Annotated in this window: 43 protein-coding genes and 4 pseudogenes; 29 read left to right on the forward strand and 18 right to left on the reverse strand. The window is 58.8% G+C overall.

Features of this window, described 5'->3' with window-relative positions; all coding sequences use genetic code 11:
• Positions 1-194: 194 nt before the first annotated feature.
• Positions 195-713 (reverse strand): DUF3408 domain-containing protein, encoded by a 519-nt coding sequence (locus DW189_RS11820; protein ID WP_117508344.1) that lies wholly within the window; start codon positions 711-713, stop codon positions 195-197.
• A 457-nt stretch (positions 714-1,170) separates the two neighbouring features.
• On the opposite strand from DW189_RS11820, the gene DW189_RS11825 reads away from it, so the two are divergent.
• The 5 genes and pseudogenes from DW189_RS11825 to DW189_RS11845 form a co-directional block, all read left to right on the forward strand.
• Positions 1,171-1,458, forward strand: a complete 288-nt coding sequence (locus DW189_RS11825) for a hypothetical protein (protein ID WP_117508345.1) — start codon at positions 1,171-1,173, stop codon at positions 1,456-1,458.
• A 546-nt stretch (positions 1,459-2,004) separates the two neighbouring features.
• Positions 2,005-3,814, forward strand: a pseudogene (locus tag DW189_RS11830) (reverse transcriptase domain-containing protein).
• 112 nt (positions 3,815-3,926) lie between these two features.
• Positions 3,927-4,082: pseudogene (locus tag DW189_RS14535) on the forward strand (mobilization protein); the annotation flags it as partial.
• Complete coding sequence (locus DW189_RS11840; protein ID WP_117508346.1) at positions 4,067-4,483, forward strand: relaxase/mobilization nuclease domain-containing protein; 417 nt, start codon at positions 4,067-4,069, stop codon at positions 4,481-4,483. The pseudogene DW189_RS14535 and the gene DW189_RS11840, both read left to right, overlap by 16 nt.
• 62 nt (positions 4,484-4,545) lie before the next feature.
• A pseudogene (locus tag DW189_RS11845) lies at positions 4,546-4,848 on the forward strand (PfkB family carbohydrate kinase); the annotation flags it as partial.
• A gap of 25 nt (positions 4,849-4,873) precedes the next feature.
• Here DW189_RS11845 and DW189_RS11850 read toward each other — a convergent pair.
• Positions 4,874-5,254, reverse strand: coding sequence for a DUF2023 family protein (locus DW189_RS11850; RefSeq protein ID WP_009597722.1), 381 nt, complete (start codon positions 5,252-5,254; stop codon positions 4,874-4,876).
• A 2-nt stretch (positions 5,255-5,256) separates the two neighbouring features.
• Positions 5,257-5,748, reverse strand: coding sequence for a flavodoxin (locus tag DW189_RS11855; RefSeq protein ID WP_117508348.1), 492 nt, complete (start codon positions 5,746-5,748; stop codon positions 5,257-5,259).
• A 485-nt stretch (positions 5,749-6,233) separates the two neighbouring features.
• On the opposite strand from DW189_RS11855, the gene DW189_RS11860 reads away from it, so the two are divergent.
• Genes DW189_RS11860 through DW189_RS11890 form a run of 7 tightly spaced genes read left to right on the forward strand, consistent with a single transcriptional unit; the run spans position 6,234 to position 14,747 of the window.
• The gene (locus DW189_RS11860; protein ID WP_259295441.1) at positions 6,234-8,759 is read left to right on the forward strand and encodes a TonB-dependent receptor plug domain-containing protein; all 2,526 of its coding nucleotides are present in this window, start codon (positions 6,234-6,236) and stop codon (positions 8,757-8,759) included.
• A gap of 4 nt (positions 8,760-8,763) precedes the next feature.
• Positions 8,764-9,153, forward strand: a complete 390-nt coding sequence (locus DW189_RS11865; protein ID WP_009597716.1) for a hypothetical protein — start codon at positions 8,764-8,766, stop codon at positions 9,151-9,153.
• Positions 9,154-9,155: 2 nt separating this feature from the next.
• On the forward strand, positions 9,156-10,658 hold the full coding sequence (locus tag DW189_RS11870; protein ID WP_117508349.1) for a DUF6850 family outer membrane beta-barrel protein: 1,503 nt from the start codon (positions 9,156-9,158) through the stop codon (positions 10,656-10,658).
• Between the two features lie 43 nt (positions 10,659-10,701).
• Positions 10,702-11,913 (forward strand): DUF4876 domain-containing protein, encoded by a 1,212-nt coding sequence (locus DW189_RS11875; protein WP_019150587.1) that lies wholly within the window; start codon positions 10,702-10,704, stop codon positions 11,911-11,913.
• Positions 11,914-11,935: 22 nt separating this feature from the next.
• Positions 11,936-12,823, forward strand: a complete 888-nt coding sequence (locus tag DW189_RS11880; RefSeq protein WP_117508350.1) for an ABC transporter ATP-binding protein — start codon at positions 11,936-11,938, stop codon at positions 12,821-12,823.
• A gap of 9 nt (positions 12,824-12,832) precedes the next feature.
• Complete coding sequence (locus DW189_RS11885) at positions 12,833-13,504, forward strand: hypothetical protein (protein ID WP_014776532.1); 672 nt, start codon at positions 12,833-12,835, stop codon at positions 13,502-13,504.
• 19 nt (positions 13,505-13,523) lie between these two features.
• Complete coding sequence (locus DW189_RS11890; protein ID WP_015547715.1) at positions 13,524-14,747, forward strand: DUF4857 domain-containing protein; 1,224 nt, start codon at positions 13,524-13,526, stop codon at positions 14,745-14,747.
• A 72-nt stretch (positions 14,748-14,819) separates the two neighbouring features.
• On the opposite strand, the gene DW189_RS11895 is transcribed toward DW189_RS11890, so the two are convergent.
• The 6 genes and pseudogenes from DW189_RS11895 to DW189_RS11920 form a co-directional block, all read right to left on the reverse strand.
• Positions 14,820-15,380, reverse strand: a complete 561-nt coding sequence (locus DW189_RS11895) for a PepSY-associated TM helix domain-containing protein (protein ID WP_015547716.1) — start codon at positions 15,378-15,380, stop codon at positions 14,820-14,822.
• A 33-nt stretch (positions 15,381-15,413) separates the two neighbouring features.
• Complete coding sequence (locus DW189_RS11900; RefSeq protein WP_117508351.1) at positions 15,414-16,040, reverse strand: OB-fold nucleic acid binding domain-containing protein; 627 nt, start codon at positions 16,038-16,040, stop codon at positions 15,414-15,416.
• A 151-nt stretch (positions 16,041-16,191) separates the two neighbouring features.
• A pseudogene (locus DW189_RS11905) lies at positions 16,192-16,834 on the reverse strand (metal-transporting ATPase); the annotation flags it as partial.
• A gap of 424 nt (positions 16,835-17,258) precedes the next feature.
• The gene (locus tag DW189_RS11910; protein WP_117508352.1) at positions 17,259-18,236 is read right to left on the reverse strand and encodes a 6-bladed beta-propeller; all 978 of its coding nucleotides are present in this window, start codon (positions 18,234-18,236) and stop codon (positions 17,259-17,261) included.
• Positions 18,237-18,255: 19 nt separating this feature from the next.
• Positions 18,256-19,563 (reverse strand): retropepsin-like aspartic protease, encoded by a 1,308-nt coding sequence (locus DW189_RS11915; RefSeq protein WP_117508353.1) that lies wholly within the window; start codon positions 19,561-19,563, stop codon positions 18,256-18,258.
• Positions 19,564-20,157: 594 nt separating this feature from the next.
• Positions 20,158-22,524, reverse strand: a complete 2,367-nt coding sequence (locus tag DW189_RS11920) for an outer membrane beta-barrel protein (RefSeq protein WP_117508354.1) — start codon at positions 22,522-22,524, stop codon at positions 20,158-20,160.
• A 688-nt stretch (positions 22,525-23,212) separates the two neighbouring features.
• Here DW189_RS11920 and DW189_RS11925 point away from each other — a divergent pair.
• The 8 genes from DW189_RS11925 (at position 23,213) to DW189_RS11960 (ending at position 34,678) form a co-directional block, all read left to right on the forward strand.
• Positions 23,213-23,941, forward strand: coding sequence for a lysophospholipid acyltransferase family protein (locus tag DW189_RS11925; RefSeq protein ID WP_022332197.1), 729 nt, complete (start codon positions 23,213-23,215; stop codon positions 23,939-23,941).
• Between the two features lie 3 nt (positions 23,942-23,944).
• Positions 23,945-25,819: a DNA topoisomerase IV subunit B gene (locus DW189_RS11930; RefSeq protein ID WP_117508355.1), complete on the forward strand. Its 1,875-nt coding sequence runs from the start codon at positions 23,945-23,947 to the stop codon at positions 25,817-25,819.
• Positions 25,820-25,824: 5 nt separating this feature from the next.
• Positions 25,825-28,626, forward strand: coding sequence for a DNA gyrase/topoisomerase IV subunit A (locus tag DW189_RS11935; protein WP_055203007.1), 2,802 nt, complete (start codon positions 25,825-25,827; stop codon positions 28,624-28,626).
• 10 nt (positions 28,627-28,636) lie between these two features.
• Entirely contained in the window at positions 28,637-29,161 is a 525-nt protein-coding gene (locus DW189_RS11940) for a shikimate kinase (protein WP_022332195.1), read from the forward strand.
• 89 nt (positions 29,162-29,250) lie between these two features.
• Positions 29,251-30,057: a glutamate racemase gene (gene murI, locus DW189_RS11945; protein ID WP_117508356.1), complete on the forward strand. Its 807-nt coding sequence runs from the start codon at positions 29,251-29,253 to the stop codon at positions 30,055-30,057.
• Positions 30,058-30,157: 100 nt separating this feature from the next.
• Positions 30,158-33,061 carry an FtsK/SpoIIIE family DNA translocase gene (locus DW189_RS11950; RefSeq protein ID WP_117508357.1) on the forward strand — a complete coding sequence of 968 codons (2,904 nt, stop codon included), beginning with the start codon at positions 30,158-30,160 and terminating at the stop codon, positions 33,059-33,061.
• 7 nt (positions 33,062-33,068) lie between these two features.
• The gene (locus DW189_RS11955) at positions 33,069-33,719 is read left to right on the forward strand and encodes a hypothetical protein (RefSeq protein WP_232045534.1); all 651 of its coding nucleotides are present in this window, start codon (positions 33,069-33,071) and stop codon (positions 33,717-33,719) included.
• A 2-nt stretch (positions 33,720-33,721) separates the two neighbouring features.
• Positions 33,722-34,678: a hypothetical protein gene (locus DW189_RS11960; RefSeq protein WP_117508358.1), complete on the forward strand. Its 957-nt coding sequence runs from the start codon at positions 33,722-33,724 to the stop codon at positions 34,676-34,678.
• 3 nt (positions 34,679-34,681) lie between these two features.
• On the opposite strand, the gene DW189_RS11965 is transcribed toward DW189_RS11960, so the two are convergent.
• A complete protein-coding gene (locus DW189_RS11965) occupies positions 34,682-35,461 on the reverse strand; it encodes a formate/nitrite transporter family protein (protein ID WP_055203001.1) in 780 nt (259 codons plus the stop codon).
• A gap of 233 nt (positions 35,462-35,694) precedes the next feature.
• Between DW189_RS11965 and gyrA the strand changes: the two genes are divergently transcribed.
• On the forward strand, positions 35,695-38,244 hold the full coding sequence (gene gyrA / locus DW189_RS11975) for a DNA gyrase subunit A (protein ID WP_117508360.1): 2,550 nt from the start codon (positions 35,695-35,697) through the stop codon (positions 38,242-38,244).
• 37 nt (positions 38,245-38,281) lie between these two features.
• On the forward strand, positions 38,282-39,631 hold the full coding sequence (locus DW189_RS11980) for a tetratricopeptide repeat protein (protein ID WP_117508361.1): 1,350 nt from the start codon (positions 38,282-38,284) through the stop codon (positions 39,629-39,631).
• 253 nt (positions 39,632-39,884) lie between these two features.
• Here the strand turns inward: DW189_RS11980 and DW189_RS11985 are convergent, their stop codons facing one another.
• Together DW189_RS11985 and DW189_RS11990 are read right to left on the reverse strand one after the other, a co-directional pair.
• Complete coding sequence (locus tag DW189_RS11985) at positions 39,885-40,631, reverse strand: AAA family ATPase (RefSeq protein ID WP_117508362.1); 747 nt, start codon at positions 40,629-40,631, stop codon at positions 39,885-39,887.
• Between the two features lie 146 nt (positions 40,632-40,777).
• Positions 40,778-42,103: an MATE family efflux transporter gene (locus DW189_RS11990; protein ID WP_117508363.1), complete on the reverse strand. Its 1,326-nt coding sequence runs from the start codon at positions 42,101-42,103 to the stop codon at positions 40,778-40,780.
• Positions 42,104-42,279: 176 nt separating this feature from the next.
• Between DW189_RS11990 and DW189_RS11995 the strand changes: the two genes are divergently transcribed.
• Positions 42,280-43,632: a pseudouridine synthase gene (locus DW189_RS11995; protein ID WP_117508393.1), complete on the forward strand. Its 1,353-nt coding sequence runs from the start codon at positions 42,280-42,282 to the stop codon at positions 43,630-43,632.
• A 426-nt stretch (positions 43,633-44,058) separates the two neighbouring features.
• On the opposite strand, the gene DW189_RS12000 is transcribed toward DW189_RS11995, so the two are convergent.
• Genes DW189_RS12000 through ligA form a run of 4 tightly spaced genes read right to left on the reverse strand, consistent with a single transcriptional unit; the run spans position 44,059 to position 49,380 of the window.
• A complete protein-coding gene (locus DW189_RS12000; protein ID WP_117508364.1) occupies positions 44,059-45,591 on the reverse strand; it encodes a clostripain-related cysteine peptidase in 1,533 nt (510 codons plus the stop codon).
• Positions 45,552-46,289 carry a DUF4919 domain-containing protein gene (locus DW189_RS12005; protein ID WP_117508365.1) on the reverse strand — a complete coding sequence of 246 codons (738 nt, stop codon included), beginning with the start codon at positions 46,287-46,289 and terminating at the stop codon, positions 45,552-45,554. The genes DW189_RS12000 and DW189_RS12005 overlap by 40 nt, the downstream gene beginning before the upstream one ends.
• Positions 46,290-46,317: 28 nt before the next feature.
• Positions 46,318-47,208 (reverse strand): 4-hydroxy-tetrahydrodipicolinate synthase, encoded by an 891-nt coding sequence (dapA, locus tag DW189_RS12010; protein ID WP_070099866.1) that lies wholly within the window; start codon positions 47,206-47,208, stop codon positions 46,318-46,320.
• Positions 47,209-47,262: 54 nt separating this feature from the next.
• Positions 47,263-49,380 carry an NAD-dependent DNA ligase LigA gene (gene ligA / locus DW189_RS12015; RefSeq protein WP_232045536.1) on the reverse strand — a complete coding sequence of 706 codons (2,118 nt, stop codon included), beginning with the start codon at positions 49,378-49,380 and terminating at the stop codon, positions 47,263-47,265.
• A gap of 139 nt (positions 49,381-49,519) precedes the next feature.
• Here ligA and DW189_RS12020 point away from each other — a divergent pair, with 139 nt between their 5' ends.
• From DW189_RS12020 to DW189_RS12045, 6 genes are all read left to right on the forward strand, one after another.
• Complete coding sequence (locus DW189_RS12020; protein WP_018697278.1) at positions 49,520-49,855, forward strand: hypothetical protein; 336 nt, start codon at positions 49,520-49,522, stop codon at positions 49,853-49,855.
• 7 nt (positions 49,856-49,862) lie between these two features.
• A complete protein-coding gene (locus DW189_RS12025) occupies positions 49,863-50,471 on the forward strand; it encodes a leucine-rich repeat domain-containing protein (protein WP_055212216.1) in 609 nt (202 codons plus the stop codon).
• A gap of 282 nt (positions 50,472-50,753) precedes the next feature.
• Entirely contained in the window at positions 50,754-52,019 is a 1,266-nt protein-coding gene (locus DW189_RS12030) for an adenylosuccinate synthase (protein WP_022332182.1), read from the forward strand.
• Between the two features lie 22 nt (positions 52,020-52,041).
• Positions 52,042-52,920: an electron transfer flavoprotein subunit beta/FixA family protein gene (locus tag DW189_RS12035; protein WP_032134418.1), complete on the forward strand. Its 879-nt coding sequence runs from the start codon at positions 52,042-52,044 to the stop codon at positions 52,918-52,920.
• A gap of 14 nt (positions 52,921-52,934) precedes the next feature.
• Entirely contained in the window at positions 52,935-53,954 is a 1,020-nt protein-coding gene (locus DW189_RS12040; protein ID WP_022332180.1) for an electron transfer flavoprotein subunit alpha/FixB family protein, read from the forward strand.
• Positions 53,954-55,681, forward strand: a complete 1,728-nt coding sequence (locus tag DW189_RS12045) for an acyl-CoA dehydrogenase family protein (RefSeq protein WP_117508366.1) — start codon at positions 53,954-53,956, stop codon at positions 55,679-55,681. The genes DW189_RS12040 and DW189_RS12045 overlap by 1 nt, the downstream gene beginning before the upstream one ends.
• 193 nt (positions 55,682-55,874) lie before the next feature.
• On the opposite strand, the gene DW189_RS12050 is transcribed toward DW189_RS12045, so the two are convergent.
• Both DW189_RS12050 and glsA read right to left on the reverse strand, forming a co-directional pair.
• Entirely contained in the window at positions 55,875-56,126 is a 252-nt protein-coding gene (locus DW189_RS12050) for a helix-turn-helix domain-containing protein (RefSeq protein WP_087402931.1), read from the reverse strand.
• A 547-nt stretch (positions 56,127-56,673) separates the two neighbouring features.
• Complete coding sequence (gene glsA / locus DW189_RS12055) at positions 56,674-57,657, reverse strand: glutaminase A (RefSeq protein ID WP_018697271.1); 984 nt, start codon at positions 57,655-57,657, stop codon at positions 56,674-56,676.
• Positions 57,658-57,671 lie beyond the last annotated feature (14 nt).

The raw sequence follows: 57,671 nt of genomic DNA on the forward strand, positions 1-57,671 counted from the left end.
TTTTTGCAGCTTTTATTTGGTTTTATCTTAGAATTCTACCGTCGGAATAGGCGGCTTTCTGCGGCCCGGACGCTACCCTGCGGACTGCCCCTCCAATAGCCATAATCCACGACACGCACGTCATATACCCCAATAGGCATAACAACCGCTCCCGACGTTTCGTTCAGCTGTCCGTTATAATTCGCATTGTCTGTTCAAAACGGTCGTCTGTTGTTCTTCTTCTCGTGGAGATAATTCAGCTCACCGCTGTAAATGTCCATGACAAATCGCAGCATATTGTCGACCAAGGCCGTAAGCCTTGTACTCTCATTCCCTAACAGGTGGAGTATTTCCGATACTTTGTGCTTGGTTCGGGTACTGACATAGATCGCAGAGCGGTTGCGGCAATCCACCGGAGCGAAGAACGTGCGTTCAAAATCCGGTAGCGTGAGCTTTTTCCGACGGAAACCGGAATGTTCTTTTACGGTACTCGCAGTGGAGTCTATGCCTGTTTTCTCAGCAGTCGGCGCCGATGCTACGGATGCAGTTGCCGATGTCTTTCCCTCGGGAGCGTCCGTATTTTCCTCTTCCGGCTCGGGAATCCTACGGACGACTTTCGAGTCCAAAGGGGCTTGTCCGGCGATCATCTGACGCATCAGTTCCTCGTCGACTTCGATACGGGGACGCTTAGCAGGATTGGGTGCGGGGTTGTCTTTTTCCTTTAATGAATCCATGGTGCAACGTTTTTGAGATTGATTGTCAGCCATACGAGCATAGAGTATGTATGTCTGGTTTATTGGGTTAAACCATTCAAAATACCGTTTTCTATTTCATGCAGTTTATATCGGGATAATGAACGCAATAAGAAAACCGACCTTTCATGCTGCAAGATACAACCGGGTGAAATACCTTGGTTCCGATGTCCGCTCCAGACCGCTCCAGTCCGCACCGAGGGTTTGTTTTGGCGCCCGCATGGTTGTAATATTGCAGAGGGAAACGACCCACCCTCGGAAGCCGTAGCGGAGGTTTGGCATAGATTTTTCGAAAATTTTTCCGCCGCGGATTTTTCGCCTCACTTGAGGCGAGCGAGCTGTACCTTCGTATGCCGAAAATTTTTTCGGCATACGAAAGGTGCCCGCTCTGCGAGGCCGGGTGGCGTTCCCGAGTCACGCCACTTAAACTACCAGACTGATGACAACCACAAAAAAGAGGATCGGACGCCCGACAACGACAGATCCCAGAGTCCACAGGTATAATTTCAAACTCACCACGGAAGAGAATATCCGCTTTAAGCAGATGCTTTGTAAGGCAGGATCGGAGCATAACCGCAGCCGGTTTATCGTAAAACGCATCTTCAACGAGGAGTTCGTTGTCGTCAAACGTGACTCATCGAAGGTGCAATTCATCGCACGGCTCAACGACTTTTATTTCCAATTTCAAAAGCTCGGGAACAACTGTGCGCCCGTCAAGGCGATATAATAAATATAGCGATGGCAAGCTATTAGGTAAGTGTTCTTTGCAAATAACCTATCATCAACCGACTTATCTGAAAGGGAAACCGGACAGGGAGTGTAGCATGTCGGGGGTAAACCATAAGTCAGTCAGTTACCGGACTGCGACTGAATGGGGTGATGAAAGACAGATATGAGGATAAAATCCGGATTGATTGAATGACAGCCTGAGCGGTACCTAGCGAAACTGTGACGTTAAGGTAACTATACTCGTCATATCGTGATACTCTCATTGTGGTAGTTGTACAGAGAGAGCAAGAACTTATCACGACGCACCTGCAATAAGCAGTAAAAGGCGGACGTCATATCCGACAATCTGTCGCGCCATAGTTATTATATCGCAAACGGGGATTACCTAAACCGGAATGCCGTAAGGCTATTGGACGAAGGTCTATGAATATCCGGCATGGTAACGGAGCCGCCGTAGTAGTCCGAGCGAGGGAAAGCCTCGCACACGGCGAAGGGCGGCAGCTAATATTCATTAATACGATTAACGGAAAATGCGAGAGGCATTATGAGAAGTCCCGCAAGAGTATTAAACAGTCTGACAAAGCATAGTCAAACCACGGAATACAGGTTTGAGAGGCTTTATCGTATTCTTTTCAATGAGGAAATGTATTACCTGGCTTATCAGCGAATATATGCCAAGCCGGGTAATATGACACAAGGTGCAGACGGAGAAACCATCGATCGTATGAGCCTTCCCCGCATTGAGAAACTGATCCTTTCGTTGAAAGACGAAAGCTACTCACCCCAGCCATCGAGAAGAATGTACATCCCGAAGAAAAACGGAAAGACACGACCTCTCGGCGTACCCTCTTTCGACGACAAACTGGTGCAGGAGGTAGTACGAATGGTACTGGAAGCTATTTACGAAGGTCATTTTGAAGATACTTCGCACGGCTTCCGTCCGCATCGCAGCTGCCACACCGCATTGAATGCCGTACAGAAGACTTTTACGGGTAAGAAGTGGTTCATCGAAGGAGATATAAAAGGTTTCTTCGACAATGTCAATCATGATATTCTGATCGACATCTTGAAGGAACGTATCTCCGACGAACGATTCATACGACTTATCAGAAAATTTCTGAAAGCGGGTTACTTGGAACAATGGCAATTTCATGGAACGTACAGCGGAATGCCGCAAGGTGGAATTATCAGTCCGATATTGGCCAATATCTATTTGGACAAACTGGATAAGTACATGAAAGAATATGCTTCCAAATTCGACAAGGGAGATAGGGGAAGACAGCAACGGGAATACGAAGTTCTCACTTACCAAAAGAGGCTGGTTATGCGTGAACTCAAAACAGCGACAAATAATGTAGAAAGAAAAGTGCTCGTCAAACGGCTCAAAGAGATAGACAAAACCCGATCCGCGATGCCGTGCTTCGACCCTATGGACGGAAACTTCAAGAGGCTTAAATATGTGAGGTATGCCGACGACTTCCTCATTGGAATTATCGGCAGTAAAGAAGATGCCGTAAAGATCAAGGACGATATAAAGCGTTTCCTTGCAGACAGACTGGCATTGGAACTATCGGATGAGAAAACGCTCGTCACTCATACTGAAAAGCCTGCAAAATTCCTTGGATATGAGGTGACTGTCCGCAAGTCGAACCTGCAAAAACGGAACAAACGGGGAAGCCTGTCCCGTGTGTATGGAAACAAGGTCAGATTAAAGGTAACGACCGAAGTAATAAAGAAAAAATTGCTGGAACTCGGCGTGCTGAAATTCAGCTATCATAACGGGCACGAGCAATGGATTCCCAAACACCGGTCGGAACTTATCAATAATGACGACCTTGAAATCCTTGACAGTTACAATGCCTAGATCAGAGGGTTTTACAACTATTACTCGATAGCTAACAACGCTTCTGAACTGAACACTTTTCACTACATCATGCAGTACAGTATGTACAAAACCTTTGCCGGGAAATACCGGACCACGGTAAGACGAATTTGCCGGAAATACAAACGCAACGGAGTCTTTACAGTCGGGTATACGGTAAAAAACGGCAAAGCAAAAGAACGTCGCCTATACAATGAAGGGTTCAAAAGAAAAAGACCTTCCTATGATCGGTTGATTGACAGATGCCCGAATCCAATGCCCGGCGTCAGCACCACAAGCCTTATAGACAGGCTGAAAGCTCGGAAATGCGAGTTGTGCGGTGCTACGGATAATCTGGTTATGCACCATGTGCGTAAACTCGGAGAACTGAAAGGCAAGGAGAATTGGGAAAAACTGATGATTGCCAGACGTCGAAAGACTATGGGCTGTATGCGGTAGCTGTCATCAAAAGATACATCATGGAACGTTGTAGACTGACAATATTAGTGGAGAGCCGGATACGCTGGAAGGTGTACGTCCGGTTCGGAGGCGAGTATTGGGAAACCTATCATAGAAATATGACAAGGCGCCGGGTACTTAGCCTACATAATCAGATTGTAAAGGCTGTCAATGCGCACTTTTCCAACGTCGCTATCCCGCATCAGATCGCTATGCTGGAGCAGCGAACAAGAGAATTAAAGGCTCTGAGTATCGAGATTCTGAACCTTGCAAAACAGGCTAAGGAGTGGTTGCGAATATAAGATCGGGCTCCTCGCCCAGTGGAGCGTTGTATTATAACAAGGAGAAAGTGGATAAGGATGAAGCCGAAGTGCTCCTCTGGCAGAAGATGTTAGAACCCTTCGACAAACACGGGCGACTGGATATCGACGCTTGCATGGAGAGTTTCCGGCCGTACCTCGAAGCCAACAGAAGGACGACCAGCACGGTTTTCCATGCTTCGCTGAATTCCTCGCCGGAAGACAAGTTGACCGACGAACAGCTCCGTGAGATCACACAAGAATACATGGAACGTATGGGTTACGGCAACCAGCCTTATATCGTCTTCAAGCATAAGGACATTGACCGGCAGCATCTCCACATCGTATCGTTGCGCGTCGATGAGAACGGACATAAGCTGTCGCATGATTTCGAAACAGAATAACGGAGAGCAACGGCAAAGAATCGGGACTGTGGCTTTTCCGCGGTTCCGTTTTTTGCGCAGCGGGACATTATAAGATCTTCGACATCAACCTGCGGCAGCATTTCTATTCGTCGGAGGTGGTCCACGACTCGCTCTGCCGCAGCAATATTCTGAAAACAAACGACGAGGAGTTGACCGTCGTAAGCCGGATGTTCGGCATACAGGCGCAGTGCCGCGACCTGCTCGAAAAATACGGACTCCGTACCGTGATACTCACCTGCGGCGCCGTCGGAAGCCATGTATTCACTCCGGACGGCATGTCGTACGTCGCCACGCCGCACGTCGAAGTGGCCGACGGTGTCGGCGCGGGGGATTCGTTCACGGCGCAGATCAGGAAGGAATATGCGGCGGTCAGTTGACCGCCGCTTGTTCTGATGAAACACCCGGAGACTTTCGTTTGCAATAACGTTCGCACTGCCCGGCGATGTCGTAGCCGAGCATCGCGCCGAGCATGAAATCCTCCTCGGCGGAGAGTTCGTTGAGCGGCTTGTGGATGAATGTCGCCACGGTCTCCAGACACATGCGGTTGCCGAAGTAAAGATTCACCTTGCTGTCGGTCACCGACTGAATCCGGTAAGCGATACCCAGCCTTTCCAGCCGCTCGGAGAGCAGAGAAGCGCAGGTGCGGCACATCGTGCAGAGCACCAGACTCCGTACACCTTTCTGGAACTCGTAAATCTGGTGCAGGAACAGCTTCATCGAATCGTAACGGCTGAACTCCTCGGCGCTCATCGTTACTCGTTTTTAATCTGTTCGCACCATGCGGCAACCCGCCGGTCGGTCTTGTCGGACGCGCTTTCATCGACGGCAAGTCCCACGAACTTTCCGCCGCGGCAGACCAGCGAACCTGTTTCGTCATACCCTTCGGGCGCATAGGCTCCGACGAACGTGCAGCCGCTCTGCTGCAAGCCGTCGTAAATCAGCCCGACGGCATCGCAGAACGTATCGGGATAGGAACCGCTGTCGCCGCAGCCGAAAAGCGCCACCTTTTTACCGCTCAGATCCTGCGCCTTCAGCTGATCCAAAAAGCCGTACCAGTCGTCCTGCAATTCGCCTGCGCCCCACGTCGAAGAACCCAGCACGAGCAGGTCGTATTTCTGCACTTCGCCGGCCGGCGTATCGGCCACATTGTGTACATCGGCGTCCGCGACGCCCAATTGTTTGGCAATATCCGCAGCCACGGCCTCGGTCGTGCCCATCGTACTGCCGAAAAAGATACCAGTCATAATTTCGTCGTTTTTGGTTTACGGCAAAGAAATAGCATTCCCACCGGATCGTCAATACCGGATTTTAGGGGTTTTGGCGCGGCCGGATAGCATTATGATGGGATGCCGCACGAACGCAACTCATTATTATTGGTGATGATTGCAATGCAATTTACCAAGATATGGCGATTGCCGCATATGCCGGGGCGCTATACTTTTGTCCCGTGAAAACAGAACTATGCGGCTACTCCTGAAATATTTGCTATTTATCCTGCTGCCTGCGTACACGTACGGGCAGTCCGGCCGGCCCGACGCCGGGATCACGTTCGAAGTTACCGATTCCCTGCACAATCCGCTGGCGTATGCTACGGTGGCGCTGACTCCTATGTCGGGGGGGGGGAAAGGCCTACGCGACGACGACCGATGAGGAGGGCCGGGCACGTTTCACCCTGCCCGCGAATACCTACAATGCGGATATCTCATATATCGGATATGTCTCCCAACGGATGGAGGTACGGCCCGTCAGCGGCAGCGACATGCTGCGGACCGTCCGGCTCCGGACAAGCGACACGCAGATCCGCGAGGTCGTAATCACGGCGACCCAAGTGCGGGGACCGGTCTCGGGCGTGCATATCGGCCGGGACGCGATGAACCACATCCAGCCGTCGAGTTTCGGGGACCTGCTCGAACTGCTGCCCGGCGGACGGGCCTCCGACCCCTCGTTTTCCTCCTCGAACCACATTCATCTGCGCGAGATCGGCACCTCGAACAGCGATTACCAGACTACATCGCTCGGCGTTTCGTTCGTCATGGACGGAATTCCGATGTCGAACGACGCGGGCATGACATACAATTCGGGAACGACCGTCGGCAATAATATTTCATTGAACAGAGGCGTCGACATGCGCACGATGCCGACCGATGAAATAGCTTCGGTAGAGATTCAGCAGGGCATTCCGTCGGTCGAATACGGCGATCTGACCAGCGGACTGATCAAGATCAAGCGCAAGGAGGGAGGCCGCAACCTCGAAGCCCGCTTCAAAGCGGATCTGGGCAGCCAGCTGCTCTATGTCGGCAAAGGATTCGAATGGGGCGCTCCGGCCGACCTGCTGACGATGAACGTCGGCGCGACATGGCTCAACTCCCACGACGACCCGCGCAATACGCGCCAGAACTACCAGCGTGCGACCGGATCGTGGCGCATGAAGAAACGCTGGGAAAGCACCTCGGCCTACCGTTACACGTTGGGCGGATCGCTCGACTACACCGGCTCTTTCGACCGCCAAAAAAGCGACCGGGATATCGACGAAGGCCCGGCGGGCATCCCCCTCGAACGCTACAAATCGAGTTACAACAACGTCGTCGCGGCGGTGAATTTCACCGCCGAATCCAAGGGTGCGAATTTTTTCCGCAGCTTCGATTTTTCCGCTTCCGTCTCTTCCGAATTCGACCTGATCGACCGCTGGCGTTACCGAGCGAACAGCGGCAACGTCCCTATACGCACGGCAGTCGAAGAGGGCGTCTTCGATATGGAAGTGCTGCCGGTCCGCTATGAAGCGACCCTGCAGGTGGACAACAAACCGTTCTACGCCAACGCCAAGGCGGTAGCCCTGCTGGGAGCCGACACCCCGCTGAGCCGCAACACGATCCGCATCGGAGCCGAATGGAACATGTCGAAAAATTACGGCGGCGGTCTGCTTTACGACGTGACGCGCCCATTTACCGACCTGATGAGTTCCCATCCGCGGCGTTACGACGCCCTGCCGGCGCTGCACCGGCTCTCGGCGTTTCTGGAGGACAATACGACGATTACGGCCGGCGAGTGGCGGATCGAGATAATGGCCGGACTGCGTACGACGGCCATGGCCAATCTCGGAAGCCGTTACACCCTGCAGGGCAAATTCCATTTCGATCCGCGTGCCAACCTCTCGGTGACGCTTCCGGCGTTCGACATGGCAGGCGACCCGATGCGTATCACATTCGCGGGCGGCGCGGGATGGCACACCAAAACGCCTACGCTCGACCAGCTCTTCCCCGAACCGGACTACTCCTATTACACGCGGCTCAACTATTTCCCGGCGGACGACGAATCGAAACGCCGTATCAATGTGGAAGTCTTCAAGCACGACCCCACCAATTACGACCTGAAGGCGGCGCGGAACTTCAAATGGGAGGTGCGCGGCAATGCGGAGTGGAACGGATACGGATTGTCGGTAACCTATTTCCGGGAGAATATGACCTCGGGATTCCGCACCTCGACCGACGTACTCACCCGGACCTACCGCGAATACGACACCGGACCGCTCAAGGATATGGAGTTCACCGGACCGCCGCAGCTCGAATGGCTTCCCTACAAGGACAAAACGGTATTCCAGACCGTCGGCGTCAAGACCAACGGAAGCCGCACATTCAAGCAGGGCATCGAATTCTCGCTCTCCACGCGGCGCATCCGGGCGCTGGCCACGAAACTCATCGTCTCGGGCGCCTATTTCAAAACCCGCTATGAGAACAGCGAACCCCAGTACGTCCTGACGACCGTACAGCTCGCAGAAGGGACGCCCTATCCTTACATCGGGCTTTACGATCAGGACGACAACACGTTTCACGAAGTATGCAACACCAATTTCCTGCTCGACACCCAGATTCCCAAACTGGGGCTGATTTTCTCCACGTCGTTCCAATGCCAGTGGTTTTCCGGCATGAAGGCCGAATGGTGCAATCCTGCGCCGACCAGCTACCTCGACCTGCAGTTACAGGAACATCCGTTTACGGCCGAGTCGGCAGCCGACGGTATTTTGCAGCATATGATCCACGACAACGTATCGAAAGAAGCCTATCTCTACCGTCTCACGCCTTTCAGTATGAACGTCAATCTCAAAATCTCGAAACGGCTTTACCGCGACCGGCTCAACATTGCGATTTTCGTAAACCGGCTGTTCACATACAGTCCTTCGTACAGAAACGAGACCAACGCACTGGTACGCCGCTATTCCAGCCCCTATTTCGGCATGGAACTCAACTTCAAACTGTAATGCGATGATGATGAAATCTACCATACGGACTCTGTTTCTGCTCTCCGCACTGCTGTTTTCGGCCTGCGAAAAAGACGATTCGATTTTCACCGAACTGTCCATCCGGTTCGTGATGCCGGACAGCCGCCCCGTCGAAAAGCTGGAAATACGCACGGACATCTCCTACTTCGACAATATCAACTCCGGAGAGCGGGTGCCATTTCCCGCCGCCGAACAGAACAGCGCGACAATACGGCTCCGCAAAGGGGTTTACACGTTCATCGTCGAAGCCGACGCGACCTATTCGACCGGAGAAAAGAAGATTCTGCGCTGCACGGATTACAATCAGATTCCAGCAGCAATGACTTGGGTAGAGGACAGCGAATCGATCGTGTTGTTACTAAAATCGATCTGACGATGATGAAGGCCCTTTTCCTGTCGATACTGGCGCTGCTGCCCGCCGCCGCTTCCGCCCAGCGCGATACGCTCGGCGTATTGGAGCGTTCTTCCGTTTTCAGCGCGGAGGACGAACGGGCCGTAGCCGGATTTCATACGGAGTCGCCCGCGATGATGCTCTACCGCAGCGAACAGTCGCTTTCGCAGATCTCGCTCCGCATCGACCTGCGCCGTGAGCAGGAGGCGCTGCTGCAGCCGCTGGGCGACGGAGCCTTCGACGGGGGATTTTATGCCGAAAGCTACCGGCGGCTCAGCGAGCGGTCGGCAACGTGGGCAGACGCCCGGTACGTCCGCGGCAACCGCCGCAACGTCTGCTGGAACTCCACGGCCGACTACCTGCTGCTCTATCCCTGCATCACGGCGGATTCCGCCGGAGGAAACCTCTCGACCGAGGAATATGCTTTCGGCGGCGGCTATGTCCACCGGGTGGGACGCTTCGACCTTGCGATCCGGGGCGACTACCGCGCCGGACAGGAATACCGTCAGGTCGATCCGCGGCCCCACAACGTCGTGTCGGATTTCACGATCAAACTCGGCGTAGGCATGCAGTTCCCTCAGTACGTTTTGGGGCTGGACCTGCAGGGGCGGCTCTATAAACAGGATCAGGACATAGACTTTTTCTATCCGCCCGGCGCCAGCTCTTCCGAGCTGTATATGACCGGACTGGGCAGTTATTACACCCGCTATTCACTGAACAGCGAGAGTTTCAACATCGGCTATGACGGAAAGGGTTGTCTGCTGGCGGCACAGCTCATGCCGCGGCACGCGAAAGGCTGGTATGCCCGTGCCGCATTCGAAAGCCTTACGACGGAGCGGCTCAACAAATCCAACAACACGGTCCCCATAACCCGGCTCAAAACCCGTCAGGCGACCCTCTCCGCAGCCTACCGCAGCGGCCGCTGGAGCCTGCGCGCCGGAGGCGGCTATGAACTGCGCCGCAGTATCGAAATGATAGCCGACCGTACGGGACACAGCGTCATCGTCGATGAACAGGCGATGTATAAGAACCGTATCTGGCACGCCGACGCCGAAGCGACCGTCGAATGGCGGCGCGGCACGGTGAATTACATGCTCAGTCCCCGCGCGGAATGGCGGCAGTCCACGGCCACGTACGCCTATCCGGCACGGCGGATGCGGCTCGCGCAGTTCTGCGGAGCGGTACGCGGCAGCGCAGAATGGCTCCGTCCGCAGTGGCGCGTGAAAGCGACGGCAGGAATCGGCTGTTACGTCTCGCCCGACGAGGAGGTTTCGCTCAGCAACGTGCTGAACAACATTTCGGAATACCTGACTTACACGGCGGCGCGGCTGAGCGGCCGGGCCGTCGCCCCCGAGGTGTCCCTGCGGGCCGAACGCCGCCTGAGCCGGAATCTGGCCTGCTTCGCCGAGGCGGGGTGGACGCCCCGGTTTTACAGCGGAGGATTGTCCGAACACGTTCTGACGGCGACGTTCGGCATCCTGTTCTAAACGATCGAACCAATATTTGTCAAACCAATAATAAAAACCAATTATGAAAAAGCTTTTCTTAATTCTCACCACGGCCCTCTTCGCAGCGGGCTTCGCATCCTGCACCGACGATCCCGAAGAAACGGTCAATCCCGTCGTCGTATCCGAAATCTTGCGCGCGCTCGGCGGCAATGTGCTGGTAAACGTGCCCGAGGAAAATTTCGACGTGAATATTCCCGCCGATGCTGCGTCGTGGGTTCAGATCAATGAAGCCGAATCTTCGGGCAAAGCGCTGGTGCTGTCCGTCGATGAGAACGAAACGGGGACGGAACGTTCGACCGTCGTGAACGTGACGCGGAGCGGCAAGAGCACCGTTCTGGCGACCGTAACTATCAAACAGAGCGACATCACGCTGCAAGCCGGCGAATTCGTGATCGAGGAGATCTACTTCACAGGCACGGCGCTTCCCGAAACGGGAAAGCCTGACAGGTGGCTGGGCGACCAGTACATCAAGATCCGTAACAACTCCGACGAAGACCTCTATGCCGACGGCATGATGCTGATCCTTTCGAGCGGACTCAATTCGGGCATGAACAGCGAGATGATCGAAGGCAAGGACTTCCGCAAGGAGTGTTGTGCGGGCAATGCGTTCTACTGCATTCCCGGCAACGGACAGGATGTGCTGGTCAAAGCCGGCGAGTCGCTGATCGTCGTCAACAACGCCCAGAACCACACCATCGGCAACCCGAACTCGTGGGACGCCACGAAAGCCGATTTCGAGTGGTACGACGTTTCGTCGAACGAGAACTATCTGGATATCGACAACCCCGACGTGCCCAACCTCGACAAATGGTACGCTTCGACATTGACGGTCCAAGTGCTCCACAACCGCGGCTTCAACGCCGTGGCTATCGCCATGCCGCCCGTCGGCCTGACTGCAAAGCAGTTCCTCGCCGAATACCCGCTCGAAGACGCCCAGTATATCTTCCACTCCCCGAACGGCTCGGACTACACGATGCCGCTGCGCAACTGCTACCGCGTGCCTAACGAATGGGTGCTCGACGCCGTGAACACGGGCTGCCGCGACGAATACTACATCGCCCCGTGGGACGCTTCGCTCGACGCAGGTTACGCATGGTGCGGTACGGCCGACGGAGATGCCTACCGCTTCGGCAAGTCGGTGATCCGCAAGACCGGTTCCGACGGCAAACTCATCGACTCGAACAACTCGACCAACGACTTCGAGTCCAATACGAAGGCGTCGCTGATCAAGTAAGCCGGAAGAACGACCATTCTTTATGACCGATTCTGTCATCGAATGCCGCAACCTCACCCATTGTTACGGGGAGCGGCTGATATACAAAGACCTGAGTTTCGAGGTTCCGCGCGGGCGGATCCTCGGACTTTTGGGTAAAAACGGCACCGGAAAAACCACGACCATCAACATTCTGAGCGGCTATCTCCAACCGCGCGCCGGACAGTGTCTGATCTTCGGCGAGGATATCCGCACGATGCGGCCCGAAACCCGCGCCCGGATCGCCCTGCTGATCGAGGGACACGTGCAGTACGCCTTCATGACCATCGAGCAGATCGAACGGTTCTATGCGCGGTTTTATCCCCGCTGGAACCGCGACGCCTATTACGGACTGATGGAAATGCTGAAGGTGGCGCCCCGGCAGCGCATCTCGCGCATGTCGTGCGGACAGCGTTCGCAGGTGGCCTTAGGGCTGATTCTCGCCCAGAACGCCGATCTGCTCGTGCTTGACGACTTCTCGATGGGACTGGACCCCGGTTACCGCCGCCTGTTCGTAGAATACCTGCGCGACTATGCGCAGAGCGAGGAGAAGACCGTTTTCCTTACCTCGCACATCATTCAGGACATGGAAAAGCTCGTGGACGACTGTATCATCATGGATTACGGAAGCATTCTGGTACAGATGCCCGTCGGCGAACTGCTCGGTACGTTCCGGCGATACACCTTCACGCCGGGCGCCGACGTCACGATCCCTGCCGGCGACGGCCTCTACCACCCGAGCGTCGTGAACGGGCGCGCCGAACTCTATTCGTTCGACTCCCCTGCGACGGTACAGGGCGTGCTGGAGCGCGCGGACATTGTCTGCAGCGACCTGCGCGGCGAAACGCTGAACCTCGAAGACGCTTTCATCGGACTGACCGGAAAATACTAAACCCGAATTATGATCAAAGCCATATTCTACAAAGAGTGGATCAAAATGCGCTGCTTCTATCCGCTGAGCGCATTGTTCCTCTTCGGAGCCACCGCCTATGCGCTGCTGCGCGTCCAACGGGTGATAACCTTCAAGGGTGCGGCGCACGTCTGGGAGGTGATGCTCGAAAAGGAAGTTGTCTTCATCGACATTCTCCAATACCTGCCGGCCCTGCTGGGCGTATTGCTCGCAGTGGTTCAGTTCGTCCCCGAAATGGCCCAGAAACGGCTGAAGCTGACGCTTCACCTGCCCTTTCCACAGTGGAAGATGATTCTGCTGATGTCAGGCATCGGGCTGGGAGCGCTGGCATTGCTGTTCATCGTGCAAACCGCCGTGCTGTGGGGGTACTTCCACGCCCTGCTGGCGCCCGAACTGGTCGCGCGGATTCTGCTGACGGCGCTGCCGTGGTATCTGGCCGGGCTGACGCTCTACCTGCTGACGGCATGGATCTGTCTCGAACCCACATGGAAACGGCGGCTGGCGAATCTGCTGATCGCCGTGGGCGTCTGCCGGATCTTCTTCCTCTCCGACACCCCGCAGGCCTACGACGGCATGCTGCCGTGGCTGGCGCTGCTGCTGGTATGTTCGCTGTTCTTCCCGCTGCTTTCGGTATACCGTTTCAAGCAGGGATGTCAGGATTAACCCGCAAAACGACAAATCTATGATAAAGAGTATCAAAACCGGAATAATCCTCCTTGCGGCGCTTCTGCTGGCATGGCTGCTGCCGTGGTGCTACGCGTTCGTGTTCGCATCGCCTTCGTGGTCGCCGTTCACGCTCTACAGCTGCGTGACGCACGGATTCGCATCGGTGGATTTCGACCGCGAAAACAACGTCGCCGGACGCGATCTGCAGGGCAACACCTACACCCAGCAGCAGTTCGATAGTATCCTGCCGACGTTCTATTACCGCCAACTCGCCGCCGAAGGGAGGTTTCCGTCCGAAATCGAGGGCGTGGCGGTCGAATCGCGCGACGTGGAGCGCACGAACTTCATGTTCCGCACGTCGCCCGGCGAAATCAACCGCCGCAGACCGACGGTCTATCAACTGCTGGAATCGATGCCCGACCGCATCGATTTAGAACCGGCGACGGACGTGTTCCGCATCACCGGCGAGGGAATCGAGTTCGTCGATATGGAGACCAACACCATCGACCAAAAGAAGAGCGCGGCATTCACCAAAGTCCTGCGGGACAAGGGATTTTCGTTCCCGGCCCGCGTCGTCTCCGGCAACCCCTCGACGCGCAAGCGGTACGACAACGGCTACCTGCTGGTGGACGACGCGCTGCGCGTCTACCACATGAAGCAGGTCCGCGGCCGCCCGTTCGTGCGCCGTACCGACGTTGCGGACTCGCTGCAAATCGGCCAGATTTTCGTCACGGAGTTCGCCGACCGCAAAAGTCTCGGTTTTCTGGTGGACAGCGAAAAGCGTTTCTATACGCTCGGTGCGGAGGATTACAAACTGCACGAGATTCCCGTCGGGAAATTCGGCCCCACACGGGAGAACATGATGATCATCGGCGACATGTTCTACTGGACGGTCACCATCCAAGGCGCCGAATCGAAACGCTATGTCGCCGTGAACGCCCGCGACTATTCACTGGCGGACGAATACCGCCCCGAAGAGAAACCGCAGGCATGGGCCGAGTACGCAAAATACCTGTTTCCCTTCGAACTGTCGTTCACCTCGCCGCTGGACGGCTACGTAAAGCCCCGGATTGCGGAGGTGTCGTTTCAGGCCCTCTGGCTGGGACTCGTGCTCGGCGCGTTCTATGCGCTCATCCGCCGCAGATCGCCCGGCGGACGGCTCTGGCAGACCGTCGGCGTCGTCTTGTTCGGACTCTTCCTCTTCGTCCCGCTGCTGGTATTCGGCACGGCAAAACGATGACAACAAACCCATACGCAAGAGAAGGGCGGACGTTTTCGACGTCCGCCCTTTTATCACACGCAGTTTCCCGGATCAGGTCAGGAAAATAAACAGCAGCGGAATCAGAATCCCCGCGATCAGCTCGACGCCTCCGCGGCCCCGCAATCCTTTCGGGCCGCGCATCATCACCAGCCCGGAAAGCACGATTACGATCAATCCCGCTAAAAAGACATCCGAAAAGACCGTCCACCAGCGCGACGGATTGTAATGCAGCCGGTTCAGACTGCTCAGCACGGGCCGCTTGCGGATCGACTCGTAGACGGCGTGTCCCGACGCCAGATCGACCGTCAGCGAACTGCCGCCCCGGATAAAGACTTTCAACCGGTCCGGTTCGGGAAAGTAATGTTTCAGGTAATTGCCCTCCTCGCCGACGCGCAGGAGCAGTTCCTCGGCCCGCGCACGGGTCCACTCCTGCTCGGCGCGCGGTATCTCCTGTGCGAAGACCAGCTCGGTCCGGCGCACCGAATAATCGGAATTGAAATCGCGTTTGTGGTTGAGCATGAAGCCCGAAACCGCATAAATCAGCAGTACGCCCGAAAAGAAAAAGGAGAGGTCGCGGTGAACGGGCCTGCTCCATTTCCTCACGGCGGACATAAACGACCGTGTCCCCATGACGTGCAAAACTTCTTATTTCAAAACTTCATAACTCCCGCCGTCCACATGGTAGAACGAAAGGTATTCCTTGCCTTCTTTGGCTTTGCGGTCGGCGATACGGGCACGGAAGTCGGCGATACGCTTTTCGGTGCTGCTGGCAACCGATTCGCCGCGGGCCTGATGTTCGGCGCTGCATCCGGCTTCGCCCTCGCCGTGCTGCCGGGCGATCTGGTCCTTGAGCCGCAGCTCCCACTCGGCAAGGTAAGCCTCGTCGATCCGGTCTTCGACCAGCGTGCCCGTCACCCGCACGACGTTGTTCACGCATTCGGGCTTGAAGCTGCCGATCTTCTCTCCGGCTTCAATGCGGATCACCTGCGTATCGTCGGTTCCCATTAGGAAAATCTTGCGGCCCCCGTGGCGGCAGATATGCGTGCAGACGCCCTCGACCGTCACCTTGCCGCCGGTCAACTTCTCAGCATCGGCGAGCAGGTTATCGACCTCCATGACGGAACTCTGCGTTTCTGAGGTTTGAGTCTCCGAAGCGTTCTTTTTATTCGGGTTCCTGCCGCACCCAGCAAGGAAAAATACGGCGGCTGCAAGCGCCGCACAATAAACGAAATGTCTCATAATCGGTTTGAATTTTTTCTTCGTTTTCCGCATTCGGCGCAACGGGCCGTCCCGCAGCGTCTCGGCAGATTTTAGTAATACAAAGAAACGACATTACGCCGGGAACGGCAATACCTAATTTTAGGGGTTTTCAGGAGCCGCAATACCTTTATAGATGGATAGCGGCCGCTCCGAGACCGGGGTTTCAACGCTCCGTGATCTTATAATCTTCGCCCAGCACCCGCTGCAATTCGGCCAGCTCCGGCTCCCGCCCAGTGAATTCGACCGTCGCGGCAGGAGGATCGAGAGTAACAACGGCACGGAGACCTTCGATGCCGTTCAGGGCCTTTTCGACATGCATCCGGCAGTGGTTGCACATTATTCCTTCGATACGATACTCTTTTTTCATGGCTGTTTGTTTTTTTGGTTATAAATTCTGTATTTATTTTATGGACGGCTTTCGTGCCGAGCCGTTTTGTACTCAGCTGCAGGCTATTGGCCACAACGCTCACACTACTCAGGGCCATGGCGGCCCCGACGAGCATCGAATTGAGCAGAAACCTGGTCAGCGGATAGAGCACGCCAGCGGCGACAGGCACGCCGATCAGGTTGTAGATAAACGCCCAGAAAAGGTTCTGCCGAACGGTGCGCACGGTCGCGGCCGAAAGGCGGACCGCCGCGGCGATCTTCGTCAGGTCGGACGAAAGAATCGTGACCTTCTCCACGTCGATCGCAATGTCGCTCCCCTGCCCCATGGCAATGCCCAGATCGGCCTGCGCCAGCACCGCACTGTCGTTGATGCCATCCCCGACCATTGCGACACAGCGACCATGGCAGCGAATTCTTTTGTCATAAGAAAATTGCAAAAACTATCGGTACAAAAGTATGTTTTGTCGATTCATATGCTTCCCCTGACAGAAAAGGGGCAATTGAAAATCAGAATAAACCATCAGGCAATATATACTGAATGGGGCAGATTTCTTTGTGTTAACGGAAGAGTTTATTAAACAAGTGCAATACAATGAACAGAAGACATCGGGAAAATTAAAATTTTCTTCGTCTAAAAAAGTTCTTTAAACTAATTTCTTAAAATTGCACTCGCCGGTTGACCCTGCCTAATTTGCCCATCTCGAAAATTTTTCGTATCTTGCGATAGGTTATTTGAAATGCGGTATTTGAGCGCAAGAAGCTGAAAACAAACCGTTGCCTTCTCGTTACCTACTCTCCTATACAAAAATGTAACTACCATATAAATCAAGTCGTTACATTACTTTAATCCCGCACCCGTATGGTACGGTGCGTATCCTTGTCGTAAACCACCAGGTAGGGCATGCGTTTGGCGGTGATGCCGATTCCTGCATAACGGTCTGTCTCCCAGAATTGACCGTTGAAATAGGTGTATTCGCCCCTGTATTGTTTTATAAACCTTTCGAAATTGCCCCTGCACAGTTTTTCATAGTCGCCGGGAAGCGCATGGGAAGGAATGTCGAAAATATATTTTGCATATAATTTTTTATCCCGGAGCATGTATACTGCCGGCCGGAATGCCTTTTTGTAGATAACATCTTCGTCGAAGCCCTGCAAATCGTATTTGTTGCTGAAATCCATCGAGTACTTGTTTTTATAGACTTTTGCCCGAATATCCCCCTCGGGGCCTATCTCGAGCAATTCGTAGTTTTTCAGCGAATCGCATTTGGAATTATCCCCGCCGACGGCATAAATGGCAGAACCGTCGCCGCCCGACTCTATCTCATAAATTGAGTAGGGCAGGCGTACCGATCTTATAAATGTTCCGTCGGGATTGTAATAGAGAAGTTTATGGCCGAACATGTCGAACACCGTTACGGTCGAGTCTGATACGATGAAATCCGTCGGTTCGATAAACTCTCCGGGGCCGCGGCCTCTGCGTCCTATACGATTGCGGAATTTACCCTCTTCGTCGAATACGAACAGGGCTTTTTGCAGGTGCCGGTCCAGTATGTAGTACTTTTTATTCCGGCATGATAATTTATATACTTCGCCGACAAGGCATTCTTCCGATGTCTCGAGGCGGGTGAATTTATGGTTGCGGACAATGCTGTCCAAATCCGGCGTGTCGTTGCTTGTGGCTATTTTAATTGTAGTAGCCCGGCTCTCGTCAATACGATGATCCGCAGATTGTGGTGCGCCGCAGCCTGTAAAATATCCGGCCGTAATACAGGTTATAACAATTACTGCTGTCCGATTCATAGCCTCACATCTGAATTTCATTTCCGTTATCCGGGTGCCGTCATTCCATCGTCACGCACATATTTTCGAAGTCGATCCGTATCCGGCGCACATCGACGATGTTGTTCATCTGCCCGTCATAACCGGGCACCTCCGCCGTATGCATGTCCTCCGTGTCGAAAACGACCCGCACCTCCGGCAGGATCACCTCCCGCGATCCTATCTTCGCGCAAATGCCGCCGAGTGCATGGTAACGGTATTCCGCTGCCCCGGCCGCGGTTATTTCCGACCCCTTGCGGACAGAACCCAGTTCCGGGAGCGACGATGCGTGTTCCGCATAGAACTTGCCCGATAAGCGGGGTTTGGCGTTCATCCCCGTGTCCCAGTGCATCATTGCCGGGATACCGTTCAGTTCCAGCCACAGGTAGGGGATGTTGTCTTTCAGCATGAAGTTGGCAATCCCGGTTTGCGGTTGCTTCCCGGTGTCGAACGTGATGGTTCCGTGCTCTACATCCACGGTCAGGGCCGACAGCTTCCTCAGCGTCGAAATCCCCAGCATCGCCCGGATCCGTGTGATGCCCGAATCGGCGGTCGCTTCCCGATTCCGTGCCGCCAGACCGTCGGGGAAGACACAGCAAATCTCGTTTTTGAGGGTGATGGATCCGATTTGCAGGGAGTCGAGAATTCCCAGTTTCATGTAAGATGCCGGGGACATCCGCAGTGAATCCTGAAATATCCGGACACCCAGTTCGTCGGCCAGGCTCTGGTCTATCGAAGTATATTCGGCCCCGATATCCAACAGGGTTTTCACGCTTTTGCCGCAATAGCCTGCGTTCAGGTAAAATAGGCCGTCCTCCAACTCCATGCCGACCGTGCCGGGGGAACCCTCCCGCGAGCGGTCGATCACCTCTATCCGGGGCAGCCTGGCAATTTTCCGGCATTGCTCCAGCCCCGAGGCGATCCCCTTCCGGGTCTGGTCGTCGAGGTAGGGGGCGTCGTAGGCCAGCATATAGGTGAATACGGAGTCCATTTTCGCATAGGCGCGCAAGGAGGCGAGGTTTTTGGCCATCAGCATCCTGTACATGACGGCTTGTCCCCCGAGCTGTCCGCCGTATTTGGCCAGCAGCTCTTCGACAGCGGCCACCCCTTCGGCCGGCCTGTTGAAATATGCTCCCAGGAATGCGCCGGAAATCAGGCGGATAACCTCGGACAGGTCGTCGTGGCGGGTGTCGTAAAGGGATTTGGCATCGAACCATTTTTCCTGGTTGATGTATTGGAAAATTTGCTGGTCATACTCCTCCTGGGCATAAGTATGGACGGAAGCACCCAGAATCGGGAAAATGAGCAGCCCGAAAATTTTTCGTAACATGGTCGACCTTGTTTTAGTTGCAATTTACTGTGTAGTACCGATTTTCGTTATGAAAACCCGCAATCGCCCGTCAAAAACCCGAATCCGGTTTGAGCCGGGAGTCGCCGCACGACCGGTTTGTTGCACAGGCCGGAATCCGGCCTGCTATGATCCGGGTATTCCGGAAGGATGTTGTTTTTTTATTTTCAGATGCGAGATGAGCAGGGATGCAATGTGTTTTTGGGTTTGTATTTGTGAAATAATTTAAATCCAATATACGGATAAATAATTTATTTTACAATTATTCAGTCGATTAAATACTATTTTATTTTTTTTTAACTGCATCCTGCAATTGCCGTCTGCCTTTCCCTGCCGGCCTTTGGCAACCGGACAAACGCCCCCTCCCGGCCGACTGGTCGGGAGGGGGCGTTTCAGGATGCTGCTTTTCGGGTTGCTGTGTTCCCCGTCACGCGATCCGGGTTGTATCCCGCGATGCTGTGTCCTGCTGTGCACGTTTGGGGATGTTGTGTGCCGCGGTGCTGTGTACGTTCCGGGATATTGTGTTTCGGGTCATGCGATCCGGGTCGTGTGTCCCGTGATGCTGCCCCGGGAGCTTTACAGGCGGTTCTTCTCATCGGCCGAACCTGCTTCGACCGCCTTGCGTTTGAAGGTTTTGCCCGACTTGAAGTTGTAGGTCACCCCGATCGTGAAGCTGCGGTCGTTCCACTGCTGTTTGACGTCGACCATGCGCACGAACCCGTCGCCGCGGGCACCGATGTGCTGCGGGCGCTCGATCAGGTTGCGCACCGAGAACGAGGCGGTGAACTTGTCGCCGAAACGCTTCTTGATCCCTGCGTTCAGGAAATGGAGCGGTTTTACCCAGCAGTTGCCGAAGTCCATGCGGCTCTGGAACCGGTACGACAGGTCGATGTAGAATTTCGCGGGCAGCGAGAAGGTCGTCGAGCTGTTTACGAAATAGAAGTTGTAATGTTTTTCGGCGCTGTGCTCGTCGATGCGCTGCCCCTGCCGGATGTAGGTGAGGTTGAGGTTCAGCGTCCACCATTTGGTGAACTGGAACGGTGCGTTGGCCGTGAGGTAATAGTTTTTCGTCGTGTCGAAGTTTGTCCACGCCAGGCACAGGCGCGCCGGGTCGTCCGCGTCGGGGCGTATCGTCTGCTGTATCTCGTCGCGCTGGATCGTCATGCCGCCCGTGAGGGTGTACTTGTGCTTGAGCACCAGCGTCAGGCTGATGTCCTGCTTGTAAGCCGGGTCGAGTTCGGGGTTTCCCGTCTGGTAGGTGTAGTCCGAGATCTGGAACCGCTGCGGGTTGAGGCTCCAGAAGCGCGGGCGCTCGATCGTGCGGGCATACTGGGCGATGAGCGAGTAGGCCCCGTCTTTGGTCAGGGCATAGGAGACGTTCGCGTTGGGGAAGAGGCTGAAGTAGTTCTGCGAGATGTCGCTGCCCTTGCCCCGGGTGTGGGTGTATTCGCCCCTCAGCCCTGCCACGAGGCTCCAGCGCCCGAGGTTGGCCGAGGCGATGCCGTAAGCCGCCGCGATGTTCTCCGTATAGTTGATCGTGAAGCTCTGGTTGTCGTTGCACACCCACGCGCCGTCCTTCACGTATTCGTAGAGCGCGTCGTTGTGCATGTCGTTGTAGGTGAACTTGGCGCCTGCGCGCAGCGACCAGCGGGGCGAGAATTTCTTGTCGAGGGCCAGCGTGGCGGTCGTGATGTCGTAGAGGCTCGACGAGTTGTCGCGGTAGGTCGAGTCGACGGCCGTGGTGGGGGAGGTGATGCGGCTGAAATTGTCGTTGCCGGCCTCCGTTTCGCGGCGCGTGTAGTCGGCCAGCAGCTTGAGCGTCGACCCGAGCGTGTCAAGCTTGTAGATGTAGTTGAACGTCGCCGAATAGTTGTTGCGGATGTTGCGCGTGTCGTAACGGCTTTGCGTACGGGTCACGACGCCCGCGTCCGTGAAGTCGGTATAGGAGTCGTTCGGGCCCTTTTCGTTGTTGCGCCAGTATTCGAACTCGGCGCCGATGCTGTGCTTGGGGTTGATTTCGAATACCGAGCCGATGCTGCCGCCGAAGTTGCGGTCGCGTTCGGTGATTTCCGAATGGGACGTGAGGTTCGTGTCGCCCGTGGTGTAGTCGGTGTGTTCGTCCGAGACGGCCGTGTCCTTTCCCAGGTCGGCCCATGCCGAGGCATAGAGGTCGAGGCGCCCCGTGTGGATGTTGATGTTGCCGCTCGGCGTATAGAAGTGGTGGCGCCCGTTCTGTGTGGTGCGCATCGACAGCGATCCGTCCAACCCGTTCTCGCGGCGCTTGCGGAGCGTGATCCTGATGATGCCGCCCGATGAATCGGCGTCGTAGTCGGCGCCCGTCGTCGGTACGACCTCGATCTTCTGGATCTCCTCGGCGCGCAGCGAGCGCAGGTAGGTGAGCAGCTGCTCGGGCTCCATGCGCAGTTCGCGGTCGTTGACATAGACCTTCGAGCCCGACTTGCCGTTTATCGAGATCTTCTCGTCGTCGAGCCAAACGCCCGGAGCGCGTTCCAGCAGCTCGATGCCGTCCTTGCCGATCGCCGCCGGGGCGTTGGCTACGTCGACTACGAAGCGGTCGGCCTCGCGGCGGATAAGCTGCGCCTTGACCACCACGCCTTCGATCCGGGTCGCCGAGCTTTTCATCACGATCTCGCCCAGGTCGTTGTTCTCCTCGACCCGCACCTGCCGCACGACGGGGTCGAACCCGAGGTATTGTACCGACAGGGTATACTCGCCCGAAGGCACTTTCAGCACGAAGCGGCCCGTGTCGTCGGTGGCCATGCCCGCCACCTGGTCGCTGCCTTTCAGCAGCACGACCGTAGCGTACTCCACGGCCTGTCCCTGTTCGTCCACCACGCGGCCCTCGGCCGGATAGATGCGGGCTGCGAATGCGTTTGCGGCGGCCAGCGCCAGTATTACGATGAGGAAGATAAGTTTTTTCATACTATTCTGTCGTTGTTTGTAATCTGCACTGCATTTTAGTTGACGAGGCAAAGATATGTAAAAATATTTGTACTTTGCAATACATAGTACTAAATTTTACGAAAAAAATTATCCTTTCCCGGGGAGGGGCGGCCGTTCATGCATGAAAAAACGCGGACTCCCCTCTGTCGGTAGATGGGTACGACCAAGCACCCGAAGCCAAACAGGTAGAGCCCGCGCGTGACGCGGGAATACTACTGTTTTCTTGGCTTCGTTAAAATTGGTCGTTTTATCTACCCAAAAACAATAGCTTTCGCTAATATGTATGGCACAAAGTTATAAAAAAGGCAGGAAATTCAAAACGGAATCTCCCGCTTTGCTGCCTATTACCTGCGGCGACCGGCCGGCTGCCGCGTCCCGCACCCCCGTCAGCATTCCGCCTTTGTATAGTTGTCGGCGTACGCTTTCTGCGTCGCGGAAAGCGGGGGAGGGCTGTCCCCGATAAAATAGGTGTCGTCGAAATTTTGTTGAAAAATCGTGCGCCGCGAGGCTGGAATCCCGCGAATAATTCCTAAATTTGCAGATTGAATTATTATGGCTCATTGTCCCCCGATGTGATTCCGAACGCTCCGCCATGCCGTTTCCGACGCGATCCGGCAGCAGGGCAGGCACGGCGGGGCGGGAATGCCCGGCAAAAAATGCTGAAACTATGATAAGCGCGGTTTATTATATCTTCCTGGTGCTGCTGTGCACCTTCTTCATGATCCTGTCGGCCCTGGCGCTGGTCGTGTGCTATCCCTTCGACAAGGGCCGCCGCGTGGTGCACGAGCTGTCGCGCATCCTGGTGCGCACCTTCTTCGCCATCCCGCCCCGCTGGCGGCAGCGTGTGGAGGGGCTCGAACATGTCGACCGGAAGAAAAGCTACGTCATCGTGCTGAACCATAATACGGTGATCGACATTCCGACGCTCTATTACATCCCGCTCAATTTCCGCTGGGTCTCCAAGCGCGAGGTCTTCAAGACGCCTTTCTTCGGGCAGTACCTCATCCTCCACGGCGACATCTGCATCAACCGCGGCCGCGCCTCCGAGGCGCTGGAGCAGATGGTGCGCGACGGCAAACTGTGGATTTCGCGCGGCGCTTCGGTGGCCGTCTTCCCCGAGGGTACGCGTTCCAAGGACGGCGAGATACACCGCTTCAAGGCGGGCGCCTTCACGCTGGCCCGGGAGGCGGGCGTGGAGATACTCCCCGTGGTGCTGGACGGCACCAAGACGCTTATCCGCAAGAACGCGATGTTCAACTGGGGCAACCGCATCACCATCCGCGTGCTGCCCCCCGTACCGGCCGCGAAGGTCGTCTCGACCGAGACGCACGTGCTGATGGAGGAGGTGCACGACGCCATGAGCGCGGCCCTTGCCCAGATCCGAAACCGAAAATAGACTATGGCAGATTTACTCAATACCAATCCTAACGACAGCTACGGCGACGACGTCATCGTTACGCTTTCGCCGCGGGAGCATATCCGTCTGCGCCCCGGCATGTATATCGGCAAGCTGGGCGACGGCACGCAGGCCGACGACGGCATTTACGTCCTCATCAAGGAGGTCGTGGACAATTCGGTCGACGAATTCATCATGGGGGCCGGCCGCCAGATCGACATTTCGATCGAGGACAAGGTGGTGTCGGTGCGCGACTACGGCCGCGGCATCCCCCTCAAATCGCTCGCGGCGGCCGTCAGCGAGATGAACACCGGCGGTAAGTACGGCGGCTCGGCCTTCAAGAAGACCGTCGGCCTGAACGGCGTCGGCGTCAAGGCCGTCAACATGCTTTCCGGCGAGTTCACGGCCCGTTCGGTACGCGACGGCGAGGCCCGCACGGTGACCTTCGCCAAGGGGCTCGAGGTGAGCGACAAGTGGGAGAGCGGCGTGCGCGAGAAAAACGGCACCTTCATCTCGTTCCGCGTCGACGAGGAGGTCTTCGGCGAGTATGCCTACAACCTCGAATACGTCGAGCAGATGGTGCGCAACTATACGTACCTGAACCTGGGGCTGACGTTCAATTTCAACGGCAACAGCTACGTTTCGAAAAACGGCCTGCTGGATCTGCTCAACGAAAACATGACCGAGGAGCCGCTCTATGCGCCGATCCACCTTTCGGGCGACGACATCGAGGTAGCCATCGCCCACGGCACGGGCTACGGCGAGAGCTATTTCTCGTTCGTCAACGGCCAGTACACCTCGCAGGGCGGTACGCACCAGGCGGCTTTCCGCGAGGCCATCGCCAAGACCGTCAAGGAGTTCTACCACAAGGACTACGATCCGTCGGACATCCGCACGTCGATCATCGCCGCTATTTCGGTCAAGGTCACCGACCCGGTCTTCGAATCGCAGACCAAGATCAAACTCGGCTCCAAGGAGATCGAGCCGGGCGTGTCGATGCGCAATTTCGTCGTCGATTTTCTGGGCAAGCACCTCGACGACTACCTGCACAAGCATTCCGAGACGGCGCAGGTGCTCCAGCGGAAGATCGTCGAGAACGAAAAGGAGCGCAAAGCCATCTCAGGCATCCAGAAGAAGGCGCGCGAGACGGCCAAGAAGGTTTCGCTCAACAACAAGAAACTGCGCGACTGCAAGATACACCGCACCGACAAGCACGAGCTGGCCGAACAGTCGATGATCTTCATCACCGAGGGCAACTCGGCCTCGGGTTCGATCACCAAGAGCCGCGACGTGCGCACGCAGGCCGTCTTTTCGCTGCGCGGCAAGCCGCTCAACTGCTACGGGCTGACCAAAAAGGTGGTCTACGAGAACGAGGAGTTCAACCTGCTTCAGGCTGCGCTCAATATCGAGGAGGATATGGACAACCTGCGCTACAACAAGGTGATTATCGCCACCGATGCCGATGTCGACGGCATGCACATCCGCCTTTTGATGATGACCTTCTTCCTGCAGTTCTTCCCCGACGTGATCCGCCAGGGGCACCTGTTCGTGCTGCAAACCCCCCTGTTCCGCGTGCGTAACAAGAAGGAGACGTTTTACTGCTACTCCGAGGAGGAGCGGCAGAAGGCCGTCGGACGCTGCGGCGCCAATGCCGAGATCACGCGCTTCAAGGGCCTCGGTGAGATTTCGCCCGACGAGTTCCGCGAATTCATCGGCGAGAATATCCGCCTGGACAAGGTTCGTATCACCAAGGACGACCCGATCCACGACCTGCTCGAGTTCTACATGGGCAAGAACACCTACGAACGGCAGGGCTTCATCATCGACAACCTGCGCATCGAGGAGGACATCGTCGAGCAGGATCTCGCAATCAACTAAGCAATATGGCAGAAGAAAAAGATACCATCGGGCGGGACGAGCCGCTCAACGAAGAGGCCCCGACCCCTCAGACCGCCGGCGATGCGGCCGACGCGGCCCCTGCCGCCGACGCCCCGGCCAGGGCGGGCAAGTTCGACCGCCTGACGCAGGACGAAGGGGGCGTGCGCAAACTGACGGGCATGTATAAGAACTGGTTCCTGGACTACGCTTCGTACGTGATCCTCGAACGCGCCGTACCCCATGTCGAGGACGGCCTCAAACCCGTGCAACGGCGTATCCTGCACGCCATGAAGGTCGTCGACGACGGACGCTACAACAAGGTGGCCAACATCGTGGGACAGACCATGCAGTACCACCCGCACGGCGATGCGTCGATCAAGGACGCACTGGTGCAGCTGGGGCAGAAAGACCTGCTGATCGACTGCCAGGGTAACTGGGGCAATATCCTCACGGGCGACGAGGCCGCCGCGGGGCGTTACATCGAGGCGCGCCTGTCGAAGTTCGCCTCCGAAGTGGTCTTCAACAAGAAAACCACCGAGTGGATGCTGTCGTACGACGGCCGCAAGGAGGAGCCCGTCACGCTGCCGATCAAGTTCCCGCTGCTGCTGGCGCAGGGCTCCGACGGCATCGCCGTGGGGCTGGCGTCGAAGATCCTGCCCCACAACTTCGTGGAGCTCATCAATGCCTGCATCGCACACCTCGAGGGGCGCGAATTCCAGCTTTATCCCGACTTCCCGACGGGCGGCATGGCCGATGTGAGCCGCTATAACGACGGCCTGCGGGGCGGGGCGGTGAAGGTGCGCGCCAAGATTTCGAAGATCGACAAACGCACGCTCGCCATCACCGAAATCCCCTATACCACGACCACCGAGTCGATCAAGGATTCGATCATCAAGGCCAACGACAAGGGCAAGATCAAAATCAGGAAGGTCGACGACAATACGGCCGACAAGGTCGAAATCATCATCCAGGTTTCGCCCGACGAGTCGAGCGACAAAACCATCGACGCCCTCTACGCCTTCACCGACTGCGAGGTTTCGATCTCTCCCAACGCCTGCGTCATCTGGGAGGAGAAACCCCATTTCCTGGGCGTGAGCGAAATCCTGCGCCGCTCGGCCGAGCATACCAAGTGGCTGCTGGGACGCGAGCTGGAGATCCGGCTCGGCGAACTGAACGAAGCCTGGCATGCCGCGTCGCTCGAACGCATTTTCATCGAGAACAAGCTCTACCAGCTCATCGAGGGCTGCAAGAGCCGCGAAGAGGCCTACGCCGCCGTGGACAAGGGGCTCGAACCGTTCAAGAAACGGCTGCGCCGCGAGGTCACGCTCTCCGACGTGCAGCGCCTGACGGAACTGAAGTTCATCCGCATCTCGCGTTACGACAGCGACAAGGCCGACAACGAGATCCGTCAGATCGAGGAGGACATCAAGGCCACGCAGTACGACCTCGACCATCTCACCGAGTACGCCGTGGCCTACTACGAGCGTATCCGCGACAAGTACGGCAAGGGCAAGGAGCGCCGCACCGAGCTGCGTGAGTTCGACAACATCGAGGCCACGAAGGTCGCCGTGACCAATGCCAAGCTCTACGTCGACCGCGCCGAGGGCTTCTTCGGCATCGGCAAGTCGATGAAGGACGCCGAATTCGTATGCGACTGCTCGGACATCGACGACGTGATCGTCTTCACGAAGGACGGCCGCTACGTCATCACCAAGGTGAGCGACAAGGCCTTCTTCGAGAAGGGCATCTACTACATCGGGGTCTTCAAGCGCAACGACGAGCGCACGATCTACAACGTGCTGTACCGCGACGGCAAGAACGGCCCGATCATGATGAAGCGCTGCGCTATCAAGGCCATCACGCGCGACAAGGAGTACGACATCACCAAGGGCACGCCCAAGAGCGAGATACTCTATATGTCTGTCAATCCGAATGGTGAGGCCGAGGTGCTGAAGGTTTACTTCAAGCCCCGTCCGCGTCTCAAGAAGGTGATCGTCGACCTCGATTTCTCGACCCTCGCCATCAAGGGGCGCCAGAGCCAGGGCAACCTCTTCTCGCGCTACGGCATCCACAAGATCGTCCTCAAGGAGCGAGGCACCTCGACGCTCGGCGGTCAGAACGTCTGGTTCGACGAGGATGTCCGCCGCCTGAACGCCGACGGCCGCGGCAAGCTGCTGGGCGAGTTCAAGGGCGACGACCGGATCATCGTCTGGACGTCGAAGAACCAGTACTATATCACGGGTTACGACCTCGGGCAGCATTTCCCCGACGAGACCGTGCGCGTGAGCCGCTATGAGCCCGACCGCGTTTACAGCGTCTGCTACTACGACCGTTCGCAGCAGTTCTATTACATGAAGCGCTTCACGGCCGAGATGAGCGACAAGATGCAGTTCTTCCTCGACGAGGACGGACAGGCCGACCTGGTCGCCGTGACGGAACGCACGGGCGCCAAACTCGAAATCACCTACAAGGGGGCGCATGCGTCGCGTCCCGCGGACGAGGTCGACGTCGACGAATTCGTCGGCGTCAAGAGCCACCGCGCCAAGGGCAAGCGCCTGACGACCTACGAGGTCGCTACGCTGCGCTTCATCGAACCCGAACTGCCGCCCGAGCCCGAACCTTCGGACGACGGCGATGCCGGGGAGATTCCCGACGGCCTGCTCTCCGGCGGCGGGGCGGATGACGGGGCGGCGGATGCCGGTGCCGGCGACGCTGCGGCTGTTTCCGGCGGGGTGGAGTTCGAGATCGAACGCGCCCGGGGCGATGCCGACGAGGTGATCGACCCCGAACAACTGAACCTGTTTTGACCTGCCGGCGATGAAACCCCTCTTTTTGGTCGGTTACATGGGATGCGGCAAGAGCACCCTCGGGCGCAAGCTGGCGCGCAGGCTGGGCGTCGGCTTCGTGGATACCGATGCGCTGGTCGAGGAGCAGGCGGGAGCCTCCGTCGCCGATGTCTTCCGTTATGAAGGCGAGGCGCGGTTCCGCGAAGCGGAGCGCGAAGCGCTCGAACGGGCGATCGCCGCAGGCGGCGAAACGGTGGTCTCGACGGGCGGGGGGCTCCCCACCTGGAGCGATAACATGCAGCGCATGAACGGCGTGGGGCATACCGTCTTCCTGCACCGCACTGCGGAGCAAATCGCCCGCCGCCTGAGCCCCTACGGACGCCGGAAACGTCCCCGCTTGCGGGGGCTGGACGATGCCGGACTGGTCGCTTTCATGGAACGCGATATGGCCGTGCGCGAACCCTTCTATGCGCAGGCGCATCTGGTCGTCGACTGCGATGCGATGTCCGACGACCAGGTCGTGGAGCATATCCTGAGGCAACTCGGCCTGAAATAGAAAAGACCCTGCGGCTGCGGCCCCGGGAGTACCCGGGGGCGCGGAAACCGCAGCGAACGATACGACGCGGCCGTGCCGCGGACGATGATATGCTGCAACTCCTGAAAGACGTGGATAAACTTTCAAATAATGCACCCATCGGTGTTTTCGATTCGGGGCTGGGCGGGCTGACCGTCTGGCGCGAGGTGCGGCGTGCGCTCCCCGCTGAGTCGCTCGTCTACCTGGGTGACGGTAAGAACTGCCCCTACGGGTCGCGCCCCCGCGAGGAGGTGCGGCGCCTTGCCGACGAAGCGGTCGCCTTCCTTGTGGCGCAGGGGTGCAAGCTGGTCGTCGTGGCCTGCAATACCGCCACGGCCGCCGCCATCGACTTCCTGCGCGAAAAATACGCCCCCATGCCGATCGTGGGCATGGAGCCGGCCGTGAAACCCGCCTGCCTGGCGACCCGCAGCGGGGTGGTGGGGGTACTGGCTACCGAACGGAGCCTCGACGGCGAGCTCTTCCGCCGCACGGCGGCCAGGTACGGCGACGGCGTAGACCTTGTCACGGCGCCCGGCCGGGGCTTCGTCGAACTGGTCGAAAACGACCTCGAAGCTACGCCCGAGGCCGAAACCGCAGTCCGCGCCGCCGTCGCGGAGATGCTCGCCCACGGCGCCGACCAGATCGTGCTCGGCTGTACGCACTATCCTTTCCTGCTTCCCGTCCTCGAACGTGTCGTCGCGGGCCGCGGCGTCACGGTCGTCGACCCTTCGCCCGCCGTCGCCCGCCGCGTCGTGCAGCTGCTCGACCGTTACGGCCTGCACGCCGACCCCGCCCACCGCGCGGAATATACGTTCCGCACCTTTGCCGACGAGGCCTACCGCCTCCGCCTGGAACGCAAGGCCTTGGGGGCACTTTAATAGCGCCGGATTCGCTTCCGAACCCGATTTTACATCGCTATATTCCGAAATGTCGAAAAAAATGCGTAACTTCGCTTGATAAAAATCAAGCGCAACACAGATGGCATCTAAAAATACATCCTCATCCCCCAACGGACGGCAGAAAGTCCAGCGTTCCAACAGCGACAGTGCGCGCTGGGTCGCAGGATTGCTGCTGCTTTTCATCGGGGTGTTCGCCGCCTCGGCCGTACTGTTCTCGTTTTTTACCTGGGCGGCCGACCAGAGCGGGCTGCTGCTCTCGCCCGAGGAACGTGCCACGCTGGGTGTCGAGCCCGGAAACCTCTGCGGCTGGGCGGGTGCCAGGCTGGGACGCCTGCTGGTCGACAACTCGTTCGGCGTGTCCGGCATTCTGATCCCGGTGATGGTGGTGCTCGTCGGCGTGCGCGTCATCCGCCAGCGCCCGCTGCTGTTCAACCATTCGATCCTCTCGCTTTTCCTCATCCTGATCCTCGGTTCGCTGACGCTGGGCTTCGCCTTCTCGGACAAGTGGAGCCTTTGCAGTTCGACGGGGTGGGGCGGTGCCTTCGGCATCGAGACCGCAGCGCTGCTGCGCACGCATATCGGGGTGCTGGGAACGTTGATCCTGCTGCTGGGCTGCTGGATCCTTACGGGGGTATTCATCAACCGCAACTTCATCAACAAGGTCAACCGTGCGGGCAACGTCATGGTCGACAAGAGCGGCAAGATCGTCGAGATCGTCAAACATAAGGTCGTGCACGCGCACGGGCAACCGTCCGATGCCGCCGGGGATGCGGCTGCCGTAGCCGCGGAATCCGCCGGGAATCCCGGGGAGAGGCCTGCCAGGCGGTCGGCCGACACTCCGGCCGTGGAGTCTGCCGTGAAGGTGGAGCCCGAGGTGGTCGTGCGCCGTCCCGAACCCGAACTGGCCGTGCAGCGTCCGGTGCCGGAAATGCCCCGCGCCGTACGTACTCCCGGGCCTGCTGCCGCCGGGACTCCCGCCGCCCCGCAGGCCGCCCGCCGCGATGCGGACGACGATCCGTTCGTGGAACTGGGCCCCGATGGCATGCCCATTGTGCCCGAAACCCCGCAGGCGGCAGAGGCCGTCGCATCCGATGACGACGGCGAGTTTACCGAGGTCGACCTGTCGCGCCCCGAAGGCCGGCTGGTGATCGGCCCCAGCGGGCTTGTCGAGCTGGAACGCCCCGCGGTGCGTCCTGCCGCCGGCACTGCTGTCCGGCCTGCTGCGCCTGTGTCCGACGAACCTTTCACCGAATTATCCCTGGGCGGGGAAGACCCCGTCGGGACACCGGCCCCGGCTGCCGGGATGCCCTCTGTTGCCGGGGTGCCCTCCGCTGCCGCTCCTGTATCCGGGGAGCCGCTCCCCGACGGGCCGTTTACCGAGATACCCGTTCCTGCCGGGGGCGTCGTCGTGACCGTCGAGGCCAACGAAGCCCGCCTGGTCGATGAAAAGGCGATCCCGACCGAGAGCTACGACCCGCTGAAAGACCTCGTGAACTACCACAAGCCGCCCGTGACGCTGCTCGAAGACTATGTTTCCGACTCGGAAGTGAGCGACGAGGAGATTTTCGAGAACAAGACCAAGATCGAGGATACGCTCCGCAATTTCGGCATCCCCATCCAGCGTATCAAGGCCACGGTCGGCCCCACCGTGACGCTCTATGAGATCGTGCAGGCGCAGGGCGTCAAGATCTCGAAGATCCAGGGGCTCGAAAACGACATCGCCCAGAGCCTCAAGGCGCTGGGTATCCGCATCATCGCCCCTATCCCCGGCAAGGGAACCATCGGCATCGAGGTGCCCAACCGCGACAAGCAGGTGGTGTCGATGTACTCCGCCGTGCGTTCGCTGCGTTTCCAGGAGTCGAAGGCCGAGCTCCCGGTGGTGATCGGCCGTACGATCCAGAACGAGAATTACGTGTTCGACCTGGCCAAGATGCCGCACCTGTTGGTGGCGGGCGCCACGGGACAGGGTAAGTCCGTGGGGCTGAACGCCATCATCACCTCGCTGCTCTACCGCAAGCACCCCGCGCAGCTCAAGTTCGTGATGATCGACCCCAAGATGGTCGAGTTCTCGCTCTATGCCAAGATCGAGCGCCACTTCCTCGCCAAGATGGAGTCCGAGGACGATGCCATCATCACCGACCCCAAGAAGGCGGTCTACACGCTCAATTCGCTCTGCACGGAGATGGACAGCCGCCTGGAACTTTGCAAGAAAGCCGGGGCGCGCAATATCGCCGAGTACAACGAGAAATTCACCGCCCGGCGGCTCAGCCCGCTCAACGGGCACCGCTACCTGCCCTATATCGTCGTGGTGGTCGACGAGTTCGCCGACCTGATCATGACCGCCCGCGAGGTCGAGGGGCCCGTCATGCGCCTCGCGCAGAAGGCGCGTGCCGTCGGCATCCACCTGATCATCGCCACGCAGCGCCCCGACGTGAAGGTCATCACGGGCGGTATCAAGGCCAATTTCCCCGCGCGTATCGCCTTCCGCGTGATGCAGATGATCGACTCGCGTACGATCATCGACCAGCCGGGGGCCAACCAGCTTATCGGCCGCGGCGACATGCTCTTCTCGAAGGACGGGGAACTGACCCGTATCCAGTGCGCGCTGGTCGAAACCAAGGAGGTCGAACGCATCGTCGAGTATATATCGAAGCAGCAGGGCTATACCTCGGCCTATTCGCTGCCCGACTATACGCCCGATACGGGCGATTCTTCGGGGAGTATGGGCAGCGAGGACTCCGCCCCCGTGAAATACGATTCGCTCTTCGCCGAGATCGCCCGCGACGCCGTTTCGGGCGGCAATATCTCGACCTCGATGATCCAGCGCAACTACGAGGTGGGCTTCAACCGTGCCGGGCGCATCATGATGCAGCTCGAACGTGCCGGCATCGTCGGACGCCAGCAGGGAGCCAAGCCGCGCGACATCCTTTTCCATGACATGCCCTCGCTCGAAGCCAAGTTGCAGGAGCTGGGCCTATTCTGATGCTGCCATGAAACGATTCCTGTCCCTCCTGTTGCTGCTTTCCGCGATGCAATGCGTCGCCGCAGTCCCGGCTGCCGCGGATGTTCCGGCTGCCGCAAATAATGTTCCGGCCGCCGGCCGTGCCGACGCGATCCTGGCCGGGGTCAGCGACGGCTTCCGAGCGCTGGGTGCCTACGGGGTGTCGTTCGAGGTTCGCTCGGACGAATACGTCACGCGCGGGCGCTATGCCGTCGAGGGGGAGAATTATTACCTCGTGCTGGGCGATGCCGAGGTCTACTGCGACGGAGCCGTGCGCTACGAGGTGGACAACCGCCGCCGCGAGGTGACGATCGACGTGGTCGACAGCGACAGCCGCAATATCCTCAATAATCCCGTCCATGCCTTCGATTTCCTCGGCAGCGAATATGCGGCCTCGCTCGCCGGCGAGCAGGAGGGCCGTGCCGTGGTGCGTCTGACCCCTGCGCCGGGGAATACCTCCTCGGCGGGCAATATCGTCCTTACGGTCGATACCGCCGCGATGCGTCCCGTGTCGCTCCGCTACGATTACGACGGCGAGCAGGTGCAGGTTTCGGTGCTGGGCATCAAGCCCCTCGAAACGCCGCTCAAGGCCTTTGCGAAGGATAACTACGCCGGGTACGAATTCATCGACTTCCGCTGACCATGTTCCGCCGGCCGATCATGCTGCTGTTGTCCGTCGCCATCCCCGCGGCGACGCTGGCTGCGGCGCCGGAAGACCCGTCGCCGACAGGCGGGCAGCTGCCTTCCGGCACGGCTTGGGAACTTACCTCCGAGCGCGATCTGCTCTATGCGGCGTCTTTCGTAGGGGATTCCATACCGGTGCGGGTGTTTCTCGAATCGGGCGTCTATTTTCCGCTGATCGACAGCGCGCTGGTCTGGTCGCACCCCGGGCTTTTCGAACCCGTCGAACTCGAACGCCCCGTGCGTTTCCGCATGGCCGGCGGCACGGACTATTCGGCCCGCTATAAACTGGCACCGGGGGTCAGGGTGGGGGATACGCGCAGTTTGTGCGAGAGCTATGTCGTCGATCTGCGGCGACGCAAGCCCTGCGACCTGCTCTACCCGCTCCATACCTTCACGACCGACAGCGTGGCTGCGCCCGGTATTTTCGAGCTCGATGTCCGCCGCGGCATTTTCCGTCCGCTCTCATTCGGGAGCCTGCCGCAACCCGGCGACGGGTGGGAGGCCTACGAACTGGTGGCCGACGGGCAATCGGGGATGTTTTGGGTTGCGGATACGGTGCGCTTGTCCGATGTCCGGGGACGCAGCCGTGCGATGCCGATGCGGCTGGTCGTCGATCTGGGCAATGCCAACCTGCTGGCACTCTTCGCATTCAAGCCTGCGGTCGGGAAATTCGTGTCGCGTGCCCCTGTCGATCTGGTGGAAGGCCGGACGCCGGGCGGGATGACCCTGCGGGTGCTGATGCCCGCCGTAGCCACTTTCATGGGGCGCTACCCCTTCTGCGGGCTGCCTGTCGTGGTGCTCGACAAACCGATGAAACTCCCCGGCGACGGTTTCCTCGGCGTAAAATTCTTCTCCGCCTTCCGGGTGGTCTTCGATTTCCGCCACGGGCGGTTGTGGCTCAGGCTGGCGGATTGACCCCTATTTCCGGTTGAGGTACCAGTAGAGCCCGCCGACGAAGATGCCGCCGCCCGCGATGTTCCCGAGCGTGGCGGGAACCAGGTTTGCGGCGACCATGTCCGCCGCCGTCACCGGGGCGCCCAGCATCATCCCCAGCGGGATGAAGAACATGTTGGCGATGCAGTGCTCGTAGCCGATCACCACGAAGCACATGACCGGGAAAAACAACCCCATCATACGGCCTGCCGCGTCGTCGGTACTCAGCCCGAGCCATACCGCGAGGCATACCAGCCAGTTGGCGCCCACGCCGCGCAGGAATACCGTCAGCCACGGCATCGAGACCTTGGCCTGCGCCACGTTGCAGGCCGCTTCGCGCCACAGCTCCGACGAGAGTACGCCGGGCAGCACCACCAGGAAATAGGCGAAGAAGGCCGCCCCGATGAAATTCCCCGCGTATACCAGCCCCCAGTTGCGCAGCACCTTGCCCCATCCGTACCTGCGGCCCAGCGCCCCGGGTACGAGCACGGCGTTGTTGCCCGTGAAGAGCTCCGCCCCGGCGAATACCACCAGGATGAGCCCCAGCGGGAATACCAGCCCCGAGAGCAGGCGCTGCAACCCGGGCGCTTCGGCCACCCCGGGGAACCCGAACCCCGCCATCAGCGAGAAGAGTCCGCCCATGGCGATGTATGCGCCGGCCAGGAATGCCAGCAGGAGGGTCTTGCCCGCCGGGAGTTGCATTTTGCCCGTTGCCGACTTCTGAGCCAGCGCGAGTACTTCCTTGGGTGTGTTTATCTGTGCCATGTTTGGGAATAGAGGCCGCAAAGGTAGTGAAACGATCCGGAACGCGCAAGCGGACGCCGTCATTCTGCCGGGAATTTTTTTTGAGGCCGTCAGATCGCCGGAAAAGGGGCAAAAACGGGGCGTCGTCCCGGAAATCTTCCGCGCGGAGGCGATATTTATCGGCTTAAAGTTGCTCAGATCGGAAATAAATCGTATTTTTGTTCGTTAAAAGACTGTAATTTTAAAGAGATAAGATGCTAACTGAAGAAGAAAAGAATGCAGGTTTGACAGGACGTATCATTCCTATCAATATCGAAGAGCAGATGAAGTCGGCGTACATCGACTATTCGATGTCGGTCATCGTGTCGCGTGCGCTTCCCGACGTGCGCGACGGCATGAAGCCCGTGCACCGCCGTATCCTCTACGATATGAGCGCGGAGCTCAACCTCTACTCCGACAAACCGACCCGTAAGTCGGCGCGTATCGTCGGCGACGTGCTCGGTAAGTTCCACCCCCACGGCGACTCGTCGGTCTACGACGCGATGGTGCGTCTGGCACAGGAGTGGTCGATGCGCTACCCGCTGGTCGACGGCCAGGGTAACTTCGGTTCGATGGACGGCGACTCGCCGGCTGCCATGCGTTACACCGAGGCCCGCATGAAGAAGATCACCGACGAGGTGATGGCCGACATCGACAAGGAGACCGTCGACTGGACGCTCAACTTCGACGATACGATCCCCGAACCCACGGTGCTGCCCACCAAGATCCCGCTGCTGATCGTCAACGGCGCCAGCGGTATCGCCGTCGGTATGGCCACCAACATGGCCCCGCACAACCTCAGCGAGGTGGTCGACGCCTGCTGCGCCTATATCGACAACCCCGAGATCACGGGCGAGGAGATGCTGCATTTCATCAAGGGCCCCGATTTCCCCACGGGCGGTATTATCTACGGCTACGAGGGTGTCCGGGAGGCCATGCTTACGGGCCGCGGCCGCGTCATGATGCGTGCCAAGACCGACATCGAGCATACCCCCAGCGGCCGCGAGTGCATCGTCATCACCGAAATCCCCTACATGATCAACAAGGCCGAGATGATTAAGAAGATCGCCGACATGATCAACGAGAAGAAGATCGACGGCATTTCCTACATCAACGACGAGTCCGACCGTGACGGCCTGCGGATCATCATCATCCTCAAACACGACGCCGTGGCGAGCGTCGTGCTCAACACCCTTTATAAGAATACGCCGCTGCAAACCTCGTTTGCGGTGAACAATATCGCGCTGGTGAACGGCCGTCCGCAGCTGCTGCCGATGCGCGATCTGGTCATGCACTTCGTCAACCACCGCCACGACGTGGTGGTGCGCCGCACGCGTTACGACCTGCGCAAGGCCGAGGAGCGCCTACATATCGTGCTGGGTCTCTTGATCGCACAGGACAACATCGACGAGATCGTGCACATCATCCGTTCGTCGCAGACGCCCGACGCGGCCAAGCAGGCGATGATCGAGCGTTTCGAGCTGAGCGACATCCAGGCTTCGGCCATCATCGAGATGCGCCTGCGTGCCCTGACGGGGTTGGAGTACGGCAAACTGACCGCCGAGCGCGACGATCTTACCAAGCTGATCGCCCACCTGAAGGACGTGCTGGAGAATGTCGGCATGCAGATGCAGATCGTCAAGGACGAACTGCTCGAAATCAAGGAGAAATACGGCGACGAGCGCCGTTCGGAGATCGTCTATGCCTCCGAGGAGTTCAACCCCGAGGATTTCTATGCCGACGACGACATGGTCATCACCATCTCGCACATGGGCTACATCAAGCGCACCCCGCTGGCCGAATACCGCACGCAGAACCGCGGCGGCGTCGGCGCCAAGGGCAGTGCCACGCGCGACGAGGACTTCATCGAGCATATCTACGTGGCTTCGATGCACAATACGATGCTTTTCTTCACGGAGAAGGGGCGCTGCTACTGGCTCAAGGTCTACGAGATCCCCGAGGGCGCACGCTCCTCGAAGGGACGCGCCATCCAGAACGTCATCCAGATCGAACCCGACGACAAGGTTCGCGCCTATATCAACGTCAAGCGCCTGAACGACGCCGAGTATGTGAACAACAACTTTATCATCATGTGTACCAAGGACGGTACGATCAAGAAGACGAAGCTCGAAGCCTACTCGCGCCCGCGCCAGAACGGTGTGAACGCCATCGTCATCCGCGAGGGCGACCAGCTGATCGAGGCCAAGCTCACCAGCGGCAACGCCGAAGTGATGATTGCGGCCCGCGAAGGCAAGGCCATCCGCTTCAACGAGTCGACGGTGCGCCCGATCGGGCGTGTCGGCGCCGGTGTGCGCGGCATCTCGATCGAGGAGTCCGACGAGGTGATCGGCATGATCTGTGTGGAACCCGATTCGACGCAGGACGTGCTGGTGCTGAGCGAAAACGGTTACGGCAAGCGTACCGACCTCGACGAATACCGCATCACCAACCGCGGCGGTAAGGGTGTGAAGACGATCAACGTGACGGAGAAAACCGGCAAACTTATCTCCATACAGGCCGTTACGGACGACAACGACCTGATGATTATCAACCGTTCGGGACTTACCATACGTACGGCCGTGTCGCAGATCCGCCTGGCGGGTCGTGCCACGCAGGGCGTGCGTATCATCAACCTGCGCGACGGCGATGCCATTGCCTCGGTGATGGCCGTGCCTGCTGCCGGCGATGAAGAAGAAGTACAGTCCGCGGAGGCTGCTGAAAACGGGGGCGCAACGCCCGAAGCAGGACAGCCGGCCGAGGAATAGATGAAATGAATTTGAAAACTTTAAATTAAATTTTGTTATGAAGAAAACATTTTTGACGGCTTTCGCGGCGCTGCTCGTGGCTATCCCTGCCGTGCAGGCGCAGAAAGTCAACAAGAGCGGGCTCCTCACCAAGATCGAGAAGAGCGACGCCGACATCGCCGACGCGAAGAAGAACGCCAAGGCCTCCACGTGGATCAACCGTGGCAAAGCATTGTACGAGGCTGCCGTGGAACCGACGAAGAGCCTCTTCGTCAACATGGACGCCGCGATGCTGAAGCTGGCCGTGGGCGAACCTTCGGCCACCAAGCAGGTGACGCTTCTCAACGTTCCCTACGAAGCGTGGGAGTACCCCTATTTCATCGCCTACATCAAGGACGGCAAGGTCGTTACCTGGACGCAGACCGACTGGGTGCTGAAAGAGGCTCCCGCCATGGCCATCGAGGCTTACAACAAGGCTTACGAGATCGACCCCAAGAGCGCTGCGAAGGTGAAGGACGGGTTGCAGCAGATCAGCGATTTCTGTTCGCAGGTCGGTAACACGGGTATCGACACGGGCGAGTACGTCGCCGCCGCCGATGCCTATGCCACGGCTTTCCAGGCACAGTCGAGCCCCGCTTACGGCGCAGCCGCAGATCCCGCGCTGCTCTACTATGCCGGTTACCTGCGCACAGTGGACGGTTCGGCGCACCCCTCGTCGTTCGGACAGGGTGCCGAGTACCTCAAGAAGGCGATCGACCTGGGTTATACCGACGAGGAGGGTAACATCTACTACTACCTCTTCCACTGCTATTACGGCCTGAAGAACGTCAGCCAGGACAACGTCATGCTGGCCAAGGACGCCCTGATCACGGGTATCGGGAAATTCCCGAAGAACGAGCGTATCCTCGACGGCCTGATGCAGCTTTACACGGCCGAAGAGGGCGTGGGCGACCCTGCCGACCTGGTAACGCTGATCGACTCGGCCATTGCCGACAACCCCGAGAACGTAGACCTCTGGTTCGGCCGCGGCCGTATCTTCTATGCGCTGAAAAACTACGACGAGAGCATCGCATCGTTCAAGAAGGTCGTGGAGCTGAAGCCCGACCTGTTCGAAGGCAATTATTACCTGGGCGTGTTCTACACGATCAAGGCCGACGAGATGAACAAGGTGATGAACGAGAAGCAGTACAGCAGCCAGACTGCCTACGATACCGACCTGAAGGAGGTGAATGCGGTCTATATGGAGGCGGTGCCCTGGTTCGAGAAGGCATACGAGATGAAGAAGGACGACGTCAACACGCTCGACTTCCTCAAGTCGATCTGCTTCCGCCTGCGCGACGAGGAGGGTATGATGGACAAGTACAACAAGTACAATACCCTGCTCAAAGAAGCCAAAGGCGAAGAGTAATCCCCTGCGGGGGCGGCGCTGCCGCCCTGTGCTTACAGGAATCCCGGCTCCGCATTTCGGAGCCGGGATTTTTCATGCGCCGATGCCGGTCGGAATGTCCCTGCCGTCGTGTGTGTGCGGATCCTGTCCGTGCGGGATCCGTGCGAAATGCCTGTACGGTTGTGTCGGTGCCGGTCGGGGATCCCTGGGGTGTTTTGCCTGTGCGGAGTCGGGGCGACCCTCGTGGCGCTCTGCCTGCCGCGCGACCCGCGCTTCAAGGTTTCCGGATGTCGAAGCCCAACTGCCGGAGCATACCTTCGTGGTCGAGGCAAAAGCGTTTCATCAGCAGGTAATGCGGCGTCTGCTCCAGTTCGGTGAGTTGCAGCCCGTTGTCCGCGATCTCGTAGATGTCGGCGCCGGGGTAGGCCATGACGATAGGCGAGTGGGTGCTGACGATGAACTGCGACCCGCTTTCCACGAGCTGTTTTATCCGGCACAGCATATACATCTGCCGCGACGGCGAGAGGGCGGCCTCGGGCTCGTCGAAGATATAGAGCCCGTTCCCGCGGAGCCTGTGTTCGAGCAGGCTCAGGAAACTTTCGCCGTGCGATTGCCTGTGGAGCGACTTGTCGCCGTAATAGCGGTGTATGCCGTCGGCTATCTGGTCGATCTCGGTGGCGACGTTGTAGAAACTCTCGGCACGCAGGAAATAGCCGTCGCGCGGCTGCAACCCGCGTCCGAGCACGAGGTTCCCGTATAGCGGGGAATGAGTCTCGCGCGTTGCGAACCGAAAGTTCTTCGACCCGCCTTCGGCATTGAATCCCGCTTTTACGGCGATGGCTTCCAGCAGCGTCGATTTGCCCATGCCGTTCTCGCCCACGATGAACGTCACCGGGCGGCGGAACCGCAACCCGCTGAACCCCGCCAGCGCGGGCACCGTATAGGGGTATTCGTGCGGCAAATCTCCGGTCTCTTTCAGCCGGATGTATTTGATGTAGAGCGTCGTTTCGGATAAGGTCATGGCCTGGTGTTTGGATCCCGTCCCGCTAATTTAGTGATTTCCCCCGGATATGCGGCCTGTTATCGCAGGAAACCTTTCAGGTTCCGGACGTTGCCTCTCCCGGGCCGTTCCGGCCTCTCCCTGCCCGGGGATTCACCGTCCCTCCCTTATGCGCCGGCTTTGCGGTAGATCGTCCGCAGGCTGTGCGTCATGAAGTATTGCAGTACGCCGCGCAGGAACATGTACAGCGTGAAGGCCAGCCACAGGGCGTTGTTGCCTATTACCGTATATCCGATATAGAAGATGCCGAAATAGGCTGCCGTAGCCCAGAACATCGAGTTGCGCATGACGCGCGTCTGCGTGGCGCCCACCATGATGCCGTCCATGATGAAGGGCATGGCGCTGGCTACGGGGATCAGGATGATCCATACGATATACCGTCCGGCGACCTCCACGATCGTCGCGGCGTTTGCGGCCGAATCGTCGATGAACAGCCCCACCAGGTCGCGCCACCAGACGATGTAGATTCCCACGAACAGTACCGACACGGCCGTGCCCCATGCGATGCAGCGCCGCAGGCAGTCGCGCAGCGCCTTTACGTCCCGGGCGCCGATGAACCGTCCGGTCAGCGCTTCGGCGGCATATGCGAAGCCGTCGTTCATGTACGAGAAGAGCGTGAAGAGCTGCAACAGCAGGGTGTTCACGGCCAGCAGCACCGGGTCTTCCATGCGGGCCGAAGCCCCCGTGAAGAAGGTGTAGACCGCCACGATGCAGAGTGTACGCAGCATGATGTCGCGGTTGACGATGAAGAAGGTCTTGAGCGGTTTCATGTCGAATACCTCGGTCCAGTCGATGCCCGTCAGTACCTTGCGGTAGCGCAGCATGAGCAGCAGCAGCGAAAGTCCCACGCCCGTCCACTGTGCGATCACCGAGGCGTAGGCAATGCCGACGATCCCCATGTCCATGCCGAAGGCGAACCAAAGGCTGCACAGGACATGCACCACGTTGACCGAAATAGCCGTGAACATCGGTATCATGGCATTCTGCATACCCGTGAACCAGCCGTTGAACCCGAACAGGAGGATGCCAGCCGGTACGGCCCAGATGCGGGCGTAGAAATACGCGCGCGTCATTTCGTTGCCATTGAGTCCCCACAGGGCCAGCTCGCCCAGCGGGTATTGCAGGGCGAGCATCAGCAATCCCATGCCCGCCGCCACGACCATCGCCCTTACGAGCATGTTGGTGCATTCGCGGAAATTCCCGGCGCCGAACGCCTGTGCCGTGAGTCCGCTGGTTCCCATGCGCACGAACGAGCAGTTCCAGTAGATGAAGTTGAAAATCGACACCCCGATGGCCAGTGCGCCGATCGTCGCCGCCGAATCCGCACCCCAGTGCCCGGCGATGGCCGTCGACACGATTCCCATCAGCGGTACGGTGATGTTTGATACGATATTCGGGAGCGCGATGCGCAGTATTTCGCGGTTCATGTTCATAGGTGCGGGACGGGGATGTCCGGCAACCCCTGCCGGACGTCGTTTACGGGTGCAAAGATAAGGCAAAAGCGGCGAATTTGTAACGGCCCCTGTCTTTTATCGCCAAATCGGGTCTGCAATATGCCGTAATCCGGAAAAATGGATTACCTTTGCCCCACAAACTCATTCAAATACGTATGAAAGACAACAAAAACGACTCGACCACGGTACTTTCGCGTTTCGGACGCGACAAGCGCCAGCGTACCGTGACTGCTACGGCGGAGCGTGTCGAGCGTCGCCCGCGTTTACAGCGTGATGCTGCCGATTCGGAGCAACCGTCCAGCGAGGGGCCCCGTGGGCGGGCCTCCTACAATCCCCATTTCACGGCGGACAACCGCCCTGCATTCGACAAACCGCGCCGCCAGTTCGGCGACAAACCGGCTTACGGCGAGCGTAAGTCCGGCGATAAACCCCGTTACGAGCACCGCGACGGCGACAAACCGCGCCGCCAGTACGGTGACAAGCCCGCCTATGGCGAACGCAAATTCGGCGACAAGCCCCGCTACGAAAACCGCGACGGCGACAAACCGCGCCGTCAGTACGGTGACAAGCCCGCCTATGGCGAACGCAAGTTCGGCGACAAGCCCCGCTACGAGCACCGCGACGGCGACAAACCGCGCCGCCAGTATGGCGACAAGCCCGCCTATGGCGAACGCAAGTTCGGGGATAAGAAATACGGCGACCGTAAATTCGGCGACAAACCCTATAAGCCGGGGCCGAGGAAGCACGACGACAAACCGGCGTCCTACCCGAAATTCACGCCCGAAAAGCAGGTCGGCGAAATGCGCCTGAACCGTTTCCTCGCACAGTCGGGCCTCTGCTCGCGCCGCGAGGCCGACGATTTCATCACCGCGGGCCTGGTCACGGTCAACGGCCAGATCGTCACCCAGCTGGGCACCAAGGTGCTTCCCACCGACGAGGTGAAATTCAACGACAGCCGCGTGCAGGGCGAGAAGAAGGTCTACCTCGTGCTCAACAAGCCCAAGGGTTATGTCACGTCGCTCGACGACCCCCATGCCGGCAAGACCGTCATGGATTTGGTCGAAGGTGCCTGCACGGAGCGCATCTACCCCGTAGGCCGTCTGGACAAGAACAGCCTCGGGTTGCTGCTTTTCACCAACGACGGCGACCTTACGAAGCAGCTCACGCACCCCTCGTACCTGAAAAAGAAAATCTACCAGGTGACGCTCGACAAGCCCCTGGCGCGTGCCGATATGGATCGCATCGCCGAGGGAATCACACTTGAAGACGGCGAAATCTTCGCCGACGAAATTTCCTATGTCAAGGAGAACAAACAGGAGATCGGCATCGAGATACACTCCGGCCGCAACCGTATCGTGCGCCGTATTTTCGAATTCCTGGGCTACACGGTCACCAAGCTCGACCGCGTCTACTACGCCGGCCTGACCAAGAAGAACCTCAAGCGCGGAGCCTGGCGTTTCCTCTCCCGCGAGGAGGTCGAACGGCTCAAGTCCGGCCAGTACGAATAAGTTCCTGCATCCGGTCTTTGTCCGGAGGGATAAGGGTACAATCAGAAGGAGGTTCCTGTCGAGGGAGCCTCCTTCTGTTTTAGCTGCGATAATCCCGGCATATCCGGGTGTTGCGGGATGTCCCCGTATTTCTGCGGTATGGCGGCAATTCCGGTGTGCCCGGAAAACCACGGCACCCGCGCGGCGGAAGCGTATGGTGACGGGCCGTGCATATCGCGCTATACCTGCTGCACCCGACCGCCGTCGTTTCCTGTCCGCCGTCGTTTCCTGTCCGCCGCTGTTCCCGGCTTCTGCCGTCTTCCGGGCGCCGCCGTTTCTTGTCCGCCGCCGTTTCTTGTCCGCCGCTGTCTCCAGGCCTCTGCCGTCTCCTGTCCGCCATGCCGCCGGGCAAAAACCGTCTGCCCGCACTTGCCCGCGCTCCGGGCGTCAGTGCGTTGCCTTGTACCAGCCCGTGTTTTGGATGTTGTTCACCACGATCCCGCTCGTGCTCGGCGCGCTGGTCGAAATGCCCGAATAGGTCGTGATCGGCCGCTTGCCGCCCGAATAGAAATACTCCGTATGCAGCCGGTAGCGTTCGGGGACGGTGCGCCCGAGCTGTTCGTCGAATTCCTTTAGCAGGGCGGTGTCGTCGCACAACTGGTAAACGTAATCCGCCAGGTCGTAGAACCGCGTCGGGTCGTAGAGGTACTCGTATTGCTGCAACGGTTTCTCCGGGTCGGGGATGTACGCGGGCGATGCATTGTTGATGCGGCGCATCACTTCGGCCATCGTTTCCACCTGGTCGCATACCGTCACGGCGATCGCCCCGCAGTTATAGTTCGGGGCTTCGTATTGCTCGTAGAATTCGTAGAAACTCCGGCATACGCCGTCCAGGTCGTATCCCGTGCCGCCGTCGGTGAACAGGTAGGGCATCACCAGGTCGTAAGGATAACCGTAGGCCATCACCTCGCAGGGCGAGGCGATCAGGTGCCTGGTGATTTTGCGTAGGTCGTACGCCACCTCGATCGACGACATGAAACAGTCGTCGAAGAGGATGTATTCGAACCGGATTCCTGCGGCCGTTATCGCCTCGGCGAAGGTCGTCGTGTTGGTACACCGCGAACCGCCGTCGCCGAACCAGCGGGTGAACTGCCCGTCGGGCGAAACGTATTCCCAGTGCCATTTCTCGGGGACGGTTGTCGCCGTCGGTTCCGTGCCGGCCTTCGCGTCGGCAGCGCTCCGGCCCGAGCCCGATGCGGGGATCCACGCCATGCCGTGCGACCCGATCGTGATGCCGTAGCGTTCGGCGGGTGCGGTCTGCTTGATGTAGTCGAAAATCCCGGTGATGGTCTCGGCCTGCGTCACGTTGAGGTCTTCGTACGTGCGCAGCTCCGTTTCGCGGCACTCTCCGTTGTCGTAGTACAGCTCACTGAGCGTACCTTTCGTCGTGCTCGTTTGTAGGAACAGCAGCAGGCGGCTGTCATGCAGGATGTTTCCTGCCACGGCTTTCTTCACGTCCTCGATGTTTTGGAGGAAATGCGTGTACAGGTTCCCGGACCAGGGCAGGTACATGACGACCGTCTGGGGTGCGACGGTCGGGCTCTGCACTACGGTGACCGTGGCCTCGGCCTTCCCCGACGACAGGCGCAGCGCCATGCTGCCCAGCGCCTTGCGCCGGGGCGTCGTATTGTCGTCCTGCGCCCTCACCGTTACCGTCGTCTCCCCGCGGCCGCCTCGGGTGGGGGAGACGTCGAACCCGCCGCCCGTCGTGGTGAGCGACCACGCTTCGGTCGACGACACCGTGAATGCCGCTTCCGAACCCGCCGTGCTGCGCAATACCACTTCGTTCTGCGTCGCGGTCAGCCGCGGGCGATCTACATACTTCCCTTCGCACCCGGCGAGCAGCGTCACTGCCAGCAGCAGCCACAGCGTGCGCCGGATTATTTGTAGGTACGGGGTTTCAGGTTGTTGAATTGCCATGTGCGGTCACGTTTATAGGTATATCCTTCGGGCTTGTTCCAGTATACGCGGCCGAAGTCGTAATAGAGCCCTTTGCGTTTCTTGTCGCCGACCATCCGGGGCGCCGTGAAGGGGATGAATTCCACCGTACGGCTGATGATGCGGCTCTTGCCGTAGGTGTAACCCTCCGATGCCATCACGTCGAGCGCATGGTCGAACATCAGGATATGGCGCGGGGTCTTCTGCGTGAGGGCATCCCCCGAATCCTTGATCGCGCGGAGCACCCCCTTCACCTTGTTGTAATACATCTTCTCCTGCAGCTTGTTGCCCAGCGCCCCGTGGGCATAGGCCATCAGGTTCAGGATCTTGGGGCTGAACGGGTCGCGGGCGAGCGCATCTTCGCCCACGTAGAGCATCGCGTCGAGCGTTTCGGCCAGCGGGTTGTCGGGATCGAGCCCCGATGCCAACATCAGCAGCTTGTCCAGGTCGGGGTTCGCCTCCATCGGTTTGTAGCTCTCCTGGTGGGCGTAGCCGTAGTAGAGGTAGTGGTAATCCTCGTCGGTGAGCGTCTCGTCGCCCGCGTTGTAGCGCATCATCAGCGATGTGTAGTAGAACGGCGAATCGGGGTCGGACGTCTTGGCGACGATGTCCTCCTCGACGGGGACTTTCGCCGCGGCCAGCGCCGGGAGCAGGAGCAATGTCAGCAGTAAATTTTTCATATTCGTATTTTAGGCACTAACGCTCAAATCAGCGCAAATCGTATTCCGCGATCAGTTTGCGGAACTTTTCGCGCAACGCCCCCGAACCTTCGACCAGCGGCAGCCGCATCGTCGGGCCGATTATGCCCATTTCGGCCAGTGCGCACTTCACCCCCACGGGATTGCCCTCTTCGAACAGGGCGTGCACCGCTTCGTCGAGGCATTCGTATGCCTTTTCCGCACGGTCGAACTCCCCGGCCTTGGCGTAGTTCACACACTCCATGAACCGCTTGGGAAAAGCGTTCGCGGCCACCGAGATCACGCCGTCGCCGCCGCGGCGCATCAGCTCGAGCGTCATGCCGTCGTCGCCCGACAGCACGATGAACCCTTCGGGGCGCCGGTCGAGGATGTGCTGCATCTGTTCGATGTCGCCCGATGCCTCCTTGATGCCGATCACGTTCTTCATCCCGCGAGCCAGTCGCAGCGTCGTCTCGGCCGTCATGTTGACGCCCGAGCGTCCCGGGATGTTGTAGAGGATCACCGGCAGCGGCGAGTGCTCCGACACGGTGCGGAAATGCTGGTACAAGCCCTCCTGCGAGGGCTTGTTGTAGTAGGGTGTAACGCTCAGGATGGCGTCGGCGCCCCGCAGGTCGAATTCGCGCAGCTGATCCAGTACCTCCGACGTCGAATTGCCGCCGCAGCCCATTACCAGCGGTACGCGTCCCGCGATGTGGTTGGTGATGAACATGGCTATCACGGCGCGTTCGGGCATGTAGAGCGTCGGCGTTTCGGCCGTGGTGCCCAGCGCCACGATGTAGTCCACGCCGCCTTCGATCACATAGTCGATCATGCGTGCCAGCGCCTGATAGTCAACTTTTCCTTCGGGTGTAAAGGGGGTTATCATGGCGGCCCCCACGCCGCAGAGCTTGTGTCGTATCATATGATTCTGTTTGGCATTATGTAGTTTTTTATGCGTATTCCTTTTCCGCGGGGCTCAGAACAACTCGCCTTGTTGGACGGGTTCGCCGTCCCCGCTTTCCGTCGCGGCCGGGGCGCCATTGTTCCTGCCTCCGGTATTTGCCGTTGTTGCGCTGTCGGCTTCCGTCCCGTTTGCCGCCGGGGCTTCCTGCCCGCCGACCATGGCGATGAACTCCTCTTCGGAAATGATCTTCACGCCCAGCTTCTCGGCCTTCCTGAGCTTCGCCGGGCCCATGTTGTCGCCCGCCACGATGTAATCGACGTTGGCCGATACGGCCGCGAGGTTCCTGCCCCCGTGCATTTCGATCAGCTCCTTCATTTCGTCGCGGCTGCGCGAGAACTTGCCCGACACCACGAAACTGCGGCCTGCGAGCGACTCCGACGCCAGCTCCCGCGCCTCCTCCTCGAACTTCAGCCCCGCGGCACGCAGGCGGCGGATGATGGCGTGGTTCTGCTCGTCGGCGAAATATTCGATGATCGCGTCGGCGATGCGCCCGCCCACCTCGTCGGCCTGGGTCAGCTCCTCGCGCGTGGCCCGCATCACGGCGTCGAGCGAGCGGAAATGCTCGGCCAGGTATTTGGCCGTCGTCTCGCCCACGAAGCGGATGCCGAGTCCGAACAGCACGCGGCGGAAGGGCACCTCGACCGATCCGCGGATGCTGCGTATGATGTTGTCGGCCGACTTCTCGCCCAGCCGCGGCAATTCCGCCAGCTGTCCGGCCTTCAGGTCGTAGAGGTCGGCCACGTCGTGCACCAGCCCGTTTTCATAGAGCAGTTCCACGGTCTCCTCGCCCAGCCCCTCGATGTCCATCGCCTTGCGGCGGATGAAATGGATGATGCGCCCGACGATCTGCGGCGGGCATCCCCCCTGGTTGGGGCAGTAGTGCTTCGCCTCGCCCTCGTAGCGCACCAGCGGAGTGCCGCATTCGGGGCATACGGTGATGTATTCGAACGGTTTGCTGTCCGCAGGCCGCTGCGAGAGGTCTACCCCCGTGATCTTGGGGATGATCTCGCCGCCCTTCTCGACGTATACCATGTCGCCCGGGCGGATGTCCAGCAGGGCCATCTGCTCGGCGTTGTGCAGCGTCGCACGCCGCACGGTCGTCCCGGCCAGCAGCACCGGTTCGAGGTTCGCCACAGGCGTTATGGCTCCCGTGCGTCCCACCTGGAACGACACGCTGTCCAGCCGCGTGAGCGCCTGCTCGGCCTTGAACTTGTAGGCCACGGCCCATTTCGGGGCCTTGGCCGTGAATCCCAGCTGCCGCCTTACGGCGAAGTCGTTGACCTTGATCACCACGCCGTCGGTCGGGAAGGGCAGGGCATGGCGCCCCTCGTCCCAATGCGCGATGTAGGCGTCGATCTGCTCCGCAGTGCGGCATATGCGCGCCGCGTCCGAGACTTTGAATCCCCACTCGCGGGCTTTCTGCAGGCTTTCCCAGTGGTTCGTGAAGGGCAGGCCGTCGCCCGCCAACTGGTAGAGCGTGCAGTCCAGGCCGCGGCGTGCGACCACCGACGACGCCTGCTGCTTGAGCGTCCCCGCCGCGGCGTTGCGCGGGTTTGCGAAGAGCGTCTCCCCGGCCGCCTCGCGCTCGGCGTTGATTTTGTCGAACGAGGCGTAGGGCATCAGGATCTCGCCCCGTATTTCGAAGTAGGGCGGCCAGTCGTCGCCCCTCAGGCGCAGGGGAACCGTGCGCACCGTACGTACGTTGGCCGTCACGTCGTCGCCCTGCGAGCCGTCGCCGCGCGTCACGGCACGCAGCAGCCGCCCGTCCTCGTAGGTGAGCGATATGGCCGTGCCGTCGAATTTCAGTTCGCAGACGAACTCCGTCGGCCCGGCCTCCTTTTCGATGCGGGCGATGAATTCATGCAGTTCGTCGAGCGAATAGGTGTTGCCGAGCGAAAGCATCGGGAACCGGTGCTTTACGCTCCGGAACTCCGACGTGATGTCGCTCCCGACACGCACCGAGGGCGAATTGGGGTCGGACAGTTCGGGGTGCGCCCGTTCCAGATCCTGCAATTCGCGCATCATCGTGTCGAATTCGAAGTCGGAGATCTCAGGGGCGTTTTCGACGTAATATCTGAAGTTATGGTACTCGAGCTGCCGCCGCAGCTCTTCGACTCTCTCGCGTATCATAATATAAGTATAACCTGCGTAAAGGTACGTATTTTGTTTATAACATCCTGCAAATTCAAAAAAAATGCAAAAAAAAATTACGGATGTGGTGCGATATGTAAATTTTGCTTATAATTGCAGAAAATTTCCAAGCATTACTATGGCTAAACAGAATACGACGAAGAAACATATCGTAACGAGCTTTCACAACCTGACTCCCGAACTGCAGGATGCCGTAAAGGAAAAATACCCGCTGGGGTTCACCGAAGCGATGATGCGCGTGGACAAACCCAACGGCGATTTTTTCTATGCCGTGCCGTTCGATACCGACGAGATCGCCTATATGGTGAAGATCGACGTGAAGATCGACGACAATGCGCAGGAGGAGGACGACAAGGATTACTACGACGACGAAATCAAGGGCGCCGACGAAATCCAGGACGACGCCAATTCCGACGACGGCGGCGGCGACTCCGACGACGACGTGAATATCTGATCCGGCCATGCTGCGCTTTATCCCTGTTCTCGCTCTGTTGCTGTTCACGGCCTGCGGCCTTGCAGAGAACGAGCAGGATGATAAGAACAAGCGTATTTATATCACCTTCGCAGATCCCGCCTTCGAACGATTCTGTCTCGGAATGTTCGATTTGGATCACGACGGACGCATTTCGCGCTACGAGGCGCAGCGCGTCCTGGCGATGGATTGCTCCGGCCGCAACATCTCCGCGATGTGGGAGATCGGCGAGTTTTCCCGCCTGCGCGAGCTCGATTGCAGCGGCAATAATCTCACGCGGCTCGACCTGCGCAAATGCCCCGACCTGCAAAAGCTCGATTGCGGCGACAACGAAATCACGTCGCTCGACATCGACGGCCTGCGCGGGCTTACGCAGTTGGACTGTGCCGAAAACCTGCTCGCACGCCTCGACCTGAAATCCAACTCTTCCCTGCGCTCGCTCGATTGCCGCGGCAACCTGCTGGTGACGCTCGACCTGACCCCCTGCTCGGGGCAGTTGCAGGCCGACACGCGCGACAACCCTTTCCTTACGACCGTCTATTGCCTCGCTTCGCAGGGCGTCGACCGCAACGGGCCGACCGAGGTGGTCGTCCGCTGACCGCCCCCCCCCGCATCGTTTTCCGCTGACTGCCCGCGTCGCTTCCCGTCACCTGCCCGCGTCGCTTCCCGTCACCTGCCCGCATCGCTTCCTGTCGGTTGCTGCGTTGTTTGCTGCTGCCGCCCCCCCCGCACTGTCATTTGCCTTCCGCGGCGGGTTTCCGGTACGCTTATTTCTGATACATTGTTGAAAAGTCGCCGCCGCGGGTTGGGTATTTCGGATAATAATTCTTACCTTTGGGTGCAAAAAATGTCTTTTGCGCCATAAATATTACCGGATACAATGAAAAAAGTTGACGTTATCCTCGGCCTGCAATGGGGTGACGAGGGCAAGGGAAAAGTTGTGGATGTGCTGACGCCTGGCTACCAGGTCGTAGCCCGCTTCCAGGGCGGCCCCAATGCCGGTCATACATTGGAATTCAACGGCGAGAAATACGTGCTCCGCTCGATCCCTTCGGGCATATTCCAGGGCGGTAAGACCAATATCATCGGTAACGGTGTGGTGATCGACGCCGTCCTTTTCCGTGAAGAGGCCGAAGCGCTCGCGGCCAGCGGCCACGACCTCACCAAGCAGCTCTGCATTTCGAAGAAGGCCCACCTGATCCTGCCCACGCACCGCATCCTCGACGCTGCGTACGAGGCGGCCAAGGGCAGCGCCAGGATCGGCACCACCGGCAAGGGCATCGGCCCGACCTATACCGACAAGGTCAGCCGCAACGGCATGCGCGTGGGCGATGTGCTGAGCGCCGATTTCGAAAAGATATACGCCCGCGCCAAGGCTCGCCACGAGAAGATCCTGCGCAGCCTGGCCTGCGAGTACGACATCACCGAGTTGGAACAGAAGTGGTTTGCGGCGGTCGAGTACCTGCGTCGTTTCAACATCATCGACAGCGAGTATTTCGTCAACGAGTGCCTCGCCGCGGACAAGAGCATCCTGGCCGAAGGCGCGCAGGGGACGCTGCTCGACGTGGATTTCGGTTCCTATCCGTTCGTCACCTCGTCGAATACCGTCTGCGCCGGCGCCTGCATCGGGCTGGGCATCGCCCCGAACCGCATCGGCGAGGTCTACGGTATCTTCAAGGCCTACTGCACACGCGTCGGCAGCGGCCCGTTCCCCACGGAGCTGTTCGACGAAACGGGTGCCCGGCTGCGCGACATCGGTCATGAGTACGGAGCCGTCACGGGGCGCGAGCGCCGTTGCGGATGGCTCGACATGGTGGCGCTCAGGTATTCGATCATGATTAACGGCGTGACGCAGCTCATCATGATGAAGTCCGACGTCATGAACGATTTCGAGACCATCCGCGTCGCCACCGAATACGAGATCGGCGGCAAACGTACGTCGTATTTCCCCTATGAGGTCGGCGACGACCTGAAACCCGTCTACCGCGAGTTCCCGGGGTGGAAGTGCGACCTGCGCGCCTTCACCCGCTACGAGGACTTCCCCGCGGAGTTCAAGGCCTATGTCGAGTTCATCGAACGCGAGACGGGTGTTCCGGTGAAGATCATCTCCGTCGGCCCCGACCGCGGCGAAACCATCGTAAGATAGCTATTAACCATAAATACCTACTATGAAAAAACAGCTGAAAATTGTTGTATTGGCAAAGCAGGTGCCCGATACCCGCAACGTGGGTAAGGATGCGATGACCCCCGAAGGGACGGTCAACCGCGCGGCGCTGCCGGCCATCTTCAATCCCGAAGATCTCAATGCGCTCGAAATGGCGCTCGCGCTTAAAGACCGCACCGACGCTTCGACGGTTCATATCCTGACGATGGGGCCCCAGCGTGCCGCCGACATCATCCGCGACGCGATGTTCCGCGGCGCCGACGGCGGTTACCTGCTTTCGGGCCGCGAATTCGCCGGTTCGGACACGCTCGCCACGTCGTACGCCTTGTCGTGCGCCCTGAAAAAGATCCGGCCCGACATCATTTTCGCCGGCCGCCAGGCCATCGACGGCGATACGGCGCAGGTCGGCCCCCAGGTGGCTGAGAAACTCGGCCTGCCGCAGGTTACCTATGCCGAAGAGATCCTCGACATCAAGGACAGCACGCTGGTTATCCGGCGCCGCCTGAACTGCGGCACCGAAGTCGTCGAGTGCCCCGTCCCGGCTGTCATTACGGTCAACGCCTCGGCTCCCGAGTGCCGTCCGCGCAACGCCAAGCGCGTGATGACCTACAAATTCGCCCTCTCGGGGTCTGAAATCGCCGCGGCGCCCGAATCGGAAGCCGCACGGCGCGCCGCCGCCAAGCCCTACCTGCAGATCGTCGAGTGGGCTGCCGCCGACGTCGATCCCGACCCGCAGCAGCTCGGCCTTCAGGGTTCGCCCACGAAGGTCAAGAAGATCGAGAACGTGGTTTTCCAGGCCAAGGAGGCCAAGAAGCTCACTGCTGCCGACGAGGATATCAATTCACTGATGGTCGAACTTATCGCGAGCCACACGCTCGGTTAATACGTGCATAGGAGATGAACAACATATTCGTATATATCGAGAACGAGGGCGGCAAGGCCGCCGAGGTGTGCCTCGAACTGATGACCAAGGGCCGCGAACTGGCCACGACGCTGGGCGTGAAACTCGAAGCCGTGGTGCTGGGCGAGAACCTCGCCGGCATCGAGCACGAGCTCGCCAAATACGGCGCCGATACCGTATGGATCGCCGACGACAAGGTGTTCGCACCGTTCCGTACGCTGCCCCATACGGCCGTCATGTGCGGCCTGATCGAGCAGGAGAAACCCCAGATCGTGCTGTTCGGCGCGACGTGCAACGGCCGCGATTTCGCGCCGCGCGTGTCGTCGGCGCTTTACAGCGGCCTTACGGCCGACTGTACGCAGCTGGTGATCGGCGACCACAAAGACGCCAAGAGCGGCAGGGAGTACAAAGACCTGCTCTACCAGATCCGCCCCGCCTTCGGCGGCAACATCATCGCCACGATCGTCAACCCCGACAACCGTCCGCAGATGGCCACCGTCCGCGAAGGCGTCATGCGCCGCGAATATGCCGCCAAGCCGGGTGCCGGCGAGGTGAAGAAGATCCAGTGGCAGAAATTCGTGAAGGACGCAGACCTCGCGGTGAAGATCATCGACCGTGAGATTGCCGAGAGCAAGATCGACATCAAGGGTGCCGGCGTCATCGTCGCGGGCGGCTACGGCATGGGTTCGAAGGAGAACTTCGACCTGGTGTTCGAGCTGGCCGACGTGCTGGGTGCCGAGGTGGGCGCGAGCCGCGCAGCCGTCGACGCCGGGTTCGCAGACCATGCGCGCCAGGTGGGTCAGACCGGTGTGACGGTACGCCCCAAACTCTACATCGCCTGCGGTATCTCGGGGCAGATCCAGCATACGGCCGGCATGGACGGCTCGGCCATGGTCATTTCGATCAACACCGACCCCGAAGCCCCGATCAACAAGATCGCCGACTACGCCATCACGGGCGACGTCAACGAGGTGATCCCCAAGATGATTAAGTACTACAAACAAAATTCGAAGTAATGGCTAATTTCTTTTCAGACAATAAGGATTTGCAGTTCCACCTCCAGCATCCGATGATGCGCAAGATCGTGGAGCTGAAAGAGCGCGGCTTCGCCGAGAAAGACCTCTACGATTTCGCGCCGCAGGATTTCGAAGACGCCATGGACTCCTACCGCCGCGTGCTGGAGATCGCCGGTGAAGTCTGCGGCGAGGTCATTGCTCCCAATGCCGAGGGCGTGGATCACGAAGGCCCCCGCGTCGTGAACGACCACGTGGAGTACGCTGCGGGCACGGTTCAGAACATGAAGGCCATCGTCGACGCGGGCCTGAGCGGCCTTACGCTGCCCCGCAAGTACGACGGCCTGAATTTCCCGCTGGTCTGCTTCGTGATGGCCAACGAGATGGTCGCCCGCGCCGATGCCGGCTTCGAGAACATCTGGGGTTTGCAGGACTGTGCCGAGACGCTCAACGAGTTCGCCTCGGAGGAGCTCAAGGCCAAATACCTGCCGTGGGTCTCCGCGGGCGCTACCTGCGCCATGGATCTTACGGAACCGGATGCGGGTTCCGACCTGGGCGCCGTGATGCTCAAGGCTACGTGGTCCGAGGAGAAGCAGACCTGGCTGCTGAACGGCGTCAAGCGCTTCATCACCAACGGCGACGGCGACGTTTCGCTCGTGCTGGCGCGTACCGAAGAGGGTACCACCGACGCCCGCGGACTGTCGATGCTCGTCTATGACAAGCGCGACGGCGGCGTAAAGGTACGCCGTATCGAGAACAAAATGGGTATCAAGGGCTCTCCGACGTGCGAGCTGGTCTTCACCAACGCCCCCGCGCAGCTGGTCGGCGACCGCAAGATGGGCCTTATCAAATACGTGATGTCGCTGATGAACGCCGCCCGCCTGGGTATCGGTGCGCAGTCGGTGGGCTTGTGCGAAGCCGCCTACCGCGAGGCGCTGAAATACGCCCAGGAGCGCGAGCAGTTCGGCAAGCCGATCATCCGCTTCGCGGCCGTTGCGGAGATGCTCTCCAATATGAAGGCCAAGTTGCAGGGTGTCCGTGCGCTGTTGTACGAGACGACGCGCTTCGTCGAGGTCTACAAGCAGTACGGCCATATCGCGCACGAGCGTCCGCTCGAAGGCGATGAGCGTCAGGAGATGAAGTTCTACAACCGCCTGGCCGACGGCTTCACGCCGCTCGTCAAGCTCTTCTCGTCGGAGTACGCCAACCAGCAGGCCTACGACGCCATCCAGATCCACGGCGGCTCGGGCTTCATGAAGGACTATCCCTGCGAGCGCCTCTACCGCGACGCACGTATCATGAATATCTACGAGGGTACTTCGCAGCTGCAGGTCGTGGCGGCGATCAACGCCGTGACCAAGGGCACCTTCATGGAGCAGATCGAGCGTTACGCCGCCGCCGAATACAGCCAGCCCATGCAGCCCGTCGTTGCGAAGCTGAAGGAGCTGACCGCGAAGTTCTCGGAAATGACCGCCCGTGTCGAAGCCGGGGACAAGGAACTTTGCGGCTTCAAGGATTTCCACGCACGCCGTCTGGTCGAGACCGCCGGCCATATCATCATCACCTACCTGCTGGCCCGTCAGGCCGGCGAGTCGGAGGAGTATGCCGATTCGGCGAAAATCTTCTGCAAACTTGCCGAGGGTAAGATCTCGGAGGCCTATACCTACGTCATGAACTCCACGCTCGAAGACGTCGCGCTGTTCCGCGCCGTTGCCGAAGAGACGGAGTAAGGCGCCGTATTGCAGTATGTAAAAAGGTTCCGCAGAAGCGGAACCTTTTTTTTGTACGTTGTCCGTTGCCGATTGTTGCCGCCGGTTCTTGCTTGCTGTTTATCTGTTTTTCGGTTATCTGTTTGCCGGTTATTTGTTTGCCGCTTATCGGGTTCGTCCCGGCGGATACCCGCCGCCGAAACTCCCGAGGTGTTTATTTGTCTTTCGGCGGGTAATTGAGCGGTGCGAAAAATTCGTCGAGTGTAACGTTGTAAAACTTGCAAATAATTGTTATAGTCGTCAGATTCGGAAAATTCTTGCCGGATTCGAGTTGTGCAATTCCCAACCCGGTCGCTTCGGCCAACTCCTCCTGCGATTGGTGGTCGTGCAAGCGCCTTAGTTCCTTCACCCGCAGAATGATTTTTTGAAGCAATTCTTCGTCGCGGCGTTGTTTTTTTTGTTCCATTATACAAAAAAATGGAATAAGTCGATTTTTTATACTTAAACATGTTTAAGTATTGAGTAATTTGCTTATATTTGTACAAGTAAAATTCCGATTACAGAAATTATGCTAACTTTGCAGAATAATACGGCATCGCCGTAACGACATACCATAAGGTTAAGACAACCTTTACGCCGTTAACAAACTTCCGACTGTCGATATGACAGGTTTATGCGTGGTGTAAATATTGTCTGAAACCCTTGCTATGTCCCGGCCTCGTGCCGGGACGGGCTCGGGCGTAAGGGCAACTACCATGCAAGGCTCGGAAGGCTGGTTAACGGGAGTTTGCACCTGCGCCCTTGCTTTTTTTTCGCAGGCCGCAGGCCGTATGCCGCCTCCGGGTACGGTTCGGGCGATGAATTCTTCTCCCCCTGAACAGCGTCACTATTGTTCGTCCGGCCGTACCCGTTTTTTTTCGCCCCCCCCCTGTTTTTGCCTCCCGGTGCATCCCGCAATGGAAAAGGCCTGCGCACGTCATGCGCAGGCCTTTTGCCCAGTTGCTGTCGCAGGTCTACGCCTGCGCCGCTTCCTTCTCGGCCATCACGCAGCGCGTGGTGCCGAAAATATTGAGGTTGAGGTGCCCGGCGATGTAGGCCAGCGCCTTCTGTGCCTTGACCGAGTTGCCGGCCTCGTCGAGCGGCGGGGCGAAGGCCGCTACGCCCATCACGCCCGGGACGACGCCCATGATGCCGCCGCCCACGCCCGTCTTGGCCGGGAGCCCCGTCGTGAAGAGCCAGTCGCCCGTGTGCTCGTAGAAACCCACGGTCGCCATCATTGAGGCGATTTTGGGCGACAGCTCGGGCTTGAAGACCTGTTGTTTGGTCACGGGGTTCTTGCCTCCGTTGGCGATCGTCGCCGCCATCGTGGCGAGCTGTTTGGCCGTCACGCCGATCGAACACTGGCGCGTGTAGATGTCCAGCGCCATGTCCGGGTCGTCGTAGATGCGGTTGTAATTCTTCAGCAGCCATGCGATCGACTTGTTGTTGAAGTTGGTCGCCGTCTCCGACTTGTACAACTCGTCGATCACCTCGACCTGCGAGCCTGCGAGCCCTTCGATGAATCCGGTGATCGCCTTCCATTTGCCGTCGCTGTCGCCTACGGGCTGCACCATCGAGCAGGCGCTGATCGCCCCGGCATTCACCAGCGGCGTCGAGGGATGGTCGTTTTCGAGCAGGATCGCCATGATCGAATTGAAAGGCAGCCCCGTCGCATCGGCGCCGATCTTCGTCAGCACCTCCTGTGCGCTGTACTGGTTCATCGCCAGGATGGCCGTCGGGACTTTCGATACCGATTCGATGCCGAATTTGTAATCGGTGTCGCCCACGGCGATCACCTCCCCGTCGGGCAGGCAGGCCGCGATGCCGAAGAGGGTCGACGGTACGTTGGCCAGGTAGGGGATATAGTCGGCGTTCTTGCCGCCCGTTTCGTTCTTGCAGCGCTCGTAGGCCTGCTGTACGGCCTCGCGAACCGTTGCGTTGTCGATTTTCTGGATCATTGTCTGATATATTT

Origin of the sequence: Alistipes sp. AM16-43, assembly GCF_003435745.1 — a bacterium.
Lineage (GTDB): Bacteria > Bacteroidota > Bacteroidia > Bacteroidales > Rikenellaceae > Alistipes > Alistipes onderdonkii.

Bases quoted from the DNA above. Each gene is read 5' to 3' on its own strand.
- DW189_RS11925 (WP_022332197.1), top strand. From the start codon at position 23,213: ATGATAAGCGCGGTTTATTATATCTTCCTGGTGCTGCTGTGCACCTTC.
- DW189_RS12050 (WP_087402931.1), bottom strand. From the start codon at position 56,126: ATGGAACAAAAAAAACAACGCCGCGACGAAGAATTGCTTCAAAAAATC.
- DW189_RS11985 (WP_117508362.1), bottom strand. From the start codon at position 40,631: ATGACCTTATCCGAAACGACGCTCTACATCAAATACATCCGGCTGAAA.
- DW189_RS11820 (WP_117508344.1), bottom strand. From the start codon at position 713: ATGGATTCATTAAAGGAAAAAGACAACCCCGCACCCAATCCTGCTAAG.
- DW189_RS12030 (WP_022332182.1), top strand. From the start codon at position 50,754: ATGAAAAAAGTTGACGTTATCCTCGGCCTGCAATGGGGTGACGAGGGC.
- glsA (WP_018697271.1), bottom strand. From the start codon at position 57,657: ATGATCCAGAAAATCGACAACGCAACGGTTCGCGAGGCCGTACAGCAG.
- ligA (WP_232045536.1), bottom strand. From the start codon at position 49,380: ATGATACGCGAGAGAGTCGAAGAGCTGCGGCGGCAGCTCGAGTACCAT.
- gyrA (WP_117508360.1), top strand. From the start codon at position 35,695: ATGCTAACTGAAGAAGAAAAGAATGCAGGTTTGACAGGACGTATCATT.
- DW189_RS11910 (WP_117508352.1), bottom strand. From the start codon at position 18,236: ATGAAATTCAGATGTGAGGCTATGAATCGGACAGCAGTAATTGTTATA.
- DW189_RS11860 (WP_259295441.1), top strand. From the start codon at position 6,234: ATGGAGGTACGGCCCGTCAGCGGCAGCGACATGCTGCGGACCGTCCGG.
- DW189_RS12020 (WP_018697278.1), top strand. From the start codon at position 49,520: ATGGCTAAACAGAATACGACGAAGAAACATATCGTAACGAGCTTTCAC.
- dapA (WP_070099866.1), bottom strand. From the start codon at position 47,208: ATGATACGACACAAGCTCTGCGGCGTGGGGGCCGCCATGATAACCCCC.
- DW189_RS11995 (WP_117508393.1), top strand. From the start codon at position 42,280: ATGAAAGACAACAAAAACGACTCGACCACGGTACTTTCGCGTTTCGGA.
- DW189_RS12005 (WP_117508365.1), bottom strand. From the start codon at position 46,289: ATGAAAAATTTACTGCTGACATTGCTCCTGCTCCCGGCGCTGGCCGCG.
- DW189_RS11895 (WP_015547716.1), bottom strand. From the start codon at position 15,380: ATGTCCGCCGTGAGGAAATGGAGCAGGCCCGTTCACCGCGACCTCTCC.
- DW189_RS11950 (WP_117508357.1), top strand. From the start codon at position 30,158: ATGGCATCTAAAAATACATCCTCATCCCCCAACGGACGGCAGAAAGTC.
- DW189_RS11965 (WP_055203001.1), bottom strand. From the start codon at position 35,461: ATGGCACAGATAAACACACCCAAGGAAGTACTCGCGCTGGCTCAGAAG.
- DW189_RS11915 (WP_117508353.1), bottom strand. From the start codon at position 19,563: ATGTTACGAAAAATTTTCGGGCTGCTCATTTTCCCGATTCTGGGTGCT.
- DW189_RS11885 (WP_014776532.1), top strand. From the start codon at position 12,833: ATGATCAAAGCCATATTCTACAAAGAGTGGATCAAAATGCGCTGCTTC.
- DW189_RS12035 (WP_032134418.1), top strand. From the start codon at position 52,042: ATGAAAAAACAGCTGAAAATTGTTGTATTGGCAAAGCAGGTGCCCGAT.
- DW189_RS11940 (WP_022332195.1), top strand. From the start codon at position 28,637: ATGAAACCCCTCTTTTTGGTCGGTTACATGGGATGCGGCAAGAGCACC.
- DW189_RS12040 (WP_022332180.1), top strand. From the start codon at position 52,935: ATGAACAACATATTCGTATATATCGAGAACGAGGGCGGCAAGGCCGCC.
- DW189_RS11855 (WP_117508348.1), bottom strand. From the start codon at position 5,748: ATGACTGGTATCTTTTTCGGCAGTACGATGGGCACGACCGAGGCCGTG.
- DW189_RS11880 (WP_117508350.1), top strand. From the start codon at position 11,936: ATGACCGATTCTGTCATCGAATGCCGCAACCTCACCCATTGTTACGGG.
- DW189_RS11870 (WP_117508349.1), top strand. From the start codon at position 9,156: ATGATGAAGGCCCTTTTCCTGTCGATACTGGCGCTGCTGCCCGCCGCC.
- DW189_RS11990 (WP_117508363.1), bottom strand. From the start codon at position 42,103: ATGAACATGAACCGCGAAATACTGCGCATCGCGCTCCCGAATATCGTA.
- DW189_RS11825 (WP_117508345.1), top strand. From the start codon at position 1,171: ATGACAACCACAAAAAAGAGGATCGGACGCCCGACAACGACAGATCCC.
- DW189_RS11955 (WP_232045534.1), top strand. From the start codon at position 33,069: ATGAAACGATTCCTGTCCCTCCTGTTGCTGCTTTCCGCGATGCAATGC.
- DW189_RS12045 (WP_117508366.1), top strand. From the start codon at position 53,954: ATGGCTAATTTCTTTTCAGACAATAAGGATTTGCAGTTCCACCTCCAG.
- DW189_RS11900 (WP_117508351.1), bottom strand. From the start codon at position 16,040: ATGCGGAAAACGAAGAAAAAATTCAAACCGATTATGAGACATTTCGTT.
- DW189_RS11850 (WP_009597722.1), bottom strand. From the start codon at position 5,254: ATGAGCGCCGAGGAGTTCAGCCGTTACGATTCGATGAAGCTGTTCCTG.
- DW189_RS12025 (WP_055212216.1), top strand. From the start codon at position 49,863: ATGCTGCGCTTTATCCCTGTTCTCGCTCTGTTGCTGTTCACGGCCTGC.
- DW189_RS11865 (WP_009597716.1), top strand. From the start codon at position 8,764: ATGATGATGAAATCTACCATACGGACTCTGTTTCTGCTCTCCGCACTG.
- DW189_RS12000 (WP_117508364.1), bottom strand. From the start codon at position 45,591: ATGGCAATTCAACAACCTGAAACCCCGTACCTACAAATAATCCGGCGC.
- DW189_RS11930 (WP_117508355.1), top strand. From the start codon at position 23,945: ATGGCAGATTTACTCAATACCAATCCTAACGACAGCTACGGCGACGAC.
- DW189_RS11875 (WP_019150587.1), top strand. From the start codon at position 10,702: ATGAAAAAGCTTTTCTTAATTCTCACCACGGCCCTCTTCGCAGCGGGC.
- DW189_RS11960 (WP_117508358.1), top strand. From the start codon at position 33,722: ATGTTCCGCCGGCCGATCATGCTGCTGTTGTCCGTCGCCATCCCCGCG.
- DW189_RS11920 (WP_117508354.1), bottom strand. From the start codon at position 22,524: ATGAAAAAACTTATCTTCCTCATCGTAATACTGGCGCTGGCCGCCGCA.
- DW189_RS11980 (WP_117508361.1), top strand. From the start codon at position 38,282: ATGAAGAAAACATTTTTGACGGCTTTCGCGGCGCTGCTCGTGGCTATC.
- DW189_RS11935 (WP_055203007.1), top strand. From the start codon at position 25,825: ATGGCAGAAGAAAAAGATACCATCGGGCGGGACGAGCCGCTCAACGAA.
- murI (WP_117508356.1), top strand. From the start codon at position 29,251: ATGCTGCAACTCCTGAAAGACGTGGATAAACTTTCAAATAATGCACCC.
- DW189_RS11890 (WP_015547715.1), top strand. From the start codon at position 13,524: ATGATAAAGAGTATCAAAACCGGAATAATCCTCCTTGCGGCGCTTCTG.